Annotated in this window: 43 protein-coding genes; 15 read left to right on the forward strand and 28 right to left on the reverse strand. The window is 71.3% G+C overall.

From position 1 onward, the window contains the following. The first annotated feature begins 91 nt into the window (after nt 1-91). The 4 genes from ACIBJF_RS03980 to ybaK all read left to right on the forward strand — a co-directional run bounded on the left by ACIBJF_RS03980 (nt 92) and on the right by ybaK (nt 4,207). Complete coding sequence (locus tag ACIBJF_RS03980) at nt 92-1,669, forward strand: oxidoreductase (RefSeq protein WP_399172084.1); 1,578 nt, start codon at nt 92-94, stop codon at nt 1,667-1,669. A 169-nt stretch (nt 1,670-1,838) separates the two neighbouring features. Beyond that, nucleotides 1,839-2,900, forward strand: coding sequence for a hypothetical protein (locus ACIBJF_RS03985; protein WP_399172085.1), 1,062 nt, complete (start codon nt 1,839-1,841; stop codon nt 2,898-2,900). A gap of 11 nt (nt 2,901-2,911) precedes the next feature. Continuing rightward, nucleotides 2,912-3,652 carry an LON peptidase substrate-binding domain-containing protein gene (locus ACIBJF_RS03990; protein WP_351800489.1) on the forward strand — a complete coding sequence of 247 codons (741 nt, stop codon included), beginning with the start codon at nt 2,912-2,914 and terminating at the stop codon, nt 3,650-3,652. Between the two features lie 51 nt (nt 3,653-3,703). Further along, complete coding sequence (ybaK, locus tag ACIBJF_RS03995; protein ID WP_399172086.1) at nt 3,704-4,207, forward strand: Cys-tRNA(Pro) deacylase; 504 nt, start codon at nt 3,704-3,706, stop codon at nt 4,205-4,207. A 28-nt stretch (nt 4,208-4,235) separates the two neighbouring features. On the opposite strand, the gene ACIBJF_RS04000 is transcribed toward ybaK, so the two are convergent. The 4 genes from ACIBJF_RS04000 to ACIBJF_RS04015 form a co-directional block, all read right to left on the reverse strand. Continuing rightward, complete coding sequence (locus ACIBJF_RS04000) at nt 4,236-4,865, reverse strand: AAA family ATPase (RefSeq protein ID WP_399172087.1); 630 nt, start codon at nt 4,863-4,865, stop codon at nt 4,236-4,238. Between the two features lie 34 nt (nt 4,866-4,899). Beyond that, the gene (locus tag ACIBJF_RS04005; protein ID WP_399172088.1) at nt 4,900-5,721 is read right to left on the reverse strand and encodes an ABC transporter permease; all 822 of its coding nucleotides are present in this window, start codon (nt 5,719-5,721) and stop codon (nt 4,900-4,902) included. 94 nt (nt 5,722-5,815) lie between these two features. Continuing rightward, nucleotides 5,816-6,829, reverse strand: coding sequence for an ABC transporter ATP-binding protein (locus ACIBJF_RS04010; RefSeq protein WP_399172089.1), 1,014 nt, complete (start codon nt 6,827-6,829; stop codon nt 5,816-5,818). 81 nt (nt 6,830-6,910) lie between these two features. Beyond that, nucleotides 6,911-8,125: an NYN domain-containing protein gene (locus ACIBJF_RS04015; protein WP_399172090.1), complete on the reverse strand. Its 1,215-nt coding sequence runs from the start codon at nt 8,123-8,125 to the stop codon at nt 6,911-6,913. Between the two features lie 225 nt (nt 8,126-8,350). Between ACIBJF_RS04015 and ACIBJF_RS04020 the strand changes: the two genes are divergently transcribed. Continuing rightward, nucleotides 8,351-8,527, forward strand: a complete 177-nt coding sequence (locus ACIBJF_RS04020) for a hypothetical protein (RefSeq protein ID WP_228622693.1) — start codon at nt 8,351-8,353, stop codon at nt 8,525-8,527. An 83-nt stretch (nt 8,528-8,610) separates the two neighbouring features. Here the strand turns inward: ACIBJF_RS04020 and dnaE are convergent, their stop codons facing one another. Continuing rightward, complete coding sequence (gene dnaE, locus ACIBJF_RS04025) at nt 8,611-12,153, reverse strand: DNA polymerase III subunit alpha (protein ID WP_399172091.1); 3,543 nt, start codon at nt 12,151-12,153, stop codon at nt 8,611-8,613. A gap of 217 nt (nt 12,154-12,370) precedes the next feature. Between dnaE and ACIBJF_RS04030 the strand changes: the two genes are divergently transcribed. From ACIBJF_RS04030 to ACIBJF_RS04045, 4 genes are all read left to right on the forward strand, one after another. After that, a complete protein-coding gene (locus tag ACIBJF_RS04030; RefSeq protein WP_399172092.1) occupies nt 12,371-13,696 on the forward strand; it encodes a DUF2252 domain-containing protein in 1,326 nt (441 codons plus the stop codon). Between the two features lie 67 nt (nt 13,697-13,763). Further along, nucleotides 13,764-14,453, forward strand: coding sequence for a hypothetical protein (locus ACIBJF_RS04035; RefSeq protein WP_399172093.1), 690 nt, complete (start codon nt 13,764-13,766; stop codon nt 14,451-14,453). Between the two features lie 133 nt (nt 14,454-14,586). Beyond that, entirely contained in the window at nt 14,587-15,399 is an 813-nt protein-coding gene (locus ACIBJF_RS04040) for a thioredoxin domain-containing protein (protein WP_365326544.1), read from the forward strand. Between the two features lie 92 nt (nt 15,400-15,491). Beyond that, nucleotides 15,492-17,162, forward strand: a complete 1,671-nt coding sequence (locus ACIBJF_RS04045; RefSeq protein WP_399172095.1) for an alkaline phosphatase D family protein — start codon at nt 15,492-15,494, stop codon at nt 17,160-17,162. Between the two features lie 7 nt (nt 17,163-17,169). Here ACIBJF_RS04045 and ACIBJF_RS04050 read toward each other — a convergent pair whose 3' ends face one another. Beyond that, nucleotides 17,170-17,748, reverse strand: coding sequence for a dienelactone hydrolase family protein (locus ACIBJF_RS04050; protein ID WP_399172096.1), 579 nt, complete (start codon nt 17,746-17,748; stop codon nt 17,170-17,172). Nucleotides 17,749-17,854: 106 nt separating this feature from the next. On the opposite strand from ACIBJF_RS04050, the gene ACIBJF_RS04055 reads away from it, so the two are divergent. Beyond that, nucleotides 17,855-18,937 (forward strand): mechanosensitive ion channel family protein, encoded by a 1,083-nt coding sequence (locus ACIBJF_RS04055; RefSeq protein ID WP_399172097.1) that lies wholly within the window; start codon nt 17,855-17,857, stop codon nt 18,935-18,937. Here ACIBJF_RS04055 and ACIBJF_RS04060 read toward each other — a convergent pair. The 6 genes from ACIBJF_RS04060 to ACIBJF_RS04085 all read right to left on the reverse strand — a co-directional run bounded on the left by ACIBJF_RS04060 (nt 18,900) and on the right by ACIBJF_RS04085 (nt 24,815). Continuing rightward, nucleotides 18,900-19,640: an SDR family NAD(P)-dependent oxidoreductase gene (locus ACIBJF_RS04060; RefSeq protein ID WP_399172098.1), complete on the reverse strand. Its 741-nt coding sequence runs from the start codon at nt 19,638-19,640 to the stop codon at nt 18,900-18,902. The two genes, ACIBJF_RS04055 and ACIBJF_RS04060, sit on opposite strands and share 38 nt — an antisense overlap. Before the next feature lie 90 nt (nt 19,641-19,730). Beyond that, complete coding sequence (locus tag ACIBJF_RS04065) at nt 19,731-21,317, reverse strand: Na+/H+ antiporter (protein ID WP_399172099.1); 1,587 nt, start codon at nt 21,315-21,317, stop codon at nt 19,731-19,733. Between the two features lie 130 nt (nt 21,318-21,447). Beyond that, entirely contained in the window at nt 21,448-21,915 is a 468-nt protein-coding gene (locus tag ACIBJF_RS04070; protein WP_399172100.1) for a GNAT family N-acetyltransferase, read from the reverse strand. Then, on the reverse strand, nt 21,912-22,856 hold the full coding sequence (locus tag ACIBJF_RS04075; protein WP_351800440.1) for an RluA family pseudouridine synthase: 945 nt from the start codon (nt 22,854-22,856) through the stop codon (nt 21,912-21,914). The genes ACIBJF_RS04070 and ACIBJF_RS04075 overlap by 4 nt, the downstream gene beginning before the upstream one ends. Before the next feature lie 73 nt (nt 22,857-22,929). Next, nucleotides 22,930-23,574: a signal peptidase II gene (gene lspA / locus ACIBJF_RS04080; protein WP_399172101.1), complete on the reverse strand. Its 645-nt coding sequence runs from the start codon at nt 23,572-23,574 to the stop codon at nt 22,930-22,932. A 59-nt stretch (nt 23,575-23,633) separates the two neighbouring features. Beyond that, nucleotides 23,634-24,815 (reverse strand): TraR/DksA C4-type zinc finger protein, encoded by a 1,182-nt coding sequence (locus tag ACIBJF_RS04085; protein ID WP_399172102.1) that lies wholly within the window; start codon nt 24,813-24,815, stop codon nt 23,634-23,636. Between the two features lie 607 nt (nt 24,816-25,422). Between ACIBJF_RS04085 and ileS the strand changes: the two genes are divergently transcribed. Beyond that, on the forward strand, nt 25,423-28,566 hold the full coding sequence (gene ileS / locus ACIBJF_RS04090) for an isoleucine--tRNA ligase (protein ID WP_399172103.1): 3,144 nt from the start codon (nt 25,423-25,425) through the stop codon (nt 28,564-28,566). Nucleotides 28,567-28,967: 401 nt separating this feature from the next. Here ileS and ACIBJF_RS04095 read toward each other — a convergent pair whose 3' ends face one another. The 16 genes from ACIBJF_RS04095 to rsmH form a co-directional block, all read right to left on the reverse strand. Next, complete coding sequence (locus ACIBJF_RS04095) at nt 28,968-30,119, reverse strand: DivIVA domain-containing protein (RefSeq protein ID WP_399172104.1); 1,152 nt, start codon at nt 30,117-30,119, stop codon at nt 28,968-28,970. Nucleotides 30,120-30,174: 55 nt separating this feature from the next. Continuing rightward, a complete protein-coding gene (locus ACIBJF_RS04100) occupies nt 30,175-30,462 on the reverse strand; it encodes a YggT family protein (RefSeq protein WP_055707297.1) in 288 nt (95 codons plus the stop codon). Between the two features lie 61 nt (nt 30,463-30,523). Next, on the reverse strand, nt 30,524-31,165 hold the full coding sequence (locus tag ACIBJF_RS04105) for a cell division protein SepF (protein ID WP_399172105.1): 642 nt from the start codon (nt 31,163-31,165) through the stop codon (nt 30,524-30,526). A gap of 128 nt (nt 31,166-31,293) precedes the next feature. Then, a complete protein-coding gene (locus ACIBJF_RS04110) occupies nt 31,294-32,013 on the reverse strand; it encodes a YggS family pyridoxal phosphate-dependent enzyme (RefSeq protein WP_399172106.1) in 720 nt (239 codons plus the stop codon). A gap of 6 nt (nt 32,014-32,019) precedes the next feature. After that, a complete protein-coding gene (gene pgeF / locus ACIBJF_RS04115; protein ID WP_399172107.1) occupies nt 32,020-32,748 on the reverse strand; it encodes a peptidoglycan editing factor PgeF in 729 nt (242 codons plus the stop codon). After that, nucleotides 32,745-33,956, reverse strand: coding sequence for a cell division protein FtsZ (gene ftsZ / locus ACIBJF_RS04120; protein ID WP_399172108.1), 1,212 nt, complete (start codon nt 33,954-33,956; stop codon nt 32,745-32,747). The genes pgeF and ftsZ overlap by 4 nt, the downstream gene beginning before the upstream one ends. Before the next feature lie 279 nt (nt 33,957-34,235). Continuing rightward, entirely contained in the window at nt 34,236-35,030 is a 795-nt protein-coding gene (locus ACIBJF_RS04125; RefSeq protein WP_399172109.1) for a cell division protein FtsQ/DivIB, read from the reverse strand. 132 nt (nt 35,031-35,162) lie between these two features. Then, nucleotides 35,163-36,254: an undecaprenyldiphospho-muramoylpentapeptide beta-N-acetylglucosaminyltransferase gene (gene murG, locus ACIBJF_RS04130; RefSeq protein WP_351800410.1), complete on the reverse strand. Its 1,092-nt coding sequence runs from the start codon at nt 36,252-36,254 to the stop codon at nt 35,163-35,165. Nucleotides 36,255-36,260: 6 nt separating this feature from the next. Then, the gene (gene ftsW, locus ACIBJF_RS04135; protein WP_399172110.1) at nt 36,261-37,619 is read right to left on the reverse strand and encodes a putative lipid II flippase FtsW; all 1,359 of its coding nucleotides are present in this window, start codon (nt 37,617-37,619) and stop codon (nt 36,261-36,263) included. 97 nt (nt 37,620-37,716) lie between these two features. After that, nucleotides 37,717-39,159, reverse strand: a complete 1,443-nt coding sequence (murD, locus tag ACIBJF_RS04140) for a UDP-N-acetylmuramoyl-L-alanine--D-glutamate ligase (protein WP_399172111.1) — start codon at nt 39,157-39,159, stop codon at nt 37,717-37,719. Beyond that, a complete protein-coding gene (gene mraY, locus ACIBJF_RS04145) occupies nt 39,141-40,211 on the reverse strand; it encodes a phospho-N-acetylmuramoyl-pentapeptide-transferase (protein WP_351801111.1) in 1,071 nt (356 codons plus the stop codon). Before mraY ends, murD begins: the two co-directional genes overlap by 19 nt. Beyond that, nucleotides 40,211-41,617 (reverse strand): UDP-N-acetylmuramoyl-tripeptide--D-alanyl-D-alanine ligase, encoded by a 1,407-nt coding sequence (gene murF / locus ACIBJF_RS04150; RefSeq protein WP_399172113.1) that lies wholly within the window; start codon nt 41,615-41,617, stop codon nt 40,211-40,213. The genes mraY and murF overlap by 1 nt, the downstream gene beginning before the upstream one ends. 28 nt (nt 41,618-41,645) lie before the next feature. Further along, nucleotides 41,646-43,301, reverse strand: coding sequence for a UDP-N-acetylmuramoyl-L-alanyl-D-glutamate--2,6-diaminopimelate ligase (locus ACIBJF_RS04155; protein ID WP_399172114.1), 1,656 nt, complete (start codon nt 43,299-43,301; stop codon nt 41,646-41,648). A 41-nt stretch (nt 43,302-43,342) separates the two neighbouring features. Continuing rightward, on the reverse strand, nt 43,343-45,307 hold the full coding sequence (locus tag ACIBJF_RS04160; RefSeq protein WP_399172115.1) for a peptidoglycan D,D-transpeptidase FtsI family protein: 1,965 nt from the start codon (nt 45,305-45,307) through the stop codon (nt 43,343-43,345). Nucleotides 45,308-45,312: 5 nt separating this feature from the next. Then, nucleotides 45,313-45,897 carry a septum formation initiator family protein gene (locus ACIBJF_RS04165; protein ID WP_399172117.1) on the reverse strand — a complete coding sequence of 195 codons (585 nt, stop codon included), beginning with the start codon at nt 45,895-45,897 and terminating at the stop codon, nt 45,313-45,315. A gap of 414 nt (nt 45,898-46,311) precedes the next feature. Beyond that, nucleotides 46,312-47,268, reverse strand: coding sequence for a 16S rRNA (cytosine(1402)-N(4))-methyltransferase RsmH (gene rsmH / locus ACIBJF_RS04170; RefSeq protein WP_399172119.1), 957 nt, complete (start codon nt 47,266-47,268; stop codon nt 46,312-46,314). Between the two features lie 418 nt (nt 47,269-47,686). Here rsmH and ACIBJF_RS04175 point away from each other — a divergent pair, with 418 nt between their 5' ends. From ACIBJF_RS04175 to ACIBJF_RS04190, 4 genes are all read left to right on the forward strand, one after another. Beyond that, the gene (locus tag ACIBJF_RS04175) at nt 47,687-48,235 is read left to right on the forward strand and encodes a carbonic anhydrase (RefSeq protein ID WP_351800386.1); all 549 of its coding nucleotides are present in this window, start codon (nt 47,687-47,689) and stop codon (nt 48,233-48,235) included. A 260-nt stretch (nt 48,236-48,495) separates the two neighbouring features. Continuing rightward, on the forward strand, nt 48,496-49,536 hold the full coding sequence (locus ACIBJF_RS04180) for a MoxR family ATPase (RefSeq protein WP_351800383.1): 1,041 nt from the start codon (nt 48,496-48,498) through the stop codon (nt 49,534-49,536). Beyond that, the gene (locus ACIBJF_RS04185) at nt 49,536-50,897 is read left to right on the forward strand and encodes a DUF58 domain-containing protein (RefSeq protein ID WP_399172120.1); all 1,362 of its coding nucleotides are present in this window, start codon (nt 49,536-49,538) and stop codon (nt 50,895-50,897) included. The genes ACIBJF_RS04180 and ACIBJF_RS04185 overlap by 1 nt, the downstream gene beginning before the upstream one ends. Next, nucleotides 50,894-53,281 carry a DUF3488 and DUF4129 domain-containing transglutaminase family protein gene (locus tag ACIBJF_RS04190; RefSeq protein ID WP_399172121.1) on the forward strand — a complete coding sequence of 796 codons (2,388 nt, stop codon included), beginning with the start codon at nt 50,894-50,896 and terminating at the stop codon, nt 53,279-53,281. The genes ACIBJF_RS04185 and ACIBJF_RS04190 overlap by 4 nt, the downstream gene beginning before the upstream one ends. The last annotated feature ends 146 nt before the right edge of the window (nt 53,282-53,427 follow it).

Genomic DNA, 53,427 nt, shown 5'->3' on the forward strand with positions numbered 1-53,427 from the left:
TCGGAAGATCGCCTTCACGTCCAGTGTTCCGGGCGTCACTCAGCGGGCATGAACGGCTGTACGAAAGCACTGGCACCAGGAGAGGACGAGGGTGACCGAGGGGACCGGCGTCGTCGCCGGGGACCTGCCGGACGAGCTGACCGCGGCCGAGGCGGGCATGTGGCAGGCCTTCCGCAACGGCAGTATGTACGACCTGAGCGGTGGGGACGCCGTGGTGGACGATCCGCACGGCGGACACCCCTGGGGTCCGGAGCGCACGGTGCGGGCGCGGATCGTGGCCTGGCTGCTGCTGGACGGCCCGCCCGCGCTCGCGGGCCGGGTGTCCGCGCTGAAGCTGACCGGCGTGCGGATCACCGGCACGCTGGACCTCTCCGGCGGCACGGTACGGCCGTACGTCGAGCTGCGCGGCTGCCGCTTCGACGAGGAGGTCCTGCTGCCGGAGGCCCGGTTCACGACCTTGCGCATGGTGGACTGCGCGGTGCCCCGGCTGGAGGCGGCCCGGGTGCACACCGAGGGCGATCTGCATCTGCCGCGCTGCCGGTTCCAGAACGGTGCCCGGCTCACGGACGCGCACATCGGCACCGATCTGATGCTCAACGAGGCGGTGGCCTACCGCGACCGCAGCGGGCGGTCGATCTCGGCGGACGGCATGACCGTCGGCCAGGACCTGCAGGCGGAGATGCTTCAGTCGCACGGCGAGCTGCGGCTGCGCGGCGCCAAGGTCGGCGTCTCGCTCAGCCTGCGCGGCGCGACCCTGGACAACCCCTACTCCCGCTACGCCCTGAACGCGCCCCAGCTGACCGTCGAGCGCACCCTGTACCTGACCCCGGCCGGCGTGGGCAGCCCGCTGCTCAGCGGCACGACACCAGCGCGCGGCACGCGGATCCAGCGCTTCGAGTGCCGGGGCGGGATACGGCTGGACGACGGGCGGTTCGGGGACGCCGTCGACTTCGAGCGGGCCCGGTTCACCCTCACCGACGACCAGGAGCTGTCGCTGCGCCGGGTGCACGCGTCGGAGCTGCGCTTCCTCGGGGACGGGCCGCAGGGCGGCAAGGTGGTGCTGTCCGGCGCCCGGATCGTCAGCCTGGTGGACCGGGCGGCGAGCTGGCCGGGCCCCGGCGATCTACACATGGGCGGCTTCGTGTACGAGAACCTCGTCCCGCGCGGCCCGTTCCCGCTGACCGGCCGGCTGGACTGGGTGGCGGCGGCCACCGCGGAGTACGCCCCGGAGCCGTACGAGCGGCTGGCGGCGGTGCTGCGGGCGGCCGGGGAGGACGAGGACGCGCGGGAGGTGCTGCTCGCCAAGCAGCGCCGGCGCCGCGAGACGCTGCCGTTGGCCGGGAAGTTCTGGGGGTACGTCCAGGACTGGACGGTCGCCTACGGCTACCGGCCCGGCCGGGCCGCGGTGTGGATGGCGGTGCTGTGGGCGGCGGGCACGCTGGCGTTCGCGCACGCGGACCATCCGCCGGTGAACCATGACGCCCATCCCTACTGGAGCCCGGCCCTGTTCACCCTGGACCTGCTGCTGCCGGTGATCGACCTGGGCCAGGTCGGACAGTGGCAGCTGCGCGGCGGCTGGCAGTGGCTGGCGGCGGTGATGATCATGCTCGGCTGGATCCTGGCGACGACGGTGGCGGCGGGGGCGACCCGGCTGCTGCGGCGGGGCTGAGTCCCGGCGCCGGTGCGGACACGGGCCGCCCCGGGGGCCACGAGCGACGCAGAAGCCCCAGGCGTCTCAAACGTTGAACAATCACCTTTACCGGTCCTTGACCGTCCGCCATACAACTTTCCATGACTTGCCCGATGCCTCTGGCGCGCGGCCGACCTGCGGACTTTCAATGGTCGGCACCATGGTTGCGCTCCCCCCGTTCATCCGCCCCACCCGGATGTCCAAACGCTCCACGCGCCCGGCCCCCCGACCGCCCGCCGGGGACGAGGTCGTGCTCGACGCGCCCGACGACCGTCTCTCGCCCGCGCTGGTGGCCGCAGGCCGCGGCGAGTACCGGGCCGCGGCCGACCTGCTCGCCACCACCCGCGCCGGGGGCGAGTGGGAGAACCACGACCGGTACGTCCGGCATCTGGCCGCCTTCGCCCGTTCGCGCCCCGAGTGGTTCCAGTCCTGGCGGGCGGCCACCCCGGCGAAGCCCGACGCCCTGCTGGTCGCGGCACAGCTGGCCGTGGACCGCGCCTGGCCCTCGCCGGCCCGCGCCGAACTGCTGCGCGAGGTGAGCCCGCTGATCACCGCCGCCGCCCGCGCCGACGACCGCGACCCGGTGCCCTGGCGGATCGCGCTGGACCACGCGCGCGGCTCGCGGGCCGGCCACCGGTACTTCGAGGAGCTGTGGGAGGCGGCCGTCCGCCGCGCCCCGCACCACTACGGCTGCCATGTGGCCGCCCTGCGCTACCTGGCCAGCTTCCGGCCCGGTTCCCACGCCGCCTGCTTCGACTTCGCCGAGCGGGCCGCGCAGGACGCCCCGGCCGACTCGCTCGTCCAGGCCCTGCCGGCCCGGGCCGCCTTCGGCTGCCTGACCGACGGCCGGGACCACGGGATCCCGCGCGCCCGGCTGGACGCCGCGGCCGACCGGGCGCTCACGCTCTCCGCCCGCTTCCCGGCGGCCGACCCGTGGGCCGCCCAGGTCCGCAACAAGCTGCTTTACGTCCTGCTGCGCCTGCACCGCTGGGAGGACGCGCGCGCGGAGCTGGGCCGGATCGGCCCGTACGCCACGTCCTTCCCCTGGGAGCGGTTCTCCGAGGACCCGCTCGGCCACTTCCTGCGGCTGCGCGAGCACCTGCTTGCGGCGGCGTCCCGGCCCGCCACCGCAGGGCTCATGGCCCTGGTGAGCGCGCCCGATGCGGCCCTCGTCAAACGCGGCGGACACACGCGCGCCGGTGACCACTAGGCTGGGGCGTCGTGACCACCGCCCGTCTCCCGCTCTTCCCGCTGAACACGGTGCTGTTCCCGGGGCTCGTGCTGCCGCTGAACGTCTTCGAGGAGCGCTACCGCGCGATGATGCGCGAGTTGCTCAAGACACCGGAGGAGGAGCCGCGCCGGTTCGCCGTCGTGGCCATCCGCGACGGCTACGAGGTGGCGCCGAGCGCCCCCGGCATGCCGGACCCCACCGCACAGCCCGACCGGGGGCCGGCCGCGGGTTTCGGCCCGGACCCCCTCAAGGCCTTCCACGGGGTGGGCTGTGTGGCGGACGCGGCGACCATCCGGGAGCGGGCCGACGGCACGTTCGAGGTGCTGGCGACGGGCACGACCCGGGTGCGGCTGCTCTCCGTCGACGCGTCGGGCCCGTTCCTGACGGCGGAGCTGGAGGAACTGGCGGAGGAGCCGGGCGACGAGGCGGGCGCGCTGGCCGAGGGGGTCCTGCGCTCCTTCCGGCAGTACCAGAAGCGCCTGGCGGGCGCCCGCGAGCGCTCGCTGTCGACGGGCGCGGAGCTCCCGGACGACCCGAGCGTGGTGTCGTACCTGGTGGCGGCCGCGATGGTGCACGACACGCCGACGAAACAGCGCCTGCTCCAGGCCCCCGACACCGCGTCCCGACTGCGCGACGAGCTGAAACTCCTTCGCTCCGAGACGGCCATCATCCGTAGTCTTCCGTCACTGCCCGCCTTCGAGCTGACCCGGGCACCGACGAGCCAGAACTGAGCAGGACGGCTGCTGAGGAAGACGTCCGAGGAACACCGCCGAGGAAGACGGATGGCGAAGAAGTCGAAGAAACAGCAACAGTCCGGCGGCACCCCCGCGACGGTCGCCCTGTCCTCGGCCGGTGTGGACTTCACGGTCCACTCCTACGACCACGACCCCTCCCATCCCTCCTACGGCGAGGAGGCCGCGGAGGCGATGGGCGTCTCGGCCGACCGCGTCTTCAAGACCCTGGTGGCCGACGTCGACGGCGCCCTGACGGTGGCCGTGGTCCCGGTGTCCGGCTCCCTGGACCTGAAGGCCCTCGCGGCGGCGGTGGGCGGCAAACGGGCCACGATGGCCGACCCGACCCTGGCCGAGCGCACCACGGGCTATGTCCGCGGCGGCATCTCGCCCCTCGGCCAGCGCAAGAAGCTCCCCACGGTCCTGGACGAATCCGCCGAGGCCCACGAGACGATCTGTGTCTCAGCGGGCCGCCGGGGCCTCGAGGTGGAACTGTCCCCGACAGACCTGACCAAGCTGACGAACGCGGTGCTGGCGCCCATCGGGCGGGGCTGACGGGTCCAGGGGGACGGAGCCCCCTTGGTCAGGGTGCCGGCACCTCGGGGTCGCGGGGGCCGAAGAGTGCCGTGAGGCCGAGGTGGACCAGCAGCGCGCCCAACGGCCAAGCCAGCAGCGCGCCCTTGGCGCCCAGTTTCAGCGGCGCCGAGAAGGTGACGCCCTTCCCCGCGGCCTTGGCGTGCGCCAGCACGTCGGACGTGGGGCCGAGCCACACCCCGAGCCGCCAGGCCACCACCGAGCCGAGCAGCGCGCCGAGACCGAGGGCCACCACGACAGGCACGCCCCCACGCCGCCGCAGCAGAAAGACGACGACCGCGCTGACGAGCCCGAACGCCAGCCCCAGCAGGGCGAACGTGCCGTCCACCCCCGCCGCCTGCTCGCCCTCGCTGTCCTTGAGGTAGACGACCCAGTTGTCCTCGACCACGTCGCCGACCAGCGGCACATGCGGCGCCAGCCACCACCACAGCAGTCCGAACAGCACCCCGACCAGGGCCATGGCCACCGTGATCACGGCGGCGTCCCGCAGTTCGGTCTTCATCCCGGGGCCGTCCTGTTCGTACACGCCCCCGGGCATCCCGGCAGGCAGCGGGGCCTGCCAGACATCGTTCGAGGACTGGTTGTGCGGCGGCGTAGGCGGAGTCAACGGTGCGGTCACCCTGACATCGTGCCAGGTCGCGCTGTGCGCCGCGTCACCGGACGGCGGCCCTGCGGTACGCCCGGGCCGCCACGGCCAGCGAGACGACTCCGACACCCGCGCACACCCCCAGGTCGACCAGGACGACGGCCCAGTCCGGATGGGCCCCGAAGGTCCGGGCGTAGGCCTCCACACCATACGTCGACGGCAGCAGATCCCGGGCCAGCCGTACGATCTCCGGCATCCGGTCGGCCGGCAGCACACCCAGCAGCAGCGCCGCCGACATGCCCAGCTGCCCGAGCAGCGTGGCCAGCTCGGGCCGCGGCGCGAGCAGCCCGCAGGCGGCGCCGAGCCCGGACAGCGCGGCCCCGGCGAGCGGGATCACGGCCAGGAGAATCCACAGGTTGCCCAGCGGCAGCCCGAACAGCACGCACCCGAAGACGGCGGTCACCAGCGTCCCCGGCACGGTGAAGGAGGCGTACGCCGCCGCCGCGCCCAGCACCACGGCCGCCGGCGGCACCGGCAGGGTGGCGTAGTGATCGAGCCCGCCGCTCGCCCGCAGCTGCCCGAAGTACTGCGCCAGCAGGTTCAGCGCCACATACGCGACGACCAGCACCGACGACCCCGCCACCACGGACTGGGCCTCGCTGCCGCTGTCGACGACGCCCCGCATCATCACGGTGATGCCGACGGACTGGAAGGTGGCCACGAACAGCAGCGGGATCCGCGCCACCCGGGCCCGGGACAGCTGCGCCCGGTAGACGGCCGCGAGTGACGGCCACAGCCGGGCGGCCGGGCCGAGTTCGGCCGCGCCGGGCGCCGTCTTGGGCACGGCCCGGGTTCCGCCCGGCAGAACCTCCGCGGGTACGACACTCACGACCAGCTGCTCCTCTTCCCCGCCCCAGTCCCACCGGCCGCAGTCGCACGGACCGCGGTCGCACCGACCCATACGCACCGCACGTCCGCCGCGCTCATGCCTTCACCAACCCCTGCCGGGCCGCGCCGCCGAGCGCCAGGTAGACGTCCTCCAGGCTGGGCGTGGCGAGCGTGAAGTCGTCCAGGGCGGCGAAGGCGGCCCCGCCGGTCACCGTGGCGACGGCGGCGCGGGCCTCCTCGGGCGCGAGCCGCAGCGTCCAGCGCCGGCCGGACTCCACCGCGCGCTCGCGCAGCACGGCGACCTCGGGCACCTGAAGCGGCGCCCGGTCCCGCCACACCAGCTCGACCCGCACCTCGCCGGCGACCTGTTCCTTCAGCCCGGCCGGGGTGTCACAGGCGATCACCCGGCCCTGGTCGATGACGGCGACCCGGTCCAGCACGGTCTCGGCCTCGATGACGTTGTGGGTGACCAGCAGCACGGTCGTACCGCGCTCGGCGCGCCGCCGGTCCACGGCCGCCCAGACCGCGCGCCGGGCCACCGGGTCCATGCCGGTGGTCGGCTCGTCCAGCACGAGCAGCGGCCGCTCGCCGACGAGGGCGGCGGCGAAGCAGGCGAGCCGCCGCTGTCCGCCGGACAGCTTCTTCAGCGCCCGCCCGGCGATCGGCGTGAGCCCCAGTTCGTCGAGTACGGCGTCCCGCTCGGCCCGGGCCCGCGTCACGTCCAGGCCGCGCAGGCGTCCGGTGGTCTCGGCGGCGAGGGAGACGGTCAGCTCGTCCAGCGCGGAGGACTCCTGCCCCAGGTAGGCGAGGAGGCGCGCGGCCCGCTCGGGGTGCCGGACGATGTCGTGCCCGAGGATCTCGATGCTGCCGGTGTCCGGCCGCAGCAGCCCGGTGAGCTGCCGCACGAGCGTGGACTTGCCGGCGCCGTTCGGCCCGAGCAGCCCGAAGACCTCGCCGCGCCGCACGTCCAGCCCGACCCCGTCGGTGGCCCGCACCTCGGGGGTGCCGGGCGCGCCCCGCCGCCCCTTCACGGCCGGGTAGGTCTTGGCGAGGCCGCGCACGCGTACGACCTCGTCATGCCGAGGTGCCTGTGCCGCGCTCGTACTCACAAGGGACGAGAGTACGGGGTCGGGCCGCTTTACTCGCCTTTGGGGCCACTTCCGTCCGCGAGCGGTAAGAAATCCCCGCCATCACTCCCCCGTCGCGCTCTCCGCCGCCGGCACGTCGACCTCCCGCCAGAACCCCGCCCGAATGGCATAGCGGTCGTGCTCGTCGATCTGGTCGTCCTTGTGGGCGAGCAGTCCGAACCGCGCGGCGTACCGCAGCAGCTCGCCGTCGATGCGGTGCGGGATCCGCGGATACAGCTGCGACAGCTTCTGCAGATGGGTCTGGTCGCCGAGCCGGGACATCCAGCGGCGCGCGAAGACCTGTCCCACCTCGTACGGGTCGCCGCCGACGGCGGTGATGTCCTCCTCGCGGTCGGCCCACCGCTGCTCCGCCGTGGTGAGCTGGGCGAGCGTCGGCATGGTGGCGACCTCGGGCGGCTCGGCGACCACCCCCGGCCGGTCCACCCACCCCTTGTCCGAGGACCAGCGCAGGGTCGCGGTCGCCGGGTGCTGGGCGGGCTGGGTGCCGGGGGCGCGCAGCGCGGCCAGGTCCTTGGGGGTGGGGACGCCCTTGTGGGCGGTGGCCCGCTCCTGGGTGCCGTTCTCCGTGACCGCCGTGGCCGGCTGGGGCCCGCCCTCTTCGGGCGGCCGCTCGGCCGCCGTGGTGAGCGCGGACTCGGGCAGCGGTGCGGAGAGGATCGCGGCGATCTCGGGCCGGGGCGCGGGCGGCGGGGCGCACACGCCGGTCAGTTCCTTGGCGCGGACGGCCTGGGTGATCCAGGCGCGGTCGAGCACGCGCCGTTCGTCGGCCTCGGCGACCAGGTCCTCGGACTGGTTGTAGTCGCCGTCGGCGGCCTGTACGGCCCACAGGTGGACGGCGACGCCGTGCTCCTTGGCGGCCATCATGCCGGGCAGCAGATCGCCGTCGCCGGTGACGAGGACGATGTCGGAGCAGGCTCGGTTGCGGGCCAGCTCGGTCAGCTCGGCGTGCATGGCGGCGTCCACGCCCTTCTGCGCCCAGCGTCCGTCGCTGCGGGTGAGGGCGCCGAGCCGGACGGTGACGCGGGGCATCACCCGCAGCCGGCGATGCTCCGGTTGGGGGACACGGTCGGGGGCGCCGTCGAACCAGTAGATGCGCAGCAGGGGACGCTCGGTGTCGGACTCCGCGCGTTCCCGCAGCGCCTGGATCAGTGCGCTGTGGTCGACGGTGATCCGGGACCGCGAGGGCTCACCGGCGAGGAGGCTGGCGGCGGCTCCCAGCAGGTACCCGGCGTCCACCAGGACGATGCAGCGGTCCACGCGACTCACCCTCTTCCCGGGAGGTTTTGCTTCGGACTTCCTTCGAGTCTGCCCGACGGCGCGGGGGTTAACGGCCCGAACTCGATCTTCGGCGTGGCGTTTGCGGGTCCCGAGCGCCCACCTGCCCTGTCACACACGGTAATTATCCGACATGCGCTTGATGTCAGCGTATGTGAATCTGGTCCCGGCCCTGGCCCCTAGATCCCCCACAGGAGGCAGATCACCATGGCCAAGAACAAGAACCGTAAGCAGGCCGGCCCGCAGAACCGCGCGTCGCACGCCGAGCAGTCCCAAGAGCACGCGCAGCGGCAGACGGAGGCGCATGAGTCGCCGGTGTCGCACATCCAGGGCAGCCCGGCTGATGTTGCCGGCAAGAAGCGGAAGAGCTTCGGCCACAACTAAAGGGCAGTTGAAGCCCAGGCAGACAGGAGGGGCGCACCCTTGGCGGGTGCGCCCCTTCGTGCGTGCTCTCGCGTGGCGCGGTGTCAGCCGGCCAGGCAGGACGGGCCGAGCAGCACCTTCAAGTCGCCGAAGAGCGCCGGGTCGGGCTTGACCCGGTGCCGGTCCAGGCGCAGCACGGTGGTCTTGCGGGGGCCCTGGAGCTTGATGCGGACCTCGCTGTCGCCCTTGTGGTGGCTGAGGATCTCGCCGAGGCGGCTGACCATGGGCGGAGTGACCTTCACGGCCGGGATGGTGAGGATCACCGGCGCGTTGGTGCCCGCGTTGGACAGGTCCGGGACCATCAGCTCCATGGCGACGAGCCGGGGCACGTCCTCGCGCTTGTCGAGGCGTCCCTTGACGAACACCACGGCGTCCTCGACGAGTTGGGTCGACACGAGCTGGTAGGTCGCCGGGAAGAACATGCACTCGATGGAGCCGGCGAGGTCCTCGACGGTGGCGATCGCCCAGGCGTTGCCCTGCTTGGTCATCTTGCGCTGCAGACCTGAGATGATGCCGCCGATGGTGACGACCGCGCCGTCGGCGTGTTCGCCTCCGGTGAGTTGGGCGATGCCCGCGTCGGCCTTGTCGGCGAGGACGTGTTCCAGGCCGAAGAGCGGGTGGTCGGAGACGTACAGACCGAGCATCTCCCGCTCCTGGGCGAGCAGATAGGTCTTGTCCCACTCGTCGGTGGAGAACTCCACGTCGAGTCCGAAGCCGGGCTCGCTGCTGGTGTCCTCGCCGCCCATGCCGCCGAAGAGGTCGAACTGCCCCTCGGCCTCCTTGCGTTTGACCGCGACCACGTTGTCGATCATCGGCTCGTACTGCGCCATGAGTCCCTTGCGGGTGTGCCCCATGGTGTCGAAGGCGCCGGCCTTGATGAGCGATTCGGTGGTGCGCTTGTTGCAGACCACCGCCTCGACCTTGTCGAGGTAGTCGGGGAAGGAGGCGTACTTCCCCTTCGCCTTGCGGCACTTGATGATCGACTCGACGACGTTGGTGCCGACGTTGCGGACGGCGGAGAGGCCGAAGAGGATCACGTCGTCGCCTTGGGCGGCGAAGTTGGCCTCGGACTCGTTGACGTTCGGCGGGAGCACCCGGATGCCCATGCGGCGGCACTCGTTGAGGTAGACCGCCGACTTGTCCTTGTCGTCCTTGACGGAGGTGAGGAGGGCGGCCATGTACTCGGCGGGGTGGTTCGCCTTGAGGTAGGCGGTCCAGTAGGAGACCAGGCCGTACGCGGCGGAGTGCGCCTTGTTGAAGGCGTAGCCGGCGAAGGGGACCAGCACGTCCCACAGGGCCTGGATGGCTTCGTCGCTGTAGCCGTTCTTGCGGGCGCCGGCCTGGAAGATGGTGAAGTTCTTCGCCAGTTCCTCGGGCTTCTTCTTGCCCATCACGCGGCGGAGGATGTCGGCCTCGCCGAGCGAGTAGCCCGCGATGATCTGGGCGGCCTTCTGCACCTGCTCCTGGTAGACGATCAGGCCGTAGGTGACGTCCAGGACCTCCTTGAGCGGCGCCTCCAGTTCGGGGTGGATCGGCGTGATCTCCTGCTGCCCGTTCTTGCGCAGCGCGTAGTTGGTGTGGGAGTTCATGCCCATCGGGCCCGGGCGGTACAGGGCCGACACGGCGGAGATGTCTTCGAAGTTGTCGGGCTTCATCAGCCGCAGCAGGGACCGCATGGGGCCGCCGTCGAACTGGAAGACGCCGAGGGTGTCGCCGCGCTGGAGCAGGTCGAAGGTCGTGGGGTCGTCGAGCGGCAGGGACAGCAGGTCGATGTCGAGGCCCTTGTTGGCCTTCACCATCTTGACCGCGTCGTCCATGATCGTGAGGTTGCGCAGGCCCAGGAAGTCCATCTTCAGCAGGCCGAGCGACTCACAGCTCGGGTAGTCCCACTGCGTGATGGTCACGCCGTCGGTGTGCCGGACCCAGACCGGGACGTGCTCGGTGATGGTCTCGCTGGACATGATCACGCCGGCGGCGTGCACGCCCATCTGCCTCACCAGGCCCTCCACACCGCGGGCGGTGTCGATGACCTTCTTCACGTCCGGCTCGTTCTCGTACATCGAGCGGACCTCGCCCGCCTCCGAGTACCGGGGGTGCTCGGGGTCGGTGATGCCGGACAGCGGGATGCCCTTGCCGAGGACGTCGGCGGGCATGGCCTTGGTGATGCGGTCGCCCATCGCGTACGGGTAGCCCAGCACGCGCGCGGAGTCCTTGATCGCGTTCTTGGCCTTGATGGTGCCGTAGGTGCCGATCATGGCGACCTTGTCGGCGCCGTACTTCTCGGTCACGTACCGGATCACCTCGACGCGCCGGCGCTCGTCGAAGTCGATGTCGACATCGGGCATCGAGATGCGCTCGGGGTTGAGGAAGCGCTCGAAGATCAGGCCGTGCGGGATCGGGTCGAGGTCGGTGATGCCCATGGCGTAGGCGACGATCGAGCCGGCCGCGGAGCCTCGGCCGGGGCCGACGGCGATGCCGTTGTTCTTGGCCCACATGATGAAGTCGGCGACGACGAGGAAGTAGCCGGGGAAGCCCATCGAGATGATGACGTCCATCTCGTAGTCGGCCTGCTTCTGGCGGTCCTCGGGGATGCCGCCCGGGTAGCGGCGCTCCATGCCGCGGCGGACCTCCTCCTTGAACCAGGTGACCTCGGTGTAGCCCTCGGGGATGTCGAACTTGGGCATGAGGTCGTGCTTCTCGAACATGCCGTCCGTGTCGACCATCTCGGCGACGAGGAGCGTGTTGGCGCAGCCCTCCTGCCAGGCGTCCGAGGAGTCGATGGCGTACATCTCGTCCGTGGACTTCAGGTAGTAGCCGGTGCCGTCGAACTTGAAGCGGTCGGGGTCGGAGAGGTTCTTGCCGGTCTGGATGCACAGCAGGGCGTCGTGGGCACCCGCCTCGTGCGCGTAGGTGTAGTGCGAGTCGTTGGTGACCAGCGGGGGGATGCCGAGCTTCCTGCCGATCTCCAGCAGGCCGTCACGGACCCGGCGCTCGATCTCGATGCCGTGGTCCATCAGCTCCAGGAAGTACCGGTCCTTGCCGAAGATGTCCTGGTAGTCGGCGGCGGCCTTCACGGCCTCGTCGAAGTGGCCGAGGCGCAGCCGGGTCTGCACCTCGCCGGAGGGGCAGCCGGTGGAGGCAACGATGCCCTCGGACCACTGGGCGATGGTCTCCTTGTCCATCCGGGGCCACTTCTGCAGCCAGCCCTCGGCGTAGGCGTCGGAGGAGAGGCGGAAGAGGTTGTGCAGGCCGGTCTTGTTCACGGCCCACATCGTCTTGTGGGTGTAACCACCGGAACCGGAGATGTCGTCCCGCTTCTGGTGCGGCTGGCCCCAGAGGATCTTGCGCTTGTTGCGCCGGGACTCGGGGGCGACATACGCCTCGATCCCGATGATCGGGGTGATTCCGGCCTTCTTCGCGGAGTGGAAGAAGTCGTACGCCCCGTGGAGGTTGCCGTGGTCGGACATGGCGATATGCGTCATGCCCATCTCGTTGCAGGCGTTGAACATGTCCTTGAGCCGCGCGGCACCGTCCAGCAGCGAGTACTGGGTGTGGACGTGCAGGTGCGTGAAGGGCGGCTTTGACACGGTATGGCCTCCAACGGAAACACGGGGTGGCGGGCGGGCGGACAGTTCTGGGGTCAGCGTCGAAGTCTATGCCCCGGGACTGACACAGGAGGAGGATCCCTGCGTACCTTCATGCGGGAACCGGGCACTCCCGCGTAGCGTCGCCCGTTGGAGACGACGGAAGCGCTGTCGTACTCATTCACGCACATTCATGCACCGCACCAGGAGGCACCCAGCGATGTCGGCACCCCAGCTCAGCGACGAGCAGCGCGGCGAGGAGATCCTCGCCGTCTTCGACACCGCCTTCGGCCGGCTCCTGGCCGCCGACCCGGCCGCGTTCCGGGTGAAGTTCCGGAAGATGGCGGCCTCGGCCTTCGCGTTCTACCGGGGCACGGCGTGCCTCTTCTACCACGATCTGGACGCCGAGAAGCGGGGCGGCCCGTTCCTGGACGACCGCACCTCGCGCGTGTGGATCCACGGCGACCTGCACGCGGAGAACTTCGGCACGTACATGGACTCCAACGGCCGCCTGGTCTTCAACGTCAACGACTTCGACGAGGCCTACGTCGGCCCGTTCACCTGGGACCTGAAGCGCTTCTCGGCGTCGGTCGCGCTCGTCGGGTACGCGAAGGCGCTCAGCGACGAGCAGATCACCGAGCTGGTGACGGTCTACGCGACCGCCTACCGCGAGCGCATCCACGCCCTGGCCACGGGCGCGAAGAGCGACGAGGTGCCGCCGTTCACCCTGGACACCGCCGAGGGCCCCCTGCTGGGCGCCCTGCGCGCCGCCCGTTCGCTGACCCGCTTCGAGCTGCTGGACTCGATGACCGAGATCCGCGACTTCGAGCGCCGCTTCGCCCCCGGCGGCGGCTCCATCGAGCTGGACGCGGCCACCCGCTACAAGGTCCTCGCGGCCTTCGACGGCTATCTGGAGACGCTGCCGGACTCCTCCCTGGCCCGCCCCGACTCCTACCGGGTGAAGGACGTCGTCGGCCGCCGCGGCATCGGCATCGGCTCGGCCGGCCTGCCGTCGTACAACATCCTGCTGGAGGGGCACAGCGACGCCCTGGAGAACGACGTCGTGATCTACATCAAGCAGGCCCAGACCCCGGCGGTCTCCCGGCACATCACGGATCCGGCCATCGCCGGCTACTTCCAGCACGAGGGCCACCGCACGGTGATCTCCCAGCGCGCCCTGCAGGCGCACGCCGACCCGTGGCTGGGCTGGACCGAGCTGGACGGCACGGGCCAGCTGGTGGCCGAGGTCTCGCCGTACGCCGTCGACCTGGACTGGGGCGACATCGACGACCCGGAGGAGATCGCGCAGGTCATCGCCGACCTGGGCCGGGCCACGGCGACGATGCACGCGGCGGCGGACGACACCTCCGGCGAGTCCCTGGTGCCGTTCTCCACCGAGCGGGCCATCGACGCGGCCATCGCCGCCGACGAGGAGGGCTTCGCGCCGCTCCTGGTGGACTTCGCGCACGGCTACGGCGCACGCGCGCGTGCCGACCACCAGATCTTCGTCGACCTGTTCCGCAACGGCCGGATCCCGGGGCTGTAACCTTCGCAACTCACAGGCGCCCTTTAGGGGTCTCTTAACCACCTTCGTGTCACACTCTTCATTCGGTATGGACATATCCGGGATCCAGCTCAGAGCCGTGCGCGCGGCGCTGTTCACGGCTGTCGTCGTGACGCTCAGCACCGCGTCGCACGTGCTGCTGTCCCGGGCCCCGCTGCCGGTGGCGACCGTGCTCGCGGTCGCCGCCGCGGTGTTCGCCACGGCGTATGCGCTGGCGGACCGCGAGCGCGGCTTCGGCCGGATCGCGGCCCTGCTCATCCCGCTGGAACTGGCCGCCGACACGGTGTTCACCACCGGCCAGAACACCTGTTACGGCCGGGCGGGCGGCCCGGTCGCCGGCCCCCTGCACGCGTTCGGCTTCGACGTGCTGTGCCAGGGCGGTGCCGTCGGCTCCCCGCTGGCCCAGATGACCGGGGCGCACGGCCGTCCCGGGGCGCTGCTCGCGCACGCCAGTCCGGCGGCCGCCTGGCTGCTGCTCGCCGCGCATGTGTGCGTGGGCCTGCTCGCCGCCGCCTGGCTGCGCCGGGGCGAGCGGGCGCTGGTGCAGCTGCTGCGCGCGGTCGCCGCCACCACCTTCCGGCCGCTGCTGCTCGCGGTCGCCGCGGTCGCCGTCCGGCTGACCCCGGCGCGCCGGCTGCCGCGCCGGGCCCCGCGCCGGGCCGCCGCCCGCGACCGGCTCCTCGTGCACTCCCTGGGACGGCGTGGACCGCCGTGCTTCCCCGCCCTCGCCGCCGGCTGAGCATCGGCGGCTGAGCGGCACCGGCTCCGCGGCGTCCGGTCGGGCGGCGCCCGAGCGGCAGCACTGAGCACACCCAGTCCCCCACACGTATCCCGCGTACGGCATGTGCGCGTCCCACACGGAGATCACCAACATGAGCAAGCGGAACAGCCAGTCGGCGAAGACGGCGGCCCGGGAGCGGCTGCGCCAGGAGCGCGAGCGGCAGGCCAAGCGCGACAAGGCCAGGCGGCAGGTCATCGTGGCCGCCTCGGTCGTGGCGGTGCTGGCCGCGGCCGGCGGCATCGGCTATGCCGTCGTCCAGGGGAACAAGCCCACCGGGTGGGACGCCGCCAAGGACAAGACGCTCGTGAAGCCGGCCAACACCACGGGCACGGACGGCACGACCGTCGTCATCGGCAAGAGCACCGCCCAGAAGACCCTCACCATCTACGAGGACCCGCGCTGCCCCGTCTGCGCGCAGTTCGAGCAGACCGTCGGCTCGACGGTGAAGCAGGACATCGACAGCGGCAAGTTCAAGCTCCGGTACGTCGGTGCCACCTTCCTCGACAAGAACCTGCCGGGTGTGGGCTCCAAGAACGCGCTCAGCGCCCTCGGCGCCGCGCTCAACGTCAGCCCGGAGGCGTTCCTCGAGTACAAGGCCGCGATGTACTCGACGAAGTGGCACCCGGACGAGAACGACGACAAGTTCAAGGACGACGCCTATCTGATCAAGATCGCCGACACGGTCCCCGCCCTGAAGGGCAACGCGGCGTTCCAGAAGGCCGTGAAGGACGGCACCTACGACCGGTGGGCGTTGGAGGAGTCCAAGATCTTCGACAAGGACGGCATCCAGGGCACGCCGACCCTGAAGATGGACGGCAAGACGCTGACGGGTGCCGACGGCAAGAACCCGCCCATGACCGTGGCCGACTTCGACAAGGCCGTCGACGCGGCCCTGAAGGGCTGACGGCCCTTCGGAAACCGGCCTTCACGTGAAGAGCGGGCGAACTTTCCGAGTTCGCCCGCTCTCGCGCGTACCGATCAGTAACCTGATCGGTCGTGACCAGTCGATACAGATCGTTTCCGGCCGCCGAAGGCCCCAACTCCCTCTCCCCTCGCCGCCGTACGGTCGTCAAGGCCGCGGCGGCGACCGCTGTCCTGGCCGGCCCGCTCGCCGCCTCCCTTCCGGCGCGCGCCGCCGACCAGGCCCCCGCCTTCCTACACGGTGTCGCCTCCGGTGACCCGCTGCCCGACGGTGTCCTGCTGTGGACGCGGGTGACCCCGACCCCCGAGGCCATACCCGGCTCCGGGGTCGGCCCGGACACCGAGGTGAGCTGGGTCGTCGCCCGGGACAAGGCGTTCACCAGCATCGTCGCCAAGGGCACCGTCACCGCGACCGCCTCCTCCGACCACACCGTGAAGGCCGACGTCCGCGGCCTGCAGCCGGCGACCGACTACTGGTTCCGCTTCTCGGCCGGCGGCACCGACTCCCCGGTGGCGCGCACCCGCACCGCGCCGGCGGCGGACGCGGCCGTGTCCTCCTTGCGCTTCGGTGTGGTCACCTGCGCCAACTGGGAGGCCGGCTACTTCGCCGCCTACCGCCATCTCGCGGCCCGCGGCGACCTGGACGCCTGGCTGCACCTCGGCGACTACATCTACGAGTACAAGTCCGGCGAGTACGCGGCGCGCGGCACGGTCGTCCGCCCGCACGCGCCGGCCAACGAGATCATCACGCTCGCCGACTACCGGATCCGGCACGCCAGGTACAAGACCGACCCCGACCTGCAGGCCCTGCACCTGAAGGCGCCGGTCATCGCGATCTGGGACGACCACGAGTTCGCCGACAACGCCTGGTCGGGCGGTGCGGTCAACCACACCGAGGGCGCCGAGGGCACCTGGACCGCCCGCAAGGCGGCCGCCAAGCAGGCCTACTTCGAGTGGATGCCGGTCCGCACCGCGATCGAGGGCACCACCTACCGGCGGCTGCGCTTCGGCAAGCTCGCCGATCTGTCCCTGCTGGACCTGCGCTCCTTCCGCTCCCAGCAGGCGTCCACCGGCAGCGGCTCGGTGGACGACCCCGACCGGACGATCACCGGGCGGGCCCAGCTCGACTGGCTGAAGGCGGGGCTCAAGGCCTCCGACACCAAGTGGCGGCTGGTCGGCAACTCGGTGATGATCGCGCCGTTCGTCGTCGGCTCGCTCACCGCCGACCTGCTCAAGCCGCTCGCCAAGCTGCTCGGCCTGCCGCAGGACGGCATCGGCTTCAACACCGACCAGTGGGACGGCTACACCCACGACCGCCGCGAACTCCTCGACCACCTGCGCTCGAACGGCATCGGCAACACCGTCTTCCTGACCGGCGACATCCACATGTCCTGGGCCAACGACGTGCCGGTGGACGCGGGCACCTACCCGCTGTCGCCGTCGGCGGCCACCGAGTTCGTGATCACCTCGGTGACCTCCGACAACCTCGACGACATCGTCAAGGTCCCCGAGGGCACGGTCTCCGCGCTCGCCGCGCCGCTCATCGAGGCCGCCAACCGGCACGTCCACTGGGTGGACACCGACCGGCACGGCTACGGCGTGCTGGACATCACCGCCGACCGCGCGCAGATGGACTACTACGTCCTGTCCGACCGCACCGACGCGAACGCGACCTCCAAGTGGGTGCGCTCCTACCGCACCCGCAGCGGCACCCAGAAGGTCGAGCGGACGTACGACCCGGTGTAGTCGGCGGCTACCCGTCCTGCAGGCTGTCGAGGAAGCCGAGCGCCACGCGCCAGGTGGCCTCGGCCGCCTCGGCGTCGTGGTCCGGCAGCCCGGGGTCGGTGTAGAGGTGCCCGGCGCCCGCGTAGCGGTAGACCTCCACGTCGGCTCCGGCGCGGCCCATCTGCAGATACCAGGCGGTCAGCCAGTCGTCCGTCTCGAACGGGTCCGGCTCGGCCACATGCAGTTGCACCGGCAGCTCGTCCACGTGCGCGGTCGGCGCGATGTCCGAGGTGCCGTGCAGAAGGAGCAGCCCGCGCGCCTTGTCGTCGCCGAGGGCGAGGGTCTGGGCGATCGAGGCGCCGAGCGAGAACCCGGCGTACACCAGCCCGCGGTCCGAGTACGGCGCCGCCGCCAGCACGGCCCGCTTCAGCAGTTCCTCCTTGCCGATCGACTCCTTGAACTGCATGCCCTCCTCGACGGTGTCGAACGTGCGCCCCTCGAAGAGGTCCGGCGTCCACACCTCGTGGCCGGCCGCGCGCAGCCGGTCCGCGGCCTCGCGCACCGCGGGCCTGAGGCCGTAGGTCGAGTGAAAAAGCATGATGTTCATGAGGCCATGGTGCCAGCCGGTGCGACACCACGTCTGAGCCGCCGTACCCGCGAACGCGCCGAACTCACATGTTCATGCCCGCCGGGCTCCGGTAAGGAGCGCAGGCATGGAGATCCTAGTCCGCCCCGTGATCGTGATCGGTGGCTCGGTGCTGCTCACGCTCGCCATCGGCTGGGCCACCGACCGGCTGCTGCGCAAGGCCGACGAACGCGACCACGACTCACCGCTGTGGGAGCTGCTGCGTCGCGGCCGCATCCCCTACCAGCTCGTGCTGTGCGCCGCCCTGCTGCGCGGGTCCTACGACCAGGCGAAGGTGCTGGAACGGCACCAGGTCGGCATCGGCCGGGCGCTGACGCTGGTGCTGATCGGCTCCGCCGCCTGGCTGGTGATCCGGATCGCCTCGGCGATCGTCGAGACCACCTACAGCCGCTACGCCCGCGCGCATCGGGATCCGGCCCGGGTACGCAGGGTGCGCACCCAGGTGGAGCTGATCATGCGGGTGGTGTCCGCGATCGTCATCGTCGTGGCGAGCGCCGCCATGCTGCTGACGTTCCCGGCGATGCGTACGGCCGGCGCCTCGCTGCTGGCCTCGGCCGGCGTCCTCGGCATCGTGGCCGGTGTCGCCGCCCAGTCGACTCTGTCCAACATGTTCGCCGGGCTGCAGATCGCCTTCGGGGACATGGTGCGCATCGGCGACACGGTGGTCGTGGACGGCGAGTGGGGCACGGTCGAGGAGATCACCCTGACCTTTCTGACGGTCCGGACCTGGGACGAGCGCCGGATCACCATGCCGGTGTCGTACTTCACCTCCACACCCTTCGAGAACTGGTCGCGGGGCACCCCGGAGATGACCGGCACCGTCTTCTGGCACCTGGATCACAGCGCGCCCATCGAGGCGATGCGCGCGAAACTGCGCGACATCCTGCGCGAGAGCCCCGCCTGGGACGGCCGCGCCTACGGCCTCGTGATGACGGACAGCACGCCCAACACCGTCCAGGTGCGGGCCCTGATGACCGCGAAGGACGCCGACGACATCTGGACGGTGCGGGTCACGGTCCGCGAGCAGATGATCGCCTGGCTGGCGGCGGAGCACCCCTACGCGCTCCCCCGCGTCAACACCTCCGAGGCGGTGCCGCGTCCCGCGGAGCCGGTCAATGGCCGCGCTCCGCGCCCCCGTTCACCTGGATGACCTGGGAGGTGACATGCCCGGCGCCGGGCGAGGCCAGCCAGTGCAGGGTCGCGGCCACGTCTCCCGGTATCCCGGCGCGGCCGGTCGAGGTCTCGGCGATGAGCTGCGCCCGCCGCTCCGGCGCCGGGCCGGCGCCGAAGAACTCGGTGTCCTCGATGTAACCGGGCGCGACCACGTTCACGGTGATGCCGTGCGGTCCCAGCTGCCGGGCCAGATCGTGTGCGTACGGGTGCAGCGCGGCCTTGGACGCCGCGTAGGCGCCGCTGCCCGAACCGCGGTAGGCGGCGATGGACGAGATGAACAGCACCCGCCCGCCCGGTTCGGCGAGCCGGTCCTTCAGGGCTTCGGTGAGCAGAGCGGCGGTCAGGGTATTGAGCCGGAAGTTGTCGGTCCAGGCGTGGGCCACCTGCTCCAGGGGGTCCTCGCCACCGGTCGGCGGATGCTGGCCCCCGGCGCCTCCGGCGCTGTGCACGAGCACGTCGACCGTGCCGAGTTCCCGGGCGACGAACTCTGCCACGCCCTGTACGTCCGCCGGCTCCGTCAGGTCGGCCGCATAGGTGAGGGAGCCGGGCACGGCGGCCTTCTCCAGCACCTCCGCGCGCCGCCCCAGCAACAGCACCCGGTCGCCGTCCGCCGCGAACGCCTGCGCCGTGGCCAGCCCGATGCCCGTACCGCCACCACTGATCACGATGTTGCGAGTCATGATCCGAGAGTAGGAGTGATCGGCCGAGGATGCCGGTATTTATCCACAGGTCCGCCATGTTCATATGACTTTTCATGCACAGGGCTCAGCTCACCGCAGACTGCGCACGTCGAGATGCCTGAGCACCCGGTCCACGATCTCCGGATCCGCCCCCGGCTCGCTGCGCGCCGCCAGGACCTCGTGGCGCGCCGCGCTCAGCATCTCGTTCTGGATGTTCCGGACCCGCTTCAGCCGCTTGGCCCGCTGGTGCTGCGCCTCCCGCCGCTCCTCCTCCCCCATGTCGGGGCTGATCCGGATCCCGATGTCGAAGGCGCGCCGCAGCATCTGCTCGGACAGGTCCTCGGGCAGGTCCTCCACCTGTTCGATCTCCCGCAGCCTGCGCTTGGCCGCCTTCGCGGCCCGTACCGCCAGCTCCTTCTCGAACTCCTTCTCCCGCTCGGAGTCGGCCTGCACCCCGAGCCACCGCACCAGTGACGGCAGTGTGAGCCCCTGCAGGACCAGCGTGACGATGATGACCCCGAAGGCGATGAAGACGATCTCGTCCCGGTCGGGGAACGGTGCGCCGGCGTCGGTCCGCAGCGGGATCGCCAGCGCCAGCGCCACCGAGGCCACCCCGCGCATCCCGGACCACCACATCACGACGGTCTCCCGCCAGCTGACCGGGATCTCCTCGTCGTAGTCCCGCCGCGCGTGCAGCCGTTTGGTCAGCCAGGTCGCGGGCAGCAGCCACACCAGCCGCACGACGATCACCACGCCCACGATCGCGGCGGCCCAGCCCAGCAGTTCGCCCCAGCGCCCCTCGGCCGTGCGGATGGCGTTGTGCAGTTCCAGGCCGATGAGTCCGAACGCGACGCCGGTGACCAGGGTGTCGATGATGTCCCAGAAGGTGTGCCCGGCCAGCCGGGTCATCACGTCGTCGGCGTCGGTGGCGTACTCGGCGAGGAACAGCGCGGTGGTGAGCACCGCGAGCACCCCCGAGCCGTGCAGCTTCTCGGCGAGCACATAGGAGGCGTACGGCACCAGCAGGGTCATGCCGATCTGCAGGGTGGGATCGCCCAGCAGGTCCATGAGCCTGTTCGCGCCCCAGCCGAGCACCAGGCCCACGGCCACCGCGACCACGCCGGACAACACGAGGTCCACCCCGGCCTGCCACACCGAGAACGAGCCGCTCACGACCGCGGCGACGGCCACGTGATACAGCACGATGGCGGTGACGTCGTTGAACAGCCCCTCGCCCTCCAGGATCGACACCAGGCGGCGCGGCAGCCCCAGCTGCCCGGCGACACTGGTCGCGGCGACCGGGTCGGGCGGCGCGATCAGCGCGCCGAGCGCGAAGGCGGCGGCGATCGGCAGCCCCGGCACGATCGTGCCGGCGACGAACGCCACGCACACCATCGTGACGAACACCAGCGCGACGGCCAGCAGCAGGATCGGGCGGACGTTGGCCGCGAACTGCCGCCAGGAGGTGCGCCGTACGGCGGCGTAGAGCAGCGGCGGGAGCAGCCCGGGCAGGATCAGCTCCGGCGGGATGTCCACGTTCGGCACGAAGTCGGCCACCGCGAGGGCCCCGCCGAACAGGGTCATCAGCACCGGCGCCGACACCCCGAACCGGTCCCCCACCGGGACGCTCACCAGGGCTCCGAGCAGCAGGACGAACAACAGAGCCAACTGATCCACGGCCGGCGCTCCGGGGGTCGACGGTCACACGGCAGGCCTCAAGCCTGCCATCCGACCCGCGGCGACGCCCGCCGCCGCGAGGCCCGGCGCAGGAGCGCGGCGCAGGACCTGCAGGGCCCGCCGCACAGGCCTACAGGGCGCGGCGCATCGCCCGGTGCGGTATGCCGGCGTCCGGGAACTCCGGGCCGTACGCCACGTAGCCGAGCCGCTCGTAGAAGCCCAGTGCGTGGGTCTGTGCGTGCAGGTCCACCGCGGTGAGGCCACGCGCGCGTGCCGCCTCCTCGATGGCCCGCACCAGAGCCACGCCGACACCCAGCCCACGGGCCTCGCGGGCGACGGCGAGCCGCCCCAGGGAGCCCACCGAGGTGTCCGCACCGGTCTTCGCCGCAGCGGCCTCACCGTGCAGCAGCCGTCCGGTGCCGAGGGGCACACCGTCCTCGCGGACCGCCAGGACGTGCACGGCGATCGCGTCGTAGGCGTCGTACTCGATGTCCTCGTCGACGCCCTGCTCGCGGACGAAGACCTCCTTGCGGACCGCGAAGCAGGCCTCGCGGTCGGCGGGGTCATCGGCGACCCGGACGGTGTACGGCGCGCTCACGCGTACGTTTCCTCACGGACCTGGTCGAGAGCCTTCTGCAGGTCCTCGGGATAGGCGCTCTCGAACTCCGCCCACTGGCCGTCCCCGGGGTGCTCGAAGCCGAGGCGCACCGCGTGCAGCCACTGGCGGGTCAGGCGCAGCCGCTTGGCGAGGGTGGGGTCGGCGCCGTAGGTGAGGTCGCCGACGCAGGGGTGGCGGTGGGCGGACATGTGGACGCGGATCTGGTGGGTGCGGCCGGTCTCCAGCTTCACGTCCAGCAGGGAGGCGGCGCGGAACGCCTCGATGAGGTCGTAGTGCGTCACCGAGGGCTTGCCGTCGGCCGTGACCGCCCACTTGTAGTCGTGGTTCGGGTGGCGGCCGATGGGCGCGTCGATCGTGCCGCTCGTCGGGTCCGGGTGGCCCTGGACCAGGGTGTGGTACCGCTTGTCGACCGTGCGCTCCTTGAACTGGCGCTTGAGCGAGGTGTACGCCCGCTCCGACTTGGCGACCACCATCAGGCCCGAGGTGCCGACGTCCAGGCGGTGCACGATGCCCTGGCGCTCGGCGGCGCCGGAGGTGGAGATCCGGTACCCGGCGGCGGCGAGGCCGCCGATCACGGTGGGGCCGCTCCAGCCCGGCGACGGATGCGCGGCCACGCCGACCGGCTTGACGATCACGACCACGTCCTCGTCGTCGTGCACGATCTCCATGCCCTCGACCGGCTCGGCGACCACCTGCACCGGCGCGGGCGCCTGCGGCATCTCGACCTCGAGCCAGGCGCCGCCGCGCACCCGCTCGGACTTGCCGACCACCGTGCCGTCGACCTGGACCTTGCCGGCCGCGGCCAGCTCCGCCGCCTTGGTGCGGGAGAAGCCGAACATGCGGGAGATGGCGGCGTCGACGCGCTCGCCCTCCAGGCCGTCGGGCACGGGCAGGGTGCGGATCTCGGGAATCGTGCTCACCCGTCGAGTATGCCGGACGGGTGGAACCGGCCCGCACGAGCCTGTGGAAAACCGCCCGTGGACGGCCCTGGCCTCAGTCCTTGTGGACCGTGCCGTCCGGGTCCAGGCCCCGGAAGGACAGCAGGACGATCAGGATGCCGCCGCACACGATGGCCGAGTCGGCCAGGTTGAACACCGCGAAGCCCTTGGGCGCGATGAAGTCCACGACCTTGCCCTCGAAGACGCCGGGCGAGCGGAAGATCCGGTCGGTGAGGTTGCCGAGGGCGCCGCCGAGCAGCAGGCCGAGCGCGATGGCCCAGGGGTAGCTGTAGAGCTTGCGGGCCAGGCGCATGATCACCACGATCACGGCCGCGGCGATCAGGGTGAAGATGATCGTGAAGGCCGCGCCGAAGCCGAAGGCCGCACCCGGGTTGCGGGTGGCGTTCAGCTCCAGCCAGTCCCCGACGAGCCTGATCGGCTCGTGGCCCTCCAGCTTGGCGACCACGAGCAGCTTGCTGATCAGGTCGAGGGCGTACGCGAACGCGGCCACCGCGAACAGCAGGGCGATCCGGCGCCCACGGCTCCCCCGGGCCTCGGCCGGGGCCTGCTGCTCGCCCGCGCCGGACGCGGCGGCCGGGGTGGACGCGCCGGAGCCGGCGGGCGCTCCGGCCGCAGCCGTGTGCTCGCCGCCGTCGTCCGGGGTGTCCGGCGTACCGATGATGCGCTCCGCCTTTGCCACGTGAGTCCCTCAACCTAGGTGCCTGACTGAGGACGAGACTACGGCACTGCCCCGCACACTCAGGAGCGGCGTTCCTGCTTCTGCTTGCACTCGACGCACAGCGTGGCCCTGGGGAAGGCCTGCATCCGGGCCTTGCCGATGGGGTCGCCGCAGTTCTCGCACAGGCCGTAGGTGCCCGCGTCCAGCCGCTCCAGGGCGTGCTCGTTCTGGATCAGCATCTCGCGCGCGTTGGCGGCGAGCGCCAGCTCGTGCTCGCGCGTGATGTTCTTGGTGCCGGTGTCGGCCTGGTCGTCCCCCGCACCGTCCCCGGAGTCCCGCATCAGGCCTGCGAGGGACACCTCGGAGGAGCTGATCTCGGCGCGCAGCCGCTCCACCTCCGACAGCAGTTCGGCACGGGCCTCGGCGACCTCTTCCGGAGTCCAGGGGTCCTCGCCGGGGCGGACCGCCAGCTCGCCGGGCTCCGCCGCGGCGACCCGCGCCTTGGGAACGGCGGTCTCCGTCGTGGCCGTGCCAGGAGTCTTCTTCGCAACCACTGTCGTGGCTCCCGTCTGCTTCGCGGCCCGCGCCGCGCCCGCCTTCTTGGCCCTGCTCGTGTCGGCCGCCTGCGTGGAGGCACCCTCCGCCCCCGCCTTCCTGCCGCCGGCCTTTCTGGCCGCCTTCTTGACGGCCGTCTGCGCCACCGCTCCCTTCGCCGCCGGCTTCTTTCCGCCGGTCTTCTCGGCCGACGCCTTCTTGGCGGCGGTCTTCTTGGCAACGGCCTTCCCGGCCGGTCCCTCCCCGGCGCCGGTCTGCTTACCGGCCGCCTTCCTGGCAGAACCAGCCGCCTTCTTGGCGGCCGTCTCCTTGGCCGTGGGCTTCTCGGCCGCCGTCTTCCGAGCGGCCGTCCTCCCGGTGGCCGTCTTCCGAGCGGCCGTCTTGCCGGTGGCCGTCTTCTTGACGACGGTCTCCTCCCCGGCCGTCATCGCCTTGCCCACGGGCTTCCCGGGAGCCTTCTCCGCGGCGGCCGGTGCCTTCGCGGCGGTCTTGCGCGCGGCCGTCCTCCCGGCGGCCGGCTCCTTCACGGCCGTCGCCCTCATCGCCGTCTTCCTCGCGGCCGGCTGCGCGTCCCTCCCGGCGGTCGGCCTCTTCGTGCCGTCCACTCCCTTGGTCTCGCCGCCGGAGACAGCCGCAGCGCCGGAGGCGGCCGCGCCCCCGTGTCTGCCGGTCGCCGGCTGCTGTACGGCGGTCCTTTTCGCCACCATGGCCGCGACCCCTTCACATATTGTGATGTTGCTCGCGAATCGTGCTGGGACGATAAATCGACTTGAGTCCCGCGGCAACGGGGCACACCGCCCGATTCGCCCGCCCGCACTCCCCCGAGCAGCGGGCCTGCATCCGTTGTGCCCAGCTCCCCGCCGGGTAATCCGCCGGGCCCCGCCTGCCCGGAACCGAACACCCGCACCCCTGGCCATTCGGGTCATCCCGGACCGTCGCGCGACCGCCGGCCGCACCGCGCGGAAAACCGGTCGGCCGCTGTCCGCGCGGCGCCGTACACTGGGCGGAGCGAAAAGCGTGGATGGGGACGAGTAGCGGCGTACGCAGCCCAGAGCGACCCGGGGACGGTGTGAGCCCGGGGGCGAGCGCGACGTGAAGATCACCCCGGAGCCGCCGGAAGAAAGCCTCAGCCATCCGGCCAGGGCGAGTAGAACCGGCTTCGCGACCCCAATGAGGGGGCTCACCGCCGCGTACGGCGCGACGGAGGGCCAAGGAGGGTGGTACCGCGGGAGCGCGCCGCACACGGCGTAGGCAGGATCGAAGGCTCTCGTCCCTCCGACGGAAGGCAGCAAGTCCGTTGGAGGATGCTCGCAGATGACAGCGCCGACGTACCGCCAGGTGCCCGCACAGGTCGACCTGCCCGCTCTTGAGCACGCCGTGCTCGACTTCTGGCGCGAGCAGAAGATCTTCGCCAAGAGCCTGGAGCAGTCCGGGGGCCGCCCGGAGTGGGTGTTCTACGAAGGCCCGCCCACCGCGAACGGCATGCCCGGCGCCCACCACATCGAGGCGCGCGTCTTCAAGGACGTCTTCCCGCGCTTCCGCACCATGCGCGGCTACCACGTGGCCCGCAAGGCCGGCTGGGACTGCCACGGCCTGCCGGTGGAACTGGCCGTCGAGAAGGAGCTCGGCTTCTCCGGCAAGCAGGACATCGAGGCGTACGGCATCGCCGAGTTCAACGCCAAGTGCCGTGAGTCGGTGACCCGGCACACCGACGCCTTCGCCGAGCTGACGACCCGCATGGGCTACTGGGTCGACCTGGACGACGCCTACCGGACCATGGACCCCGAGTACGTGGAGTCGGTCTGGTGGTCGCTGAAGGAGATCTTCGGCAAGGGCCTGCTGGTCCAGGACCACCGCGTCGCCCCCTGGTGCCCGCGCTGCGGCACCGGCCTGTCCGACCACGAACTGGCGCAGGGCTACGAGACGGTCGTCGACCCGTCCGTGTACGTCCGTTTCCCGCTCACCTCCGGTCCGCTCGCCGGCGAGGCCGCGCTCCTGGTGTGGACGACGACCCCCTGGACCCTGGTGTCCAACACGGCGGTCGCCGCGCACCCCGAGGTCACCTACGTCGTCGCCACCAACGGCGAGGAGAAGCTCGTCGTCGCCGAGCCGCTGCTCGCCAAGGCGCTCGGCGAGGGCTGGGAGAGCACGGGCCAGACCTTCACCGGCGCCGAGATGGAGCGCTGGAACTACCAACGTCCGTTCGAGCTCGTGGAGTTCCCGGAGCCGGCCCACTACGTGGTGAACGCCGACTACGTGACCACCGAGGACGGCACGGGTCTGGTCCACCAGTCCCCCGCCTTCGGTGAGGACGACCTCAAGGTCTGCCGTTCCTACGGCCTGCCCGTCGTGAACCCGGTCCGCCCGGACGGCACCTTCGAGGAGGATGTCCCGCTGGTCGGCGGCGTCTTCTTCAAGAAGGCGGACGAAAAGCTCACCGAGGACCTGAAGCAGCGCGGCCTGCTCTTCAAGCACGTCGCGTACGAGCACAGCTACCCGCACTGCTGGCGCTGCCACACCGCGCTGCTCTACTACGCGCAGCCCTCCTGGTACATCCGCACGACGGCGATCAAGGACCGCCTCATCCAGGAGAACGAGAAGACCAACTGGTTCCCGGACACGGTCAAGCACGGCCGGTACGGCGACTGGCTGAACAACAACATCGACTGGGCGCTGTCCCGCAACCGCTACTGGGGCACCCCGCTGCCGATCTGGCGCTGCGAGGACGACCACCTCACGGTCGTCGGCTCCCGCGCGGAGCTGACCGAGCTGACCGGCACCGACCAGTCGAACCTGGACCCGCACCGCCCGTACATCGACGAGGTCACCTTCGCCTGCCGTCACGACGGCTGCGGCAAGACGGCCACGCGCGTGCCGGAGGTCATCGACGCCTGGTACGACTCGGGTTCGATGCCGTTCGCGCAGTGGGGCTACCCGTACAAGAACAAGGAGCTGTTCGAGAGCCGCTACCCGGCGCAGTTCATCTCCGAGGCGATCGACCAGACCCGCGGCTGGTTCTACACGCTGATGGCCGTCGGCACGCTGGTCTTCGACAAGTCGTCGTACGAGAACGTCGTGTGCCTCGGCCACATCCTCGCCGAGGACGGCCGCAAGATGTCCAAGCACCTGGGCAACATCCTGCAGCCGATCCCGCTCATGGACCAGCACGGCGCGGACGCGGTGCGCTGGTTCATGGCGGCCGGCGGCTCTCCGTGGGCGGCCCGCCGCGTCGGCCACGGCACCATCCAGGAGGTCGTCCGCAAGACCCTGCTGACGTACTGGAACACGGTCGCCTTCCAGGCGCTGTACGCCCGCACCTCCGAGTGGGCGCCCAGCACGGCCGACCCGGCGCCGGCCGAGCGCCCGCTGCTGGACCGCTGGCTGCTGTCCGAGCTGCACGCGCTCATCGACCAGGTGACCCAGGCGCTGGAGGCGTACGACACCCAGCGCGCCGGCAAGCTGCTGTCCGCGTTCGTGGACGACCTGTCCAACTGGTACGTCCGCCGTTCGCGCCGCCGCTTCTGGCAGGGCGACAAGGCCGCGCTGCGCACGCTGCACGAGGTGCTGGAGACCGTCACCAAGCTGATGGCGCCGATCACCCCGTTCATCACCGAGCGGGTGTGGCAGGACCTGATCGTGCCGGTGACCCCGGGCACGCCGGAGTCCGTGCACCTGGCCTCCTGGCCGGAGGCGGACCTGGCGGCGATCGACCCGGAGCTGTCGAAGCAGATGGTCCTGGTCCGCCGGCTGGTCGAGCTGGGCCGCGCCACGCGCGCGGAGTCGGGCGTCAAGACGCGTCAGCCGCTGTCGCGTGCGCTGGTCGCGGCGGCCGGTTTCGAGTCCCTGGACCCCGAGCTGCACACGCAGATCACCGAGGAGCTGAACGTCTCCTCGCTGGCGTCGCTGTCCGAGGTCGGCGGCTCGCTGGTGGACACCACCGCCAAGGCCAACTTCCGCGCCCTGGGCAAGCGGTTCGGCAAGCGGGTGCAGGACGTGGCGAAGGCCGTCGCCGCGGCCGACGCCGCCGCGCTCTCCCTCGCCCTGCGCGAGGGCACGGCCTCGGTGGAGGTCGACGGTGAGACGGTGACCCTCGCTCCCGACGAGGTGATCATCACGGAGACCCCGCGCGAGGGCTGGTCGGTGGCGTCCGACGCCGGTGCCACGGTCGCCTTGGACCTGGAGATCACCGAGGAGCTGCGGCAGGCGGGCCTGGCCCGTGACGCGATCCGGCTGATCCAGGAGGCCCGCAAGAACAGCGGTCTGGATGTGGCCGACCGGATCGCCCTGCGCTGGGTGTCGACCGACCCCGCGGTGGTCGCCGCGCTGGCCGAGCACAGAGAGCTGATCGCCGAGGAGGTTCTGTCGACGGACTTCCAGCAGGGTGAGGGCGACGCCGGCTTCGGGGAGCCGTTCACCGACGAGGGGCTGTCCCTCACGTTCCGGCTGCGGAAGGCGTAAGCGCCGAGCGGTCCGAGAAGGGCCCGGTCTCCCGTGCGGAGGCCGGGCCCTTCCTCATGGGTCCAGGTGGAGGCCACCGCCCTCGCCCGTGCAGCGCAGGGCATCGATGCCCAGCAGTTGCGGCAGCGGCCCCTGTGGGGGCGTAGGGCGTCCTGCCGTTGCGCAGCCCGCATCGAGCCCCTCCGCAGCGCCACGTCCATGCGCTCCGCCTGCACCGGCAGCCCTGCCGTCGCAAGCTGCGTCCGGACCTCGCCCGCCCACACCTGCCGGCGGTGCAGCGTCCCGGCGTGCCGCTGACACCTCCGTCAACCCGCGTAAATAGGGCGGGCCCCGGGACCGAAGTCCAAGGGGCCCGCCCTATTGAGCGCTGCCGACGCCGTTGTCGTACTAGTGCCCGGTGCTCAGTTGTCGTCCTCATCGATCAGGAACCCGCGCATCGGCGAGGGTGCCTGACCCATCGGGGACGGGCCCTGCGGGCGGACCGGGGCCATGGGCTGGGTCATGGCCGGGGTCATCTGCTGCTGGCCGCCGTAGGACGGGGCGGACGGACCGGGGTTGCCGCCCATCGTCTGGTTGCCGCCGTAGGACGGGGCGCTCGCGCCGGCCGGAGCCATGGAGGGCGCCGGGGACGGCGGCAGCGACGCGGCGGCCGGGATGCGCGGCGGGGCCAGGGAGTCGTCGGCCTGGGTCTCCAGCTGGCGCAGCTGGGACTCGAGGTACGACTTCAGGCGCGTGCGGTACTCGCGCTCGAAGCCGCGCAGGTCCTCGACCTTGCGCTCCAGCGTGGCGCGGGCGGACTCCAGGGAGCCCATCGCGACGCGGTGCTTCTCCTGCGCGTCCCGCTCCAGGGCGTCGGCCTTGGCACGGGCGTCACGCTCCAGACCCTCGGCGCGGCTGCGGGCCTCGCCGACGATCTTGTTGGCCTCGGAGCGGGCCTCGGCGATCGCCTGGTCGGCGGTCTGCTGGGCCAGCGAGAGGACACGGGCGGCGCTGTCGCCACCGGGGCCCTGACCGGGGCCGCCCATCGGACCGCCCATGGGGCCGCCCATCGGGCCACCCATCTGCTGCATGGGCGGCTGGCCGCCCATCGGGCCCTGACCCATCGGACCCTGGCCCATCGGGCCGGGACCCTGCGGGCCGCCCTGACCGCCGGGACCGGCGGGCAGCTGCGGGGCGCCGCTCGGCAGCTGGGGCGGGCCACCCATGGGGCCGCCCATCTGCTGCTGCGGCGGGCCCGATATGCCGGCGGGCACCGGCGCGCCGGGACCTCGCATGCCCTGCTGCTGCGGGTGCTGCGGGTGCTGCGGGTGCTGCTGCGGGTGCGACTGCTGGTCCTGGTCCGGCGGGCCCTTGCGCATGTTCTGCTGGTTCTGCGCGGCCGCACGGGTGGCGGCGGCCAGCTTGGCGCGCAGGTCCTCGTTCTCGCGGAGCAGACGGGTCAGTTCGGCTTCGACCTCGTCGAGGAAGGCATCGACCTCGTCCTCGTCATAGCCTTCTCGGAGGCGGACGGTCGTGAACTGCTTGTTCCGCACGTCCTCGGGGGTCAACGGCATCTCTTCACCTCAACGTAGTCATCGGCAGTCGGCAAGACCGTATCGTCCACCCTCATCACATGAAGCTCCCCGTGATGGAGAGGAGGATGTAGACGATGATCATCAGTACGAAGAAGGACAGGTCTAGCGCCACGCCCCCGAGACGCAGCGGCGGGATGAACCGCCGCAGAAGCTTCAGCGGTGGATCGGTGACAGTGTAGGTGGCCTCCAGTACGACCACCATCGCCTTGCCGGGTTGCCACGAGCGGGCGAACTGGAACACGTAATCCATGACCAGCCGGAAGATGAGCACGGCGAGGAACACCAGCAGCGCGGTGTGGACCACCGTGACGAACACGCTCATGGCCTGCGCTTCCCTCTCCCCTGTTCCATGCTCTTCCGAGCCTCGATCCGGTTGTTGCGTCTCAGCTCTGGTTGAAGAACCCGCCCTCTGCGATGCGGGCCTTGTCCTCCGCCGTGACATCGACGTTAGCAGGCGACAACAGGAACACCTTCTGCGTCACCCGCTCGATGCTGCCGTGAAGACCAAACACCAAACCCGCCGCAAAGTCGACAAGTCGCTTCGCGTCTGTGTCATCCATCTCAGTCAGATTCATGATCACCGGGGTGCCCTCACGGAAGTGTTCCCCGATGGTACGGGCCTCGTTGTACGTCCGCGGGTGAAGCGTGGTGATCCGGTAAGGCTCTCGCTCGGACACAACCTTGGGCATGATCACCGGCGCGTTCTTCTCGAGGGACTGACGTTCTTGTGTGATGGACGCCACGGGCGCGATCCGCGCCGGACGTCCGGATTCCGCGGCGAGCGAAGTCGATCGGACCACCGGCTCGCGCGGCGCGGGCGGTTGCACGATTCGCACCTCTTCGTCCCTTTGGGACTGATGTGCACTGTGCGATTGATGTGACAATTCATGCCGTCGATGATCCCGTTCGGGTTCCGGGTCCAACTCGGGTTCGAAGTCGTCGTCGGGGTCGAATCCGCGGCCGTCGTACCCATCGTCCTCCACGAGGCCGAGGTAGACCGCCATCTTGCGCATCGCGCCGGCCATGCTCTGAGTCCTCCGCTCTGTGGTGGATCGGCTGACGACTGCCAAGTGCCCGCGATCCACGAGGTCGTTGCGCCCGCCTGGGCAGGCACTGACCATATTTTCTGCTGTGGTCCGACTTCTTGGCGACGTTACCCGAGCCTGGGGCGGACTCCGAGTACCGCAGTGCCAACGCGCACATGTGTCGCCCCGGCGGCCACGGCCTGTTCGAGGTCCGCACTCATCCCTGCCGACACCATGGTTGCAGCCGGATGGGCTCTGCGCAGGTCGGTCGACAAATCCATGAGGCGTTCAAACGCCGCCTGTTCGCGTCCCGCGTACTCGCCGGTGAGCGGGGCGACGGTCATCAGCCCGTCGAGCCGCAGCCCCGGCGCCTCGCCGATGAGATCGGCCAACTCTTCGATTCCGTACGGGGCGACGCCTCCGCGCTCGCCCCGGCCACTCTCCCCCGCGTCGAGCGCGACCTGGATGAGACACCCCACCTCGCGTCCCGCCCGCACGGCCTCCTTCGACAGAGCTGTGACGAGCTTGGAACGATCCACGGACTGCACGACATCGGCATAACCGACCACGGAACGCACCTTGTTGGTCTGCAACTGACCGACGAAATGCCATTTAAGCGGCAGATCCGTACACGCGGCGGCCTTCGGCGCCGCGTCCTGGTCACGGTTCTCGGCGACATGCCGCACACCGAGTTCCGACAGGATCCGCACATCGCTCGCCGGGTAGGTCTTGGTGACCACGATCAGGGTCACCTCCTCCCGCTTGCGCCCGGCCGCCACACACGCGGCGGTGATACGCTCCTCCACTTTCGCCAGATTCGCGGCGAGTTGGGTCTTACGGTCCGTCATGCCCTATCAGTCCAGCCAGACATAGCCCGCGAGCCGCCCGGTGGTGCGGTCACGGCGATACGAGAAGTGGTCGCCCGACTCCAGCGTGCACTCCGGCGACTGCGCCCGGTCGCACACCCCGAGCCGGTCCAGCTGCGCGTGCACCCCGGCGCTCACGTCGACCGCCGGCGTACCCCAGCTCGTTTCAGCGTGCGCCGCCGGCTCGACGGCCGCCACCTCGGCGCGCATCGCCTCCGGCACCTCGTAGCACCGCCCGCACACGGCCGGTCCGGTGCGGGCGACGATCCGGCCCGGCTCGGCGCCGAGTTCCGCCATGGCCCGTACGGCGGCCGGGACGACCCCCTTGACCATGCCGGGCCGGCCCGCGTGCGCCGCCGCGACGACCCCGGCGACGGGATCGGCCAGCAGCACCGGCACGCAGTCGGCGGTGAGCACGGCGAGGGCGAGTCCGCGGCGGGCGGTGACGATCGCGTCGACCTCGGGCACCGGCCGCTCTCCCCAGGGCTGGTCCACCGCGGCCACGTCGGCGCCGTGCACCTGGTTCATCCAGACGACCCGGTCCGGGTCGATGCCGAGCGACTTGGCCGCGATGTCCCGGTTGGCCCGTACGGCCTCCGGGTCGTCGCCCACCGCGCCGCCGAGGTTGAGCTCCTCATACGGAGCGGCGCTCACCCCGCCCCACCGGTCGGTGAAGGCGAAGTGGGCGCCGCTCACGCTCTCGCGCCGTCCTATCACTTCAGGAAGTCCGGGACGTCCAGCTCCTCGGCCGCGCTGTCCGCGTAGGAGGTCCGCGGCGCCGGGGTGACCGGCGGGGCGGCCGGGATGTCGGCCACCGGCTCGGGCGCCGGCGCCGGCTCCTCCTTGGGCTTGACGCTGCCCAGCGAGCCGAAGGACGGACGGCTGGGCTCGCTCGTCCGGGCCGCCGAGGGCTCCTCGCGGCGGGGGCCGGCCGAAGTCGAGGCCGAGCCGAGGACGTTGTCCCGGCGGGCCGGGGGCTGGCCCCCGTCGAAGCCGGCCGCGATCACGGTGACCCGGACCTCGTCGCCGAGGGCGTCGTCGATGACCGCGCCGAAGATGATGTTGGCCTCGGGGTGGGCGGCCTCGCTGACCAGCTGGGCCGCCTCGTTGATCTCGAACAGGCCGAGGTCGGAGCCGCCGGAGATGGAGAGCAGCACGCCGCGGGCGCCGTCGATGGACGCCTCCAGCAGCGGCGAGGAGATCGCCATCTCGGCCGCGGCCACCGCGCGGTCGTCGCCGCGGGCCGAGCCGATGCCCATGAGGGCCGAACCGGCCTCGGACATGACGGACTTCACATCGGCGAAGTCGAGGTTGATGAGGCCGGGGGTGGTGATGAGGTCGGTGATGCCCTGGACACCGGAGAGCAGGACCTGGTCGGCGGACTTGAAGGCGTCCAGGACCGAGACCTGGCGGTCCGAGATGGACAGCAGCCGGTCGTTGGGGATGACGATGAGGGTGTCGACCTCTTCGCGCAGCTCGGCGATGCCGTCCTCGGCCTGGTTCGCGCGGCGCCGTCCCTCGAAGGTGAACGGGCGCGTGACCACGCCGATGGTGAGGGCGCCCAGCGAGCGCGCGATGTTGGCCACGACGGGCGCGCCGCCGGTGCCGGTGCCGCCGCCTTCACCGGCCGTCACGAAGACCATGTCGGCCCCCTTGAGGACCTCCTCGATCTCCTCGCGGTGGTCCTCGGCGGCCTTGCGGCCGACGGCCGGGTTGGCTCCGGCGCCGAGTCCGCGGGTGAGTTCGCGGCCCACGTCGAGCTTGACGTCGGCGTCGCTCATCAACAGCGCCTGAGCGTCGGTGTTGATGGCGATGAACTCGACGCCCTTGAGACCGACCTCGATCATCCGGTTGATGGCATTGACACCACCGCCGCCGACACCGATGACCTTGATGACTGCGAGGTAGTTCTGCGGTGCTGCCACGTCGAAGGCCTCTCGCCTCGAATTACGTTGTCGCCGCCGGGCGGTGCCCCGCGCCGGGACGACGGATGCCGAATGGGACGGTCCGTAGCGCCGACCCGAACCCTAACCCTGAAGTTTAGGGTTACCAGTGTGTCTGTTCCCTAGAGTCTTCTGAACAGGACACTAAGTCGACAAGTGGCGCCCGTTCAACGAACACGCCGAACCTCCCGTTTTTCTTTTCACCCTATGTGATCAGCCGTAGCAGTGCCCAACCAGGGTGCTGGCCTGCGCCGATGCGCGTCAACTGCCCGATGACGCAGGGGCGGTGGGAACGCTGACGTCGAAGTGCCGCGCGTCGGCAGCTGCTTTCATGAGAGCTGCGAGGGTCCGTGCCTTGGCGCGGCCGTTCTCGCCGCTGCCCCACTCCACCGTGCGGCCGTCGGCCAACTCCAGCGAGATGTCGTCGTAGGAACGGACTTGGACGGTCCGGGTGTCCGTCGCGACGGCGGCCGGCAGATCCCCGGCGACCCGGACCGCCTCGCGCACCAGACGGCCGGTTCCGAAGCGGCGGAAGCTCGCGGCGCCGGAACCCGTGCGGGAAGCGGACAATTCCAGCATCGGAACGCCTTTCGGCGCCCCAGAAACCGTAGCGAATCGGACACCTTCGTCATCGACTTCGACGAAATCCCCGTTTTTTCGGACAAGTAGAACCGGAGTGCGCTCGGTCACTTTCAGCCCGATTCCATGGGGCCAGGAACGGACCACATCAACGGTGTCAATTCTGGGCAATTTCCGACGAAGTCGGGCTTCGATGCCATTGCCGTCGACGGAAATCATCGGCGCCCCGACCGGTACGGCCGCCGCGTCCCGCACCTCGGCGGGGGTCAGCACGCGCGTGCCGGACACCGAGACGTGCCGGACGCGCAGCCAGTTCGAGCCGTACAACACCCAGGTGCCACCGGCGCCGAGGAGCACGGCGAACGCGGCCAGAATGACGATCGTACGAAGGCGCGCTCTTGCGAGCCTGCGGACGAGCGGCGGGCCGTACGACTCCTGCCGGCGTTCACCGCGCTCGGCGGTGGAGGGTCCGGCCACGCGCGCTCCCTTTCTTGGCTCGGCTCACCTCCGGGGCGCGCCGCAGTGCTCATGTGCGGCCGCCGCCGCGTGGCGGTGCCGAGAGCCCTCTCGTGCTCAGCGCTGCGCGCCCCTTCGGCTCACTCGCCGATGCTAGTGGTGGCGCGAGGCGATCGCCTCGTACACCATGCCGACGAGCAGGTCGTCGGCGTCCCGGCGGCCGAACTCGCTTGCCGCGCGGGACATCTCGTACAGCCGGTGCGGGTCGGCGAGCACGGGCAGGACGTTCTGCTGCACCCACTCGGGCGTGAGTTCCGCGTCGTCGACGAGGAGTCCGCCGCCCGCCTTCACCACCGGCTGGGCGTTGAGTCGCTGTTCGCCGTTGCCGATGGGCAGCGGGACGTAGGCGGCCGGGAGTCCGACGGCGGAGAGTTCGGCGACGGTCATCGCGCCCGCGCGGCAGAGCATCATGTCGGCCGCGGCGTACGCGAGGTCCATCCGATCCAGGTAACTTACCGGGATATAGGGGGGCATTCCCGGCATCTGGTGTACCTGCGGCAGTTCGTTCTTCGGGCCGACCGCGTGCAGGATCTGGATGCCGGCCTGCTGGAGCCACGGCGCGACCTGCTGGACGACCTCGTTGAGGCGGCGGGCGCCCTGGGAGCCGCCGGAGACGAGCAGCGTGGGCAGGTTCGGGTCCAGGCCGAAGCGGTGGCGCGCCTCGGGACGGGCGGCCGCGCGGTCCAGGGTGGCGATGGAACGGCGCAGTGGGATGCCGATGTAGCGGGCGTCGCGCAGCTTGCTGTCGGGCGTGGAGACGGCGACCCGGGCCGCGTACCGCGAGCCGATCTTGTTGGCCAGGCCCGGGCGGGCGTTGGCCTCGTGGATCACGATGGGCACACCGAGGCGCTTGGCGGCCAGATAGCCGGGCAGGGCGACATAGCCCCCGAAACCGACCACGACGTCCGCCTTGGTGCGCTCCAGGATCTGCTCGGCGGCCTTGATGGTGCCGCGCAGCCGGCCCGGAACGGTGATCAGCTCGGGGGTCGGCTTACGGGGCAGCGGCACCGCCGGGATCAGCGCCAGCTCGTAGCCGCGCTCCGGGACGAGCCGGGTCTCCAGGCCTCGCTCCGTGCCCAGGGCCGTGATCCCCACGGTCGGGTCCTGCCTGCGCAGGGCGTCCGCGAGGGCGAGCGCGGGCTCGATGTGGCCGGCGGTCCCCCCACCGGCGAGTACGACATGCACCGAAATTCACCGCTCTCCGGACGAACGCGCCGCCGAGGCACGCCGTCGCATCGTGTTCCATCTCCGAGGCCCCCGCTCGGCACCGGAGCCTCCAGCCCGCTTTCTACCAAAGCGAGGTTGCCGCATCGCAAGCGCTGCCCGCGCAGCGGGCTCGTCGCGCGCGAAGGCGATCAGCAGCCCGATGGCGAACATGGTCGGCAGCAGGGCGGACCCTCCGTAGGAGAACAGCGGGAGAGGGACGCCGGCGATCGGCAGCAGGCCGAGCACCGCACCGATGTTGATCACTGCCTGGGCGGTGATCCAGGTGGTCACGCCTCCCGCGGCGTACCTCACGAAGGGGTCCTCCGTGCGTCCGGCCACGCGGATACCCGCATAGCCTAGAGCCGCGAACAGGGCGAGCACCGACAGCGTCCCCGCCAGGCCCAGTTCCTCACCGGTGACAGCGAAGATGAAGTCGGTGTGGGCCTCAGGGAGTTGGCCCCATTTTTCCACACTCGCACCGAGACCGGAACCGAAGAGTCCGCCGGAGGCGAGGGCGTAGATGCCGTGCGCGCCCTGCCAGCACATGTCGTTCGGGCCGGGGTCGGTGGCGGCGATGCAGCTGAGCCGGTTCAGCCGGTGCGGGCTGGACCAGATGGCGAGCGCGGCGAGCACCCCGGCGACGCTCAGCACCCCGGAGAACAGCCGGGTCGGCGCTCCGGCGAGCCACAGCAGCCCGAACAGGATCGCGGTCAGGATGATCGTCGTACCCATGTCGCCGCCGAGCATGATCAGCCCGAGCAGCAGGAAGGTGACCGGCACCAGCGGCACCAGCATGTGCTTCCACTGGGCCAGCAGCCTCTTCTCCTGCTTGCGGGCGATCAGGTCCGCGCCCCACAGCACCAGGGCCAGCTTGCCGAACTCGCTGGGCTGGATCTGGAAGGAGCCGCCGAGGGAGATCCAGTTCTGGTTGCCGTTGACCGCCATCCCTATCCCGGGGATCTGGACCAGGACCATCAGGAAGACGGCGGCGGCGAGGATCGGGTACGCCAGCGCCCGGTGCAGCTTCACCGGCATGCGGGAGGCCACGAACAGCAGTACGCCACCGATGACCGCGGCCAGGAACTGCTTGCGGAAGAAGTAGGACCCGGGCAGCGAGAGCTGCAGCGCGGTGATCTGGGAGGCCGAGTAGACCATCACCAGACCCAGCACCATGATCAGCAGGGTGCCGCCGAAGATCAGGTAGTAGGCGGTCAGCGGGCGGTCCCAGGCCTTGCGCGCGCGGACGTAGAGCCGCTGTACGGGGTTCTCGCGCGGCGTACGGAGTGCCGCGGGCCTTCTGGCGGCACGCTGCACCGGTGGACGGCCTGTACGGCTACCGGACATCACCAGCTCCTCGCACCCGCCGACCAAACCCGAGCCACATCCGCCTCACGTGTCCCTCCAAGGGTCCCGAAGCACCCCAGGTGGCCGAGACCCGCCGTCAGGCGCCCGCGCCGAGTTCGCGGACCGCCGCCGCGAACGCGTCACCGCGCTCGTTGTAGTTGGTGAACATGTCCATGGAGGCGCAGGCCGGGGCCAGCAGTACCGTGTCGCCGGGCCGAGCGAGCCGCTTGGCCTCCGTCACCGCCTGGAGCATCGCCCCAGTGTCGGTCCGGTCGAGCTCGACCACGGGTACTTCCGGGGCGTGTCGTGCGAGGGCGTCACGGATCAGCGCACGGTCGGCGCCGATCAGGACGGCACCGCGAAGCCGCTTGGCCGACTTGGCGACCAGTTCGTCGAAGGTCGCACCCTTCGCCAATCCGCCCGCAATCCATACGATCGACTCATATGCCGCCAACGAGGCTTCCGTGGCATGGGTGTTGGTCGCCTTGGAGTCGTCGATGTACGCGACCCCGTCGAGGTCGGCGACGTGCGCGATGCGGTGCGCGTCCGGGCGGAAGGCCCTCAGGCCGTCCCGTACGGCCTGGGCGGGCACGCCGAAGGCACGCGCGAGGGCCGCCGCGGCAAGGGCGTTGGCGATGTTGTGCGGGGCCGGCGGGTTGATGTCGGAGACCTCGGCCAGCTCTTGGGCGTTCTTCTGCCGGTTCTCCACGAAGGCGCGGTCGACCAGGATGCCGTCCACGACGCCGAGTTGGGAGGGCGCGGGGGTGCCGAGGGTGAAGCCGACGGCCCGGCAGCCCTCCTCGACGTCGGCCTCGCGCACCAGCTCCTCGGTGAGCTTGTCGGCCACGTTGTAGACGCAGGCGACCCGATTTCCTTCGTAGATACGGCCCTTGTCCTTGGCGTACGCCTCCATCGAGCCGTGCCAGTCGAGGTGGTCCGGGGCGAGGTTGAGGACGGTGGCCGAGTGGGCGCGCAGCGAGGGCGCCCAGTGCAGCTGGTAGCTGGACAGCTCCACGGCGAGGACGTCGTACTCCTCGTCCCCGAGCACGACGTCCAGCAGGGAGACGCCGATGTTGCCGACGGCGGCCGTGCGCAGGCCCGCGGCCCGCAGGATGGACGCGAGCATCTGCACGGTCGTGGTCTTGCCGTTGGTGCCCGTGACGGCCAGCCAGGGCGCCGCGCCGGGACCGCGCAGGCGCCAGGCCAGCTCCACGTCGCCCCAGACCGGCACTCCCCTTTCGGCCGCCGCCGCGAAGAGCGGCTTGTCGGGCTTCCAGCCGGGCGCGGTGACGATCAGCTCGGTGCCCTCCGGCAGGGTCGCCCCGTCGCCGAGGCGCACGGTGATGCCGAGCGCCCGAAGTCCGGCGGCCTGCTCACGCGCGCGTGCGTCGTCGCCGTCGTTGACGACCGTGACGATCGCCCCGCGCGCGTGCAGCACCTTGGCCGCCGGGACGCCGGAGACACCGAGCCCGGCGACGGTGACGTGCTTGCCCTGGAAGTCGAAGAGCTCCGAGGTGGAGATCACTTGTCCGCTGCCCATCCTGCGTAGAAGAGGCCAAGTCCGACGATCACACAGATGCCCTGGATGATCCAGAATCGGACCACCACCAGGACTTCGGACCAGCCCTTGAGTTCGAAGTGGTGCTGGAGTGGTGCCATCCGGAAGACGCGCTTGCCGGTGAGCCGGAAGGAGCCGACCTGGATGACGACCGACATGGTGATGAGGACGAACAGGCCGCCCATGATGGCCACCAGCAGCTCCGTGCGGGAGAGGATGGCCAGGCCCGTGAGCACACCGCCGAGGGCGAGCGAACCGGTGTCGCCCATGAAGATCTTCGCCGGCGAGGTGTTCCACCACAGGAAGCCCAGGCAGGCGCCCATCAGCGCGGAGGCGACGACGGCGAGGTCGAGCGGGTCGCGCACCTCGTAGCAGGCACCCGGATTGGTCAGGGTCGTCGCGTTGGCGCAGGACTCCTGGAACTGCCAGACGCCGATGAACGTGTAGGCGCCGAAGACGAGCACGGAGGCGCCGGTGGCCAGGCCGTCCAGACCGTCGGTGAGGTTCACGCCGTTCGACATCGCGAGGATCATGAACAGCGCCCAGACGACGAACAGCACCGGGCCGATCGTCCAGCCGAAGTCGGTGATGAAGGACAGCTTGGTGGAGGCCGGGGTGTTGCCGCGCGCGTCGGCGAACATCAGGGACAGCACCGCGAAGGCGATGCCGACGATCAGCTGGCCGGCCATCTTCGCCTTGGCCCGCAGACCCAGCGAACGCCGCTTGACGATCTTGATGTAGTCGTCGAGGAAGCCGACCAGGCCCATGCCGAACATCAGGCCGAGGACCAGCACCCCGGAGTAGGTGGGCGGGTAACCGGTGATGAGCTTGCTCAGGAAGTACGCCGCGATCGTCGCCAGGATGAAGGCGATACCGCCCATGGTCGGCGTACCGCGCTTGCTGGCGTGCTCACGCGGACCGTCGTCACGGATGTACTGGCCGTAGCCCTTGCGGGCCAGAAGCTTGATCAGCAGCGGCGTGCCGATCAGCGTCAGGAACAGGCCAATGACTCCTGAGAACAGGATCTGCTTCATCATCGGGCGGCAACCTCGCCCTCGGCACCGGTCTCGACGAGCGCCTGGGCAACGCTCTCCAGACCCACCGAACGGGACGCCTTCACGAGCACGACGTCCCCCGGGCGCAACTCGCTGCGCAACAGGTCGATCGCCGCCTGTGCGTCGGACACGTGCACCGACTCCTCACCCCACGAACCCTCGTTATATGCGCCCAGTTGCAGCCAGGAGGCCTCAATCCCCCCGACGGCGACGAGCTTGCTGACGTTGAGCCGGACGGCGAGCCGTCCGACGGCGTCGTGCTCGGCGAGCGCCTCGTCCCCCAGCTCGGCCATCTTGCCGAGCACCGCCCACGTGCGGCGCCCCTTGCCCATGGCCGCGAGCGCCCGAAGGGCGGCCCGCATGGACTCGGGGTTGGCGTTGTAGGCGTCGTTGACGATGGTCACGCCGTCCGGGCGCTCGGTGACCTCCATGCGCCAGCGGGAGAGGGAGCCCGCCTCGGAGAGCGCGGTGGCGATCTCTTCCGCGGACATGCCCAGCTCATGGGCGACGGCGGCCGCGGCGAGCGCGTTCGACACGTGATGCTCACCGTACAGGCGCATGGTCACATCGCATGCACCGGAGGGTGTGAGAAGCCTGAAGGAGGGCTGTCCGCTGTCCGTGAGTCGCACGTTCTCGGCGCGTACGTCCGCTTCGGCCGACTCTCCGAAAAGGACCACCTTCGCCTTGGTACGGGCGGCCATGGCACGGACCAGCGGGTCGTCGGCGTTGAGGATCGCGGCGCCGTCCTCGGGCAGGCCTTCGACGAGTTCGCCCTTGGCCTGGGCGATCTGCTCGCGGCCGCCGAACTCGCCGATGTGGGCGGTGCCGACGTTGAGGACCAGTCCGATCTTGGGGGGCGTGAGGTCGGTGAGGTAGCGGATGTGGCCGATGCCGCGGGCGCCCATCTCCAGCACGAGGAACCTCGTCTCCTCGGTGGCGGACAGGGCGGTCAGCGGCAGCCCGATCTCGTTGTTCAGCGAGCCGGGCGTGAACACCGTCGGCGCCTTGCGCTGGAGCACCTGCGCGATCAGGTCCTTGGTGCTGGTCTTGCCCGCCGAGCCGGTCAGGGCGACGAGGGTCGCGCCGAGCCGGCGTACGACGTGCCGGGCGAGGGCGCCGAGCGCGGTCTGGACGTCGTCGACGACGATCGCGGGCACACCGACCGGGCGCGACGCCAGTACGGCGACCGCGCCCGCCTCGATCACCTGCGGTGCGTAGTCGTGGCCGTCCACGCGTTCACCGACGAACGCGGCGAACAGGCTGCCGGGGAGCACCTCGCGGGAGTCCCGGACGACCGGTCCCGTGACCTCGACGGACGGATCCGGTATGTCGTGCGTCTGCCCGCCGACGACTGCTGCGATCTCGGCGAGGGAGAGGGCGATCACAAGTTCATCCCCTGGGTCTTCTGGATTTTCATCCCTGGGTTTTCTGGATGGCTTCGCGGAGCACCTGGCGGTCGTCGAAGGGACGGACCACGCCGGCGATGTCCTGGCCCTGCTCGTGCCCCTTGCCCGCGACCAGCACGGTGTCGCCGGCCTGGGCGCGGCCCACGGCGGCGGCGATCGCGGCGGCCCGGTCCTCGAACAGGAGCACCTCGCCACGCTCGTGCGCGGGCACGGAGGCGGCGCCCTGGAGCATGGTCGCGAGGATCGCGAGGGGGTCCTCGGAGCGGGGGTTGTCGGAGGTCAGTACGGCGGTGTCGGCGAGCCGGGCCGCGGCGGCGCCCATCGGGGCGCGCTTGGTCTGGTCGCGGTCGCCGCCGCAGCCGAGCACGATGTGCAGCCGGCCCTTGGTGACCTTCCGCAGCGCCTTGAGCACGGACTCGACGGCGTCGGTCTTGTGGGCGTAGTCCACGACCGCGAGGTAGGGCTGCCCGGCGTCCACCCGCTCCAGCCGGCCGGGGACCCCCGGGACGGCGGCGATGCCGTCGGCCGCGGTCTGCGGGTCGAGCCCGGCGGCAGCGAGGGCGACGATGGCGGCGAGGGTGTTCGCCACGTTGAAGGGGCCGGGGATCGGCGACTTGGCGTGGATCCGCTCGCCGTTCGGGCCGAGGACGGTGAACGTCGAGTTCATGGGACCGACCTGGACGTCCTCGGCGCGCCAGTCGGCGTCGGAGTGGCCCTCGGCGGAGAAGGTGACGACGGGGACCGTGGCCTCCTCGGCCAGCCGGCGGCCGTACGCGTCGTCGGCGTTGATCACGCCGAGTCTGCTGCGTTCCGGCGTGAACAGCTGCGCCTTGGCCCGGAAGTAGTCCTCCATGTCGGAGTGGAACTCCATGTGTTCCGGGCTGAGGTTGGTGAACACGGCGATGTCGAAGACACAGCCGTCCACCCGGCCGAGGACCAGGGCGTGGCTGGAGACCTCCATGGCGACCGCCTCGACGCCCCCTTCGCGCATGACGGCGAAGAGGGCCTGGAGGTCGGTGGCTTCGGGAGTGGTGCGCTCCGACTTGATGCGCTCGTCGCCGATGCGGATCTCCACCGTGCCGATGAGGCCGGCGGGGCGGGACGCGTCCAGGCCGCCTTTGACGAGATAGGCGGTGGTGGTCTTGCCGGAGGTGCCGGTGATGCCGATCTGGAGCAGGTCGCGGCCCGGGTGGCGGTAGATCGTCGCCGCCAGCTCGCCCATCCGGGCGCGCGGGTCCTCGACGACCAGGACGGGCAGTCCGGTCGCCGCGGCGCGCTCGGCGCCCGCGGGGTCGGTCAGCACGGCGACGGCGCCCAGGCTCGCGGCCTGGGTGACGAAGTCGGCGCCGTGCAGCCGGGCGCCCGGGAGGGCGGCGTACAGGTCGCCGGGGCGGACGGCGCGCGAGTCGTGGGTGATGCCCTTGACCTCGGCGGCGCCCTCCGGCGCGGTGACACCCAGCTGGTCGGCGAGCTCCGCGAGGGGTGTGGCGGGAAGCAGCGTCGGCCTGGGCAGTCCCGGATATGTCACGGGTTGGCCCTTCTGGGTGATTTGGGACTGATCAGCGTGTGGCACGGCGGTGAGCGTACCGGGCGTACCCGCTCCGGAGCGAAGTGAGGGGTTGTCGTCCCCTTGGTTCCCGGCATCGGGGGTGATCGTCGTCACGGGCTCGTTCCTGGTGTTTCGGTTGCTGATCAGGGCGTGCGTCAGGGCTTGTAGTCGACGGGCAGGTTGGCGGGCCGCGCGCCGGTCGGCGGGACCTGGAGGGTCTTCAGGGCGAACTCCATCACCTGCTTGTAGACGGGACCGCAGATCTGACCGCCGAAGTAGCTTCCGGAGGTGGCGTTCTGGATGGCGCAGTAGACGGTGACGCGGGGGTTGTCCGCGGGTGCGAAGCCGGCGAACGACGAGGTGTACCCGTGGTACTTGCCGGTGGCCGGATCCACGCGGTTGGCCGTGCCGGTCTTGCCCGCGACGCGGTACCCGGGGATGCGGGCCTTGACTCCGGTGCCCTGCTCGTCGTCCACGACCGACTCCAGCATCCGGGCGAGGGCCCTGGCCGTCTTCGCGCTGACCACGCGGGTCTCCTTGGCCTTGGGCGCGGGAGTGAAGCGGCCGTCGGCGCCCTTGGTGCCGCGCACCAGGGTCGGCTCGACCCGGACCCCGCCGTTGGCGATGGTCGAGTAGACGGAGGCGGCCTGGACGGCGTTGATGGAGAAGCCCTGGCCGAAAGGAATCGTGTACTGCTGCGAGGTGGACCACTTCTGGTACGGCGCGAGGATGCCCGGGGTCTCGCCCGGGAAGCCGAGTCCGGTGTAGCTGCCGATGCCGAACCTGCGCAGGTAGGAGTAGAGGACCTTGTTGGCCTCGGGCTGGGTCTTGCCGAGCTGTCCGGTGGCCAGGATGGTGCCGATGTTGCTGGACTTGGCAAGGACGCCGTTCAGCGTGAGGTACCAGGTGCCGTGGTCGACGTCGTCGGAGAAGAGCCGGTCGCCGCGGTGCAGCCGGTTCGGTACGACGACGTGGGTGAGCGGGGTGGCCGCGTTCTCCTCCAGCACGGCCGCCATGGACATCACCTTGGCGGTGGAGCCGGGCTCGTAGGCGTCCTGGATGGCCGCGTTGCCCAGGGCGGCGGAGTCCGCCTTGGACAGGTCGTTCGGGTTAAAGCCGGGCGAGTTGGCCATGGCCAGGATCTGCCCGGTGCGGGTGTCCTGGACGATGACGTAACCGCGGTCGGCCTTGGACTTCTTCACCTGCTCGGTGATGGCGTTCTGCGCGGCCCACTGGATGTCGCGGTCGATGGTCAGCTCGACGTCGGAACCGGGCACGGCGGGCGTCTCCGCCGATCCCGCGGTGGGCACCTCACGCCCCCCGGACTGGGCGTAGCGGATCTTGCCGTCCTTGCCGGACAGCTGCTTGTTCAGCTTCTGCTCGATGCCGCCGCCGCCCTGGCCGTCGGCGTTGACCCAGCCCAGTATCCCGGCGGCGAGGTCGCCGTTGGGGTACACCCGCTGGCTGCTCGGGTCGGCGAAGACGCCGGCGAGCACGTTGACGGTGTTCTTGTCCGTCTCCGACTTCTTGGCGAGCGCGCTCTTCAGGTCCTTGATCTGCTTCCAGACCTGCGGGGTCTGCCGGGTGGCGAGCCGGGCGTAGCGGGAGTTCCGGTTCTTCGGCCGCAGCTTCTTCACGAGCTCGCCCTGGCTCTGCCCGAGGATCGGCGAGAGCAGCGCGGCGGCCTGCTCCGGGCCGTCGCCGACCTTCAGCTGCTTCCTGTCGAACATCGTCGGGTCGGCCGTGATGTCGTACGCGTCCTCGCTGATGGCGAGGGCCACGCCGTTGCGGTCGGTGATCCCGCCGCGCTCGGCGGCCAGCGTGTGCACGACATACCGGTTCTGCTCGGCCCGCGCGGCGTACGCGCTGGCGTCGACGGCCTGCACCTGGAGCAGGCGTAGCACGAAGGCGATCAGGACCAGGGTCAGCGTGAGGCTGACCAGGCGCAGCCGGGGCCGCGGGCTGCCGAGTCGGAGCGGGCGCTGATACGGCGGCCGAGCAGCACTCGGCCGCCGCACCGGACGCGCACCGGGTTCCGGCTGCCGCCGCACGGCGCTCCTCGGCCGCGGCGGCCTGGCCGGCCCGGGCACATGACGGCGCGGCGGTTCCCTGTCGGACACTTCCGTCACCTGCCGGGGGTCGGGGTGGGGGTGGGCTGGGGGGTGGAGGGAGGCGGGGGAATGGCCCCCGCGGGGGCGGAGGCGATGGGGGCCGACAGGGGCCGGCCCTGTGCGGAGGGCGTGACCGAGGCCGAGGTGGCGGGTGCGGCCGCGGTCGTGGAAGGGGACGCGGGCGGCGGGGTCAGGGCCTCGGGGGCGACCGGGTCGGTGAAGGCGGCGGACTCGGGGGCGGCGGCGCTCGGGACGCCCTTGACCGTGCCGTCGGGACCGAGGAACGCCGGGTCGCCTCCGGGGACCATGCCGAGTTCGCGGGCGCGGCGCTGGAGGGCGTCGGGAGAGGAGTAGGCGTCGATGTCCCGCTGGAGGGCCTGTTCCTCGTCCGTGAGGTTCTTCGTCCGCTTCTGCAGGTCGGCGAGTTTGAACGAGCCTTCGCTCAGCGCGGAGTTGAGCACCAGCAGCCCGATGAGGCCGCCGCCGAGGAGCAGGACGACGAGCAGGACGAACGGGGTACGGGCGGCCCGCGCCCGGCCGGCCGGAAAAAGCCGCGCCAGCCGCGCGGCCCGTCCCTTCAGCTGAGGTGTCCTACCCACGGCTCCCCCGGTCGGTGCGGGGGCCCTCACAGCTCCGCCGGTCGGTGCGGGACGTCGCGAGGCACTCCGGGCGGGTACGGGAACCGTCGCGACGCTCCCGGAGAGTCCTGAGGTCCGCCCGGTACTCCCGGAGAGTCCCGGACACCTCACCGGTCCCCCGGTGCATCCGGGGATGGGAATCCGTGCTCCTGTTCCGGAGAGCCCGGCAGGTCCCGCGAGCCACCCGGAGCGTCCGGGGATGGGAATCCGCGCGAACCCCCTGGAGAGCCCCGCAACCCCCGCGAGTCACCCAGCGCCTCCGGAAGCCCTCTCGACCCCCCTGGCGAGTCCGGGAATGTCCCCGGCTCCCCTGGTGAGGCCGGGAATCCCCGTGAGCCCCCCGGTGCGTGCGGGAATCCAACCGACCCGTCCCCGTCACTCGGCGTCCTCCCTGATGCGTTCGGCGCCGCGCAGCCTGGCGGGTGCGGCCCGGCGGTTCTCGGCGACCTCTTCCTCGGTGGGAAGTTCGGCACCCCGGGTGAGCAGCTTGAGCCGCGGCTGGTAGCGCTCGGGCACGACCGGCAGGCCGGGGGGCGCTGTGGAGGCCGCGCCGGCCGCGAAGACCTGCTTGACCAGACGGTCCTCCAGCGAGTGGTACGCGAGCACGGCGATGCGGCCGCCGACGTCCAGGGCCTTCACCGCCGCCGGGATCGCCCGCTCCAGGACGGACAGTTCGCCGTTGACCTCGATGCGCAGCGCCTGGAACGTGCGCTTGGCGGGATTGCCGCCGGTGCGCTTGGCGGCCTGCGGCAGGGCGTCCCGGATCAGCTCGACCAGCCGCGCGCTGTTGGTGAACGGCTCCTTCTCGCGCTCACGCACGATCGCACCCACGATCCGCTTGGCCTGCTTCTCCTCGCCGTACGCGCGCAGGATCCGCACGAGCTCGCCCGCCGGATAGGTGTTCAGGACCTCCGCGGCACTGATGCCGGCCGTCTGGTCCATCCGCATGTCCAGCGGCGCGTCCTGGGCGTAGGCGAAGCCGCGGTCGGCCTCGTCCAGCTGCATGGAGGAGACCCCGAGGTCGAACAGGACGCCCTGCACGCGCGCGATGCGGAGCTTTTCGAGTACGTCGGGCAGCTCGTCGTAGACGGCGTGCACGAGGGTGGCGCGCTCACCGTAGGGCGCCAGCCGCTCACCCGTCAGGCGCAGCGCCTCCTTGTCCCGGTCGAGACCGATCAGCCGTGCCTCGGGGAAGCGGGTCAGCAGCGCCTCGCTGTGTCCGCCGAGGCCGAGGGTGCAGTCGACGACCACCGCTCCCGGGCGCTCCAGGGCGGGCGCCAGCAGGTCCAGGCACCGCTGGAGCATCACCGGGACGTGTCGACTCTGGCTCAAGGGGGCCTCTCATCTTCCGGCGGGCCGCACGCACCGCCGGGTCCCCGCCAGCTCGTGTAGGGGAGGCCTGCCGGCGCCGGAAGCGTCAGCCGGACCGGGAGCGGGAGGAGGCCGAGCCGTACGTACGCGCCGCGCACGTGGGGAGACGGTCCGGGGTGAGCCGGGGTCTCCGGGGTTTTACCAGCGGGGAGAGCCGCGTCTCCCGCTTCGCGTCACTTTAGTCCACCCTGTCTCGCGGTCAATCAACCGGCCTGCGCGTCGCCTACCGCATCGCGTCGGGCGCCGCAATCCGACGGGATTCACCCGTCCGGGGCAGGTTTGCCCTCCCTATGGGATAGCTCACAACAAGCCACGATGACGTTTTTTGTCCCGCTCTCACAGGAGGACGGGACCGGGGGTGACCAGTAACGTCTTGAGTATGACGACTTCCGCAGCAGTGCCCACTGGATCCGAAGGCGCCATAACCGAAGGCGGCACCGTGACGGACCGCCTGGTCGAGGCCAACCAGGCGTACGCCGCCGAGTTCACCGACCCTGGAATGGACGCCCGTCCCGTTCTCAAGGTCGCGGTCGTGGCCTGCATGGACGCCCGTCTCGACCTGCACGCCGCGCTCGGTCTGCAGCTCGGCGACTGTCACACCATCCGCAACGCGGGCGGAGTCGTCACCGACGACGTGATCCGCTCCCTGACCATCAGCCAGCGGGCGCTCGGCACCCGCAGCGTCGTGCTCATCCACCACACCGGATGCGGCATGGAGACCATCACCGAGGACTTCCGGCACGACCTGGAGATGGAGGTCGGCCAGCGACCGGCCTGGGCCGTGGAGGCCTTCCGGGACGTCGACCAGGACGTGCGCCAGTCCATGCAGCGCGTGCGCACCTCGCCGTTCCTGCTGCACACCGACAACGTGCGCGGTTTCGTCTTCGACGTGCGCACCGGTCTGCTGCGCGAGGTCGACCCGGCCTGACCGGCACACCGGCCGGCCGCCCCGGAAGCATCCCGCCATCGCCGTACCGCCGTACCGCCGTATCGAAGATGCGGTCAAAGGGACGTAAGACCGACATAGTGCGGGCAGTTGTCCACAGGCGAGTGACACGAATCGGTAACGGCGGCAAGAATGCGGGGTGTGGCGTCGCGCGGAACCTTTCCCGCGTGGTGTCCGTGTTTCGGGGTGGGCCGGTTTCGCACGCAGCGTCGGCCCGTATAGAACGGGCCGAGGAGGGCCGGGTGACGACCTATGACGATCGAGCGAGCCTCACTGATCTGACCGCCACGGTGGAGCGGGTGCGCGGTTCGGTGGAGGGCGTGATCGAGGGCAAGCCCGAGGTCGTACGGCTCGCGCTGACCGTGCTGCTCGCCGAGGGCCACCTGCTGATCGAGGATGTCCCCGGAGTGGGCAAGACGATGCTGGCCAAGGCGCTGGCACGGTCCATCGACTGCTCCGTGCGGCGCATCCAGTTCACACCCGACCTGCTGCCCTCGGACATCACCGGTGTGTCCATCTGGGACCAGCAGCGCCGGGACTTCGAGTTCAAGCCGGGTGCCATCTTCGCGCAGATCGTGATCGGCGACGAGATCAACCGCGCCTCGCCCAAGACCCAGTCGGCGCTACTGGAGTCCATGGAGGAGCGGCAGGTCACCATCGACGGGCAGACCTATGAACTGCCCAGCCCCTTCATGGTGGTGGCCACGCAGAACCCGGTCGAGATGGAGGGCACCTACCCGCTGCCCGAGGCCCAGCGCGACCGTTTCATGGCCCGGGTCTCCGTCGGCTACCCGAGCGTGGAGGCCGAGTTGCAGATGCTCGACATCCACGGCGGGGTGAGCCCGCTGGCGGACCTGCAGCCGGTGGCGCACGCGCACGAGATCGTGAAGCTGATCGAGGCCGTGCGCACCGTGCACGTCGCCGAGCCGGTCCGGCGGTACGCGGTGGAGCTGGTCGCCGCCACCCGCACGCACCCCGACCTCAGACTCGGCGCCTCCCCGCGCGCGACGCTGCATCTCCTGCGCGCCGCGAAGGCGTCCGCGGCCCTCGCCGGCCGGGAGTACGCGCTGCCGGACGACGTCCAGGCACTCGCCGTCGCCGTCCTCGCGCACCGTCTGCTGCCCACCGCCCAGGCCCAGCTGAACCGCCGTACGGCCGAGCAGGTCGTGCAGGAGATCCTCCAGCACACCCCGGTGCCCGCGGCGCCGGGCCCGCAGAGCGGCTTCCACGGCCTCGGTCACGGCGTTCCGGCGTATCCCCAGCAGCCCCCGCGGAGTCTGTGATGAGCGCCGGGGGGACGGGGCAGGCGGAGGCCGACCGCGGCGAGAGCGGCGGCGTCCGTACGGCCCTGACGGGCCTGACGACCCGCGGCCGTTCCTTCCTGGCGGCCGGCATCGCGGCCGCGATCTGTGCGTACGTCCTGGGGCAGAGCGATCTGCTGCGGGTCGGCCTGCTGCTGGCCGCACTGCCGCTGACCTGCGCGACCGTGGTGTACCGCACGCGCTACCGGGTGGCCGGCACCCGCCGGCTCTCCCCCGCGCGCGTGCCGGCCGGCAGCGAGGCCCGGGTGCACCTGCGGATGGACAACGTCTCCCGGCTGCCCACCGGCCTGCTGATGCTCCAGGACCGGGTGCCCTACGTCCTCGGGCCGCGCCCGAGGTTCGTGCTGGACCGGATGGAGCCGGGCGGCCGCCGCGAGGTGTCCTACCGGGTCCGCTCCGATCTGCGCGGCCGCTATCCCCTGGGCCCGCTGCAGCTGCGCCTTACGGACCCGTTCGGGATGTGCGAACTCACCCGTTCCTTCTCGACGTTCGACACCCTCACGGTCATCCCGCGCGTGGAGCCGCTCGCCCCGGTCCGCTTCAGCGGCGAGGCCAATGGGTACGGCGACGGGCGGCAGCGCTCGCTGGCCCTGGCCGGCGAGGACGACGTGATCCCGCGCGGCTATCGCTACGGCGACGATCTGCGCCGGGTGCACTGGCGGTCCACCGCGCGCTACGGCGAGTTGATGGTACGCCGCGAGGAGCAGCCCCGTCGCTCGCGGTGCACCGTCCTGCTGGACACGCGGGGCGGTGCCTACGAGGGCGCGGGCCCCGACTCGGCCTTCGAGTGGACCGTCTCCGGTGCCGCCTCGGTGCTGGTGCACATGCTCGAACGCGGCTTCTCGGTACGCCTGTTGACCGACAGCGGCAGTGCGGTGCCGGGAGAGGGCGCCGACGGGTTCGCGGGCACCGGGCAGGAGACCGCGGAGGCGGCCGGGCTGATGATGGACACCCTCGCGGTGATCGACCACTCCGACGGCACGGGCCTGTCCCGGGCGTACGACGTGCTGCGCGGGGGCAACGAGGGGCTGCTGATCGCCTTCCTGGGCGACCTGGACGAGGAGCAGGCCGCGACGGTCGCCAAGATGAGCCGGCGCAGCGGCGGTGCGGTCGCCTTCGTGCTGGACCCGGACACCTGGGCGCGGGAGGCGGCCGATGTGCCGCGGCCCGGCGACCGGCACGCCGAGCGGCTGCGGATGCTGCGCGAGGCGGGCTGGACGGCGCTGAGCGTGCCGCGCGGCGCCGGACTGAACGCGCTGTGGCAGCAGGCGGACCGGGAGCGCTCGGGCCTGGCCGCGGTGGGCGGGGAGGCGACGCGATGAGCGGGCGGGCCCGACTCGCACTGTGCGCGGCGGCGGCCACGCTGATGGCCTCCTGTGCACTGCTGCCCCTGGTGGCCGAGCCGACCTGGCTGCTGCAGCTGGTCCCGCTGGTGGCCGTGCAGACCGGGGTGGGCGCGGCGGCCCGCCGGGTGCCGCTGGGTCGGCCGCTGACCGTGGCGGCACAGGCGCTGGTCACCCTGATGCTGCTGACGCTGGTCTTCGCCCGGGAGTACGCCGTCGCCGGGCTGATCCCCGGCCCGGACGCCTTCCGGCACTTCGCCGACCTGCTCCAGCAGGGCTCGAACGACGTCAGCGAGTACGCCATACCGGCGCCGCTGACGGACGGCATCAAGCTGATGCTGATCGGCGGCGTGCTCGTGATCGGCCTGCTGGTGGACACGCTCGCGGTGACCTTCCGCAGTGCGGCCCCGGCCGGGCTGCCGCTGCTCGCGCTGTACTCGGTGGCCGCCGGGCTGTCCGACGGCGGGGCCGACTGGCTGTGGTTCCTGGTGGCGGCGGCCGGCTATCTGATGCTGCTGCTCGCGGAGGGCAGGGACCGGCTGGCGCAGTGGGGCCGGGTCTTCGGTGGCGCCGCCCGTTCCCCCGGCTCCCCGGAGGGCGGCGCGGTGGCCCCGGCGCGCACCGGACGCCGGATCGGTGCGGTCGCGCTCGGCGCCGCCCTGGTGGTGCCGCTCGCCCTGCCCGCGATGCAGGGAGGCCTGCTGGACGCCGCCGGCACGGGCGTGGGGGCGGGCAACGGCAACGGGGGCACGATCTCCGCGGTCAACCCGCTGGTGTCGCTGCGCGACAGCCTGAACACGAACAACGACCGCCAGGTGCTGTCCCTGAAGACCAGCACGAACGACATCTCGGACCTGTATCTGCGGATAGTGTCCCTGGACGACTTCGACGGCACCACGTGGAAGCCCGCCCAGCGGCACATCGTCGGCGTACCGGCCCGGTTCCCCACGCCCGTCGGCCTCGACGGGGACGTCAAGCGCGGCACGGTGACGACCACCGTCTCGGCGTCGGACTGGTACGCCCAGGACTGGCTGCCGATGCCGTACCCGCCGAGCGGGGTGAAGATCGGCGGCCGCTGGCGCTACGAGCCGGTCGGCATGACCCTGGTCGGCGACCGCGGTCAGACCACGCGTGGCGAGACCTACCAGGTGACCAGCCTGGACGTGCAGCCGACCGCCGAGCAGCTGTCCACCGCGCCGGAGCCGCCGGCGGCCCTGGAGCGCGAGTACACCAAGGTGCCGTCCGCGCTGCCGAAGGTGGTGGCGAGGACCGCCAAGGAGATCACGGCGGGCGCCCGCAGCCACTACGAGGAGGCGGTCAAGCTCCAGGACTACTTCGCCGTGACGGGCGGCTTCCAGTACGACACCCAGGTCGAGGTCGGCCGCGGCCCCGACGCCATCGCGAACTTCCTGAGGAAGAAGGAGGGCTTCTGCGTCCACTTCTCCTTCGCCATGGCGGCGATGGCCCGCACCCTCGGCATCCCGGCCCGGGTCGCGGTGGGCTTCGCGCCCGGCACCCCGCAGCCCGACGGCAGGGTCGCGGTGAACCAGAAGGACGCGCACGCCTGGCCGGAGCTGTACTTCGAGGGGGTGGGCTGGACCCGCTTCGAGCCGACCCCGACCCGCGGCACCGTGCCGTCGTACACCCAGTCGGACACGCCCGGGACCTCGCTGCCGGACCAGACCCTGCCCTCGCACCAGTCGTCCTCGGCGCCCTCGGCGGCGGCCTCGCCGAGCCGGAGCTGCACGCCCGAGCTGATCAAGGTGCAGGGCTGCGACACCGCGTCCGCCGCGGCGGCCCCGCACAGCGGCGGCGGGGGCACGGGCCCGTGGTGGTATCTCTTGATCGGCCTGGCCGCGCTGGTGGTGCTGGCGATTCCGCTGTCGCCGCTGCTGTGGCGGATGCGGGTGCGCTCGGTGCGGCTCGGCGGGCACGCCCGGACCGAGCAGGGCGCGGCGGCGCACGCCCTCGCGGCCTGGCAGGAGTTGGCGGACAGCGCCTGGGACCACGGCATCGCGCCGGACGAGTCGCTGACGCCACGCCGGGCGGCCGCCCGGATCGTCGAGCTCGGGCGGCTGGACGCGGCGGCCGGTGCCGCGGTGCACCGGGTCGCGGACGCGGTGGAACAGGTGCTGTACGCGCCCCGGCCGCGCCCGGCGGCAGGTACGGCGGCGGACGTGCGCCGGGTGATCGAGGGGCTGCGCGGCCCGGCGAGCACCGGTACACGGCTGCGGGCGCTGTTCCTGCCCCGCTCGTCGGTGCGGGTGCTGTGGGCGGTGTCGGCCCGCTGGGCGGCGCTCAGGGCGCGGGTGTCGGGGGCCCGGCCCGGCGGTTTGCGCCGGCCGTCGCAGCAGCGGGGCTGAGAGCATGGGTGAGGGGGGGGCCCCCCCCGGGGGGGGCCCCCCCCCCCGGGGGGGGGGGCGCGCCGGGGCGGGGGGGGGCCAAAACCCGGGCGCGGGCGGAAAGACCGGGAGGGGGAGGGCGCCCCGCCCCCCCCACCACAAAACCG

It is taken from the genome of Streptomyces sp. NPDC050743 (assembly GCF_044456925.1).
Classification (GTDB): Bacteria; Actinomycetota; Actinomycetes; order Streptomycetales; family Streptomycetaceae; genus Streptomyces.

Bases quoted from the DNA above. Each gene is read 5' to 3' on its own strand.
- ACIBJF_RS04185 (WP_399172120.1), top strand. From the start codon at position 49,536: ATGAGCGCCGGGGGGACGGGGCAGGCGGAGGCCGACCGCGGCGAGAGC.
- ACIBJF_RS04020 (WP_228622693.1), top strand. From the start codon at position 8,351: ATGGCCAAGAACAAGAACCGTAAGCAGGCCGGCCCGCAGAACCGCGCG.
- ACIBJF_RS04110 (WP_399172106.1), bottom strand. From the start codon at position 32,013: ATGACGGACCGTAAGACCCAACTCGCCGCGAATCTGGCGAAAGTGGAG.
- ACIBJF_RS04085 (WP_399172102.1), bottom strand. From the start codon at position 24,815: ATGGTGGCGAAAAGGACCGCCGTACAGCAGCCGGCGACCGGCAGACAC.
- ACIBJF_RS04095 (WP_399172104.1), bottom strand. From the start codon at position 30,119: ATGCCGTTGACCCCCGAGGACGTGCGGAACAAGCAGTTCACGACCGTC.
- ACIBJF_RS04190 (WP_399172121.1), top strand. From the start codon at position 50,894: ATGAGCGGGCGGGCCCGACTCGCACTGTGCGCGGCGGCGGCCACGCTG.
- ybaK (WP_399172086.1), top strand. From the start codon at position 3,704: ATGGCGAAGAAGTCGAAGAAACAGCAACAGTCCGGCGGCACCCCCGCG.
- ACIBJF_RS04175 (WP_351800386.1), top strand. From the start codon at position 47,687: ATGACGACTTCCGCAGCAGTGCCCACTGGATCCGAAGGCGCCATAACC.
- ACIBJF_RS03985 (WP_399172085.1), top strand. From the start codon at position 1,839: ATGGTCGGCACCATGGTTGCGCTCCCCCCGTTCATCCGCCCCACCCGG.
- ACIBJF_RS04030 (WP_399172092.1), top strand. From the start codon at position 12,371: ATGTCGGCACCCCAGCTCAGCGACGAGCAGCGCGGCGAGGAGATCCTC.
- ACIBJF_RS04060 (WP_399172098.1), bottom strand. From the start codon at position 19,640: ATGACTCGCAACATCGTGATCAGTGGTGGCGGTACGGGCATCGGGCTG.
- ileS (WP_399172103.1), top strand. From the start codon at position 25,423: ATGACAGCGCCGACGTACCGCCAGGTGCCCGCACAGGTCGACCTGCCC.
- ACIBJF_RS04035 (WP_399172093.1), top strand. From the start codon at position 13,764: ATGGACATATCCGGGATCCAGCTCAGAGCCGTGCGCGCGGCGCTGTTC.
- ACIBJF_RS04040 (WP_365326544.1), top strand. From the start codon at position 14,587: ATGAGCAAGCGGAACAGCCAGTCGGCGAAGACGGCGGCCCGGGAGCGG.
- murD (WP_399172111.1), bottom strand. From the start codon at position 39,159: ATGGGCAGCGGACAAGTGATCTCCACCTCGGAGCTCTTCGACTTCCAG.
- ACIBJF_RS04050 (WP_399172096.1), bottom strand. From the start codon at position 17,748: ATGAACATCATGCTTTTTCACTCGACCTACGGCCTCAGGCCCGCGGTG.
- mraY (WP_351801111.1), bottom strand. From the start codon at position 40,211: ATGAAGCAGATCCTGTTCTCAGGAGTCATTGGCCTGTTCCTGACGCTG.
- ACIBJF_RS04100 (WP_055707297.1), bottom strand. From the start codon at position 30,462: ATGAGCGTGTTCGTCACGGTGGTCCACACCGCGCTGCTGGTGTTCCTC.
- ACIBJF_RS04105 (WP_399172105.1), bottom strand. From the start codon at position 31,165: ATGGCCGGCGCGATGCGCAAGATGGCGGTCTACCTCGGCCTCGTGGAG.
- ACIBJF_RS04055 (WP_399172097.1), top strand. From the start codon at position 17,855: ATGGAGATCCTAGTCCGCCCCGTGATCGTGATCGGTGGCTCGGTGCTG.
- ftsW (WP_399172110.1), bottom strand. From the start codon at position 37,619: ATGTCCGGTAGCCGTACAGGCCGTCCACCGGTGCAGCGTGCCGCCAGA.